This is a genomic window from Kitasatospora sp. NPDC001095 (assembly GCF_053598615.1).
Genome location: NZ_JBSFKQ010000004.1, coordinates 55,146 through 112,458 on the forward strand (window position 1 = coordinate 55,146; position 57,313 = coordinate 112,458).

Sequence of the window (57,313 nt, forward strand, 5' to 3'; positions counted from 1 at the left end):
GAGGGCGGGCGGGAGCAGGTGCGGCGAGGCTGGACGGGATGTCCGAGAACCCGCCGCCGCCTACCGACCTGAGGGCCTGGTTCTGGCTGCTGTGCGCGTCGACGCTGCTGATGGTCGGGTACTTCGTCCTGCCGCTGGAGTGGCTGGGCGAGCGCCGGCCGCGGCTGAGCTGGCTGGCCTTCGTGGGGGCGCTCGTCGGGATGAGCTGGCTGATGCTGGCCAAGATCATCGGCGTGATGCGGGGCACCGCCAAGCGGCCGGTGGTCTGGCTGATCTTCCTGATCTTCCTCGCGCTGACCATCTTCGCGGGGACGTACTTCGTACTGGGCTCGCGCAAAGCGGAGTTCGCCGGGCTGGAGACCCGGCTGGACGCGCTGTACTTCACGGTCGTGACGATGGCCACCGTGGGGTACGGCGACATCACCCCGGCGGGGCAGACGGCCCGGCTCGTGGTGACGATCCAGATCGGGTACAACTTCGTGTTCCTCGCGGCCGCGGCCGGGACGGCGTCCCAGGCGATCCGGGGGAACGTCGAGCGGAGGATCCGGAAGCAGGAGTGAACCCGCCGGCCGGCGCGGGCGGGCCCGTACCAGCGGCCTGCACGGGCCGTGGAGCCGGGTCGGACCCACCGCCTTGCCCACAGGTTGTGGACAAGGCGGTGGACTCAGGAGCGGCTGGTGTCGATCACGCAGGAGCGGTTGCCGGCCGGGGCGAGGACCGTCCGGTCGCCCCCGACCGGGCCGCCGCGCGGGACGTGGTCGAGGGCGGCCGTCCGGAAGGCGCCGGCGCGGGACACGCCGCAGACGCCGAGGGTGAGGGATCCGATCGTCAGCACGGGCCCGTTCTGGTGGACCGTCAGTCGTCCTGGAGGTCGGCGGCGGTGTGGAGGGTGGCGAACAGGGCCGAGAGGCGGGTGTTCCAGCTGGCGTACGTCGGGACGTCGACGGCGTGCTTCTTTCCCATGTCCCGGACCACCTTCTGGGCGTTCCTGAGCTCCTGGGCGGCGTCGTCCGGGTTGCCCTCGTTGAGGCGCGCGGCGGTGGTGTCGAGGATCCTCAGCAGCTCCGCCTGCTTGTCCCGTTCCTTGCCGACCTGGGCCTGGGCGACGGCCTGACGGAAGGACTGGATCTGCAGCGCGGCGGGCTGGTTGCGCGGGACGGCCGAGGTGGGCGCGGGGGGCGCGGAGGGCGCGGTGGTGGTGGGCGCCGCCGAGGTCGGCGCGGAGGCCTTCGGGGCGGGGGTCGTGGCCTGGGTGGTGGGCGTCACCGCCGCAGCGGTGGCCGCGGCCGGTTTGGCGGCGGCCGCGCCCTCGGCCGGTCCGTCGAAGGCGGTGAGGGCCAGCGCCGTGACCCCGGCGAGGCCCGCCACGCCCAGTGCCCCGAGCACCAGCGGCTTGCGCCGGCCGCGGGCGGGGGCGGGGACGGGAGCCGGCGCCGGGGCGGGGGTGGGGACCGGCGCCATCACCGAGGTGGCGGCCGGCGGCTGGGGCGGCAGCACGGTGGTGTGCTGCTGGTTCGGCGAGGGGGCGGCGGCAACGGGCGGAAGGAACCGGGTCTCGGCCCCGGCGGTGTTCGCGAGCAGTTCGGCGGTCGGATCGCCGACCATCAACCCGGGCACGGTGGTGAGGAGTTCGGCCCGTGCGGCGGCCGCGTCGGCCGGGCGGTCGGCCGGGTTCTTGGCCAGCAGCCGCAGCACCGCCGCATCCAGCGCGGGCGGCAGGCCGGGGCGGCGGACGGACGGCGGCAGGGGCTGCTCGCTGACGTGCTTGAAGGCGATCGCCACCGGGGTGTCGGCGGTGAACGGGGTCGCGCCGGTGAGCATCTCGGTGAGCACGCAGCCGACCGCGTACAGGTCCGTCCGCCCGTCCAGCTCCGAGGCGGTGGCCTGTTCGGGCGAGAGGTAGGCGGCCGTACCGAGCACGCTCGCGGTCTGGGTGAGGTTGTTGGAGGAACCGGCCCTGGCGATGCCGAAGTCGACGACCTTCACCCCGCCGTCGTCGGTGATCATGATGTTCCCGGGCTTGATGTCCCGGTGCACCAGCCCGGCCGCGTGCGCGACCGACAGCGCCTCGCAGACCGCCGCCGCGATGCCGACGGCGCGCTCCACCGGCAGCGCCTGCCGCTCCGCCAGCAGGGCGGCCAGCGAACGGCCGCTGACCAGCTCCATGACGATGAACGGGGTGCCCTGGTCCACGCCGGAGTCGAAGACCATGACGATCCTCGGGTGCGCCAGCATGGCCGCGTGCTGGGCCTCGCGGCTGAACCGCTCGGCGAAGCGGGGGTCGTCGGCGAGGCCGCCGTTGAGCACCTTGACGGCCACCTGACGGCCCAGCACCCGGTCGACGCCGCGCCACACGGTGGCCATGCCGCCGACGCCGAGCAACTCGACGAGTTCATAACGCCCGTTCAGCGCCCGTCCGATCACCTGGAGCTCCCCTCACGTGCCCTGCCCGGGGTCCCGGGCCGCCTCGTGCACCTGTGCACGATAGCCGCACCGCCGTACGGGCCGAACGGCCCGACCAGGGGCGGAGGGTGGCGGTCGGGGGACCGGGCAGCGGTCCCCCGGCCGCCGGCACGGGGGTGCGGCCCGCCCTGACTGCGGGCGGGCGGGCCGCACGTTTCCGGGCCGGCCGGTCCGGCGGCGCGTCCGGGGGTGCGCCTACCGGTCCGGCCGGGGCCGGCCGGGCGGACCGGTGGGCACGGGGGAGCCGACCGGCCACCCGGGGTCTTCGGGTGGTGCTGCTTCCCGCGGGTGGTGCGGGATGGTGCGGGTACTGCGGGTGGTGCTGTTCCGGGTGGGCGGCGAGCCCGGGGGGAGTCGCTCGCCGCCCACCCGGAGTTCTCGGGGTTACCTCTCGGCCGACTGCTGGTTCTCGGACCGGTCGGGCTTGCTCGGGCGGACGTCCTGCGCGCCGGGGGCGGGCGGGAGAGTGACGCCGGACTTGCCCGGCCTGCTGCCGGCGCCGCCGGTGTCCTGGCCGTTGCCGCCGCCGTCGGCGTTGCCGCCTCCGGTACCGCCGCTTCCGGTGCCGGTGCCGTTGCCGCTGCCACCGGTCCGGCCGCCGTCGCTGTGGCCCTTGCCCGCGCCCGCACCGGGAACGGTGCCGGGGCGGCCGGGCCCCCGCGTCGAGGTGGTGGCGCCCTGGTGGTCGCCGTCCTCGTCGCCGGTCGCGGCCTTGCAGTAGTCCGTCACCCGGTCCGCGCCGCCGGCCGCCGTGACCAGCGGGCCGTACAGCGGGTCGCCGACCAGCTTGCTCGGGTGCTCGCCCTTGGCCGTTCGGTCGGTGAAGCCGGTGCAGAGGCCGAGCAGCGCGGGCGGGGCGGCGGTTCGCAGGCCGCGCCCCTCGGCCGAGGGGGTGCCGGGCGTCGTGGGGTCGGACGGGACGACCGCCTGCGGTCCGCCGGACGGACGGGCGGCGCCGGACGTCACGGCACCGAACGGGGCCACGCCCGCGGACGGGCCGACGGTCGACGAGGCCGGCACGGGGCCGCCGGCCGCGTCCCCGCCCGCGAGCCCGTGCTCCGGTGCGGACGGGCCGCCGCCCAGCGGGGACGGCAGGTTGCCGGTGCCGGCGGCGACGGCGACCCCGCACAGCGCGGTGGCGCCGAGCACGACGGCAGTGGCCTTCGTGCTGAAGGCCCTGGCCAGCGCGGCGGTTGCCATCGATCGTCTCCGGACGGGGGTCACTGTCGGGTCGGGCGCGAGACTCGCCTTCCGGAACGCGGCCAGGGCGGCCTCCTCCCCGGCCAGTTCCTCGGCCGTCGCGGGAGCGGCGGCCGCGGCGAGCACCCGGGCGAGCTGCCCGGGACCGCCGTCCGGTCCGGTGAGCGAGGCGTCCTGCCCGGCCGACGGGCCGCCCACGGCACCGCCGAGCAGCTGCTCGGCGGCATCACGGTCGATCCGACGGGATCGGTTGGTGCTCATCTCATGTCCTTCAGCGTCGCGGCCCGGCGTTCTGTCACACCCTGCGGAGAACTTTTTTTCGCGGGTTTCCCCGTGGGTCGCCCGGCGGCCTCGCCCGCGCTCACTCCGGCGGCTGTTCCGGGGGCGGTCCCGGCAGTGGTTCCGGCGGCCGTTCCGGCGGTTTCGGGCCCCGCACCGGCCTCGGCGCGGGCCGCCCGTCCGCCGGCCCGGGCGGCCGGGATGCCGCCCCCGGACGCGAGCGGCTCGACCAGCTTGGCCAGCCGCCGCAAGCCCCGGTGGGCAGCCATCCGGACGCTGCCGGCCCGCTTGCCGAGCACCCGGGCGGCGCTCTCCGCGTCCAGCTCCATGACCACCCTCAGCAGCACGGCCTCGGCCTGGTCGCGCGGCAGCCGGGAGATCAGGGCCAGCGCGTCGGCGGTGCCTACCGCGGTCAGCGCGGCCCGCGCGGTGTCGTCCCCCGCCGCCAGCTCGGCCAACTGCTCGACGGGCAGGTCGGCGACCGGACGGCGACGCCGGGCGCGCAGGTGGTCGAGGGCGCGGTGGCGGGCGACGGTGGCGGCCCAGCCGCGGAAGGCGTCCCCGTCCCCGGAGAAGCCGCGCAGGTCCCGGGCGATCTGCAGCCAGGTCTCGGACGCGATGTCCTCGGCGTCCTGCGCGTCCTCCGGCCGGCCTCCGACCAGCACCCGCAGGTAGCGCAGCAGGCCCGGCTGCACCGTCCGGAACAGCAGCCGGAACGCCTCCTCGTCGCCGCCCTGCGCGGCCCGGACCGCCTCGGTCAGGTCGGGGCGGGCGGAGGCCGGGCCCGGTGGCGGGCCGTCGGGTGGTACTGGTCCGGACCGGCCGACGGGGCCGCCGGTGCCCGCTCCGGGGCGCTCTGCACTCTGCACCCGCCACATGATGCGCCATTCGGGCGAACACTTCGGCTCCGGCCGAACGACCGGCGCGGCCGGGGCCAAGGTCCCGAGAACTGCCGCCGTTCGCCCACGGCCCGGGCGGGCCCGTCCGCCCTACGTTGTCGGTAGGCGAAGCAACCCGGTCGCCGCCGCACCCGGACGCCGGGTCCGCCGGCACTCCCGGCCCGCCACCGCGACCCCGCCCCCGTTCGAGGGCGCACGCACGACCCGTACCGGCCCCGGTCGCACGCCCCTCCCGGGTTTGGGCCGGCCCTCCGGGGACCAGCACCGACGGGGAACTCCCACCGGCGGGCCTCTCCCCCCGGGGCAGGGGCCCGTCCCCGACGCAGGGGCCCGTCCCCGCGGAGAGCACCACCGACAGGGCACGGCTCCCGGCGGGACCGCCACCGGCAGCACGACGAGCAGGGAAAGACCACGATGACGACCGCCCACGAGCTCCACGAGCACCACGGGCTCCACGCGAAGGGCCTGCGCGAGCACCTCGCACCCGCCCTGCGCGCCCTGGGCCTCACCGGGCGGCGACGGCGTCGCCCGGACCGTCCTGGCCGGGGCCGCCCGGGGCTTCCTGTCCGCCGGGGACGAGCGCTTCGGCACCGTCCGCTGCCTGGACACCCTGGGCCGCGAGCTGTGGGCCTTCCCCGTCGGGGAGTAGCCCCCGGGGGCAGTCCGCCTCCCCGACGGGGCGAGGAAAGCAGCAGGTCGGAGGCGGTGTCACGGCGCGCACCATGACAACTGTCACGCGGATGACGCAACGGACGGCACTGCTCTGACGGAGGGTCCGGCGGAAAGACTGGAGGCACGACGCGGGCAGTGGCCCGCGGCCACCAGCCGGGGAGGAACCCACCGTGAGCCAGACCGTCAGTGCCGCCGCCGTCACCAGCACCGCCGCCGCTCCCGCCCTGGCCGTCACCGCCGCCCACGCCAAGACGCCCAACCCGCTGGTCTCCGGGCTCCGCCCGCTCGCCCCTCGACGTGGCCGCGCCGCTGGCCGGCTACTACCTGCTGCACTCGGCCCTCGGCCTGAGCGAGTTCGCCGCGCTGGCCTGGAGCAGCGCCTTCCCGGCCGCCCGGACCGTCCTCGGCCTGCTGGGCGAGCGCAGGCTGAACCTGTGGGCCGCCCTGATGCTGACCGTCAACCTGGCGGGCCTGGCGCTGACCTTCGTCACCGGCGACGCCCGGCTGATGATCGCCAAGGACGGCGGCCTGAGCGGCACCGTGGCGCTGGCGATCCTGGTCTCCGCGCTGATCGGCCGGCCGGTGATGACCCCGATGCTGATGCCCTTCCTCACCAAGGGCCGGACGGAGCGCGCCGCCGCCTGGCAGCGGCTGGTCGAGGGCCGGGCGGCCGGGTCGCGGGCGTTCCGCCGCCACGAGCGCCTGTTCTCGGGCATCTGGGGCACCGCGCTGCTGACCGAGTGCGCGGCCCGGGTGGTCGGCGCCTTCACCCTGCCGGTGTCGACCATGGCCTGGCTGTCCACCGTCCTCCTGATCGGCGCGATCGTGGCCGGTTCGATGCTCGGCCAGATCGCGGTCGAGCCGATGGAGCGGCTGGTCCGCGCCGAGGCCGAGGCCCCGACCGCCGCCTGAGCGCGCCGCACCCTCTCCTCCCCGTCGCTCCCCTCCCCGCGGTTCCCCTCCCCTCCGGCTTCGCTGAACAGCCGGTTCCGAGGACTCGAACAGCGAGGAACCATCCGGATCTCCCGGGAGTCGTTCATAACGAGGGGGTAACGGGACCCCCGACCGAGGAAAACGGGGACCCCATGAACCGGACGACGTACGCGCCGAGCAGCACCGAGGAACGCACCCTCGTCTGGGACGGCTGCCTGAACGTCCGCGACCTGGGCGGGCTGCCCACCGCCGCCGGCCGGCTCACCGCCCGCGGCGCGATGGTCAGGGCGGACAACCTGGACCGCCTCACCGCCGAGGGCTGGGACGCCCTCCTCGACCACGGCGTCCGCACCGTGGTCGACCTGCGCGACGCCGAGGAGTACAAGCCGCTCCTCCCGCTCCCCGAGGACGTCGAGCTGGTCCGCGTCCCGCTGGACGAACTGGCCGGCCCCGCCTGGTGGGATACCCACGGACGACTGGACGGCACCCCGCTCGCGCTCCGCCCGTACCTGGACCACTGCCCGCAAGCCGCCGCCGCGCTGGTCTCCGTGATCGCCGGCGCCCGCCCCGGTGGCGTGGTCGTGCACTGCGGCGCCGGCCGTGACCGCACCGGCCTGGCCACCCTCCTGCTGCTCTCCCTGGCCGGGGTCGAACGGTCCGCGATCACCGAGGACTACCTGATGAGCGACCCCAACATCCGCCCGCTGTACGGGATGCTGGGCCTGCCCGACCCGTACCGCCGGATCGACGCGGTGCTCGCCGAGGCCGGGACCACCGCCGAGGCCGCCCTGGCCGCCGCGCTCGACGGGTTCGACCCGGTCGGCTACCTGCTCGCGGCCGGCGTCACGCCCGAGCGGATCGCCGCCGTCCGGGAACGACTGCTGCCCACCGCGTAACGCGGGCCGCCGGAGCCCCTTCGGCGCGTCGGGACCCGCAAGAAGACCTCCGAAACCATCGTCAACCGATGGTTGACGATCCTCGGATCGACAACCTACGGTTGACGCATGGAGAATCCCGTTGCTCCCAACACCACTCCGCTGCGCCTCGACGACCTGATCGCCGCGATCAAGCAGGTCCACACCGACGCGCTCGACCAGCTCTCCGACGCGGTCATCGCCGCCGACCACCTCGGCGAACTCGCCGACCACCTCATCGGCCACTTCGTCGACCAGGCCCGCCGCTCCGGCGCCTCCTGGACCGACATCGGCCGCAGCATGGGCGTCAGCAAGCAGGCCGCCCAGAAGCGCTTCGTCCCCAAGGACCCGGGCACCCCGAACGACCTCGACCCGAGCCAGGGCTTCAGCCGGTTCACCCCCCGGGCCCGCAAGGTCGTGGTGGCCTCGCAGGAGGAGGCCCGGAAGGCGAACAACGCCGAGATCACCCCGGTGCACGTGCTGCTCGGCCTGCTCGCCGAGCCCGAGGGCATCGCGATCAAGGCGCTCGCCGCCCAGGGCGTCACCCCGGAAGCCGTCCGCACGGCGGCCACCGCCGCTCTGCCGACCGCGGTCGAGCAGACGGTGCCCGCCCTGATCCCCTACGACGCCCAGGGCAAGAAGGTGATGGAGCTGACCTTCCGCGAGGCGCTCAAGCTCGGGCACAACTACGTCGGCACCGAGCACCTCCTGCTCGCGCTGCTGGAACTGGAGAACGGCCAGGGCGTGCTGGCCGGGCTGAAGGTCGACAAGTCCGAGACGGAGGCCTTCGTCTCGGAGGCGATCGCCGCCATCGTCGCCGCCCGGAACCCGGAGTCCGAGTCGAAGGAGTGAGTCGCCACCGATGCCCTGCCCCGGGCACGACGACCGCCCGGGGCAGGGCACTTGCGCTTCGACTTCGGCTCCGGCTTCGACTTCGGTGTTCGCTTCCGCGCCCCCGTCCGCTGCCGCGTCCGATCAGAACCCGGAGACGTTGGTGGTGACGATCCGGACCCGGCCGGCCTCCGCCGCCTCCAGCGCCGCCCGCAGCCGGGCCGAACGGGCCGGCCCGAGCAGGCCCAGGGCCTCCTCGGTCGACACCCAGCGGTAGTCGTCCAGCTCACCGGCCGGGACGGTCACGGGGGTGCCGTCCGGGACGGTGCCGAAGTCGAACAGGAAGTGCTGGGCAGGGTGGTCGAGTTCGGCCGAGGCATGGGTCCAGGAGATGGCCAGCAGCTCGCCCGCCTCCCGGACGATGCCGGTCTCCTCCTCCAACTCCCGCACGGCGCACTCGACCGGGCCGTCCCCGAGGTCGATCGTGCCGCCCGGGAACTGCCAGTGCTCGCGGTACCCGGCCTTCACGATCAGGATCCGGCCGGACTCGTCCCGCAGCAGGCAGCCCGCCGCCGCGTAGATCCGGGGCAGGGACGCCAGCCACTCCTCGCGGGACTTCAAGGGCTCGGTCGTCACGGTGCTCCTCCAGGGGCAGAGTGGGTTCGGTCGCCCCCACTCTGCCACCCGACCGATGACTCCCGGCCGCCTCAACGGTCCTATCCGCCATGGACACCATGACGACCGCACCGCACCGTAGCGCCCTCCTGACCTGCGACCTGGGCGCACTCACCGCCCCCGACCTGGCCGTCGTCGACGCGCTCGCCCGGCTACGGCTGGCCGCCGCCCGACACGGGGTGGCCGTGGTGCTGCGGAACGTCGGCGGCCCGCTGCGCGAACTGCTGGCGTTCAGCGGGCTCTCGGCGCTGCTGCCGGGCCCGGCCGACCTCACCGACCTGTCACCGGAGCTGCCGGAGCTACCCGGCGGCGGGCTCGGCCAGCACGGCGGGCTCGGCCAGCACGGCGGGCTCGGCCGGCACGGCGGGCTCGGCGTCGAGCCGGGGCGGGAGGCCGAAGAGCGGGAAGAGCACGTCGGTGTCCAGGAAGTTGGTGAAGCCGGTGATCCTGCCCCCTGACACCTCCGGCACGATCAGTGCCCACGGCTCGTGCCCGCCCTCCGGGCTCGGCCGGTACTGGCCGAAGGCCGGCCCGCCGTTGGCCGTCACCGGGAGCAGCCGGGAACCGCGGCAGCCGTGCCCGGGGCCCAGCATCCACTCCCGGAGCTCGTCCCGACCGCGCAGCCACATCGCGAACGGCGGCATGTTGAGCGTGACGTCCTCGTGCAGCAGCGCGGCGAGGCCGTCCATGTCGTACGCCTCGAAGGCGCGGACGTAGCGGTCCAGCAGCGCGCGGTGCTCCTCGTCCAGCTCCGGTGCCGGCCGGGCCGCCGAGTCGTCGGCGGCGAGCGCCGCCCGGGCACGCTGGAGCGCGCTGTTGACCGAGGCCACCGTGACGCCCAGCAGTTCGGCCACCTCCGCGGCCTTCCAGCCGAGCACCTCGCGCAGGATCAGCACCGCCCGCTGCCGGGGCGCGAGGCGCTGGAGCGCGGCGACGAAGGCCAGCTTCACCGACTCGCGCTGGGCGGCCACGTCCGCCGGATCCCCCGTCTCGGACAGCACCCGGCCGTCCGGCGCCGGGCCGATCCACGTCACCTCGGGCAGTTGGGTGTCGTACGCGGTGGCCACCGTGACCGGACCGGCCAGGTCCATCGGCCGGGCCCGGCTGTTGCGGCCGTTCAACGCGTCCAGGCAGACGTTGGTGGCTATTCGGTACAGCCAGGAGCGCAGCGCGGACCGCCCCTCGAAGCCCCGGTGCCCGCGCCAGGCGCGGACCATCGTCTCCTGCACGGCGTCCTCGGCCTCGAAGACCGAGCCGAGCATGCGGTAGCAGTAGCCGGTCAGCTCGGTGCGGTACCGCTCCAGCTGGAGCTCGACCGGCTCCTCCGTGATCACGTCGGTCATGGTGCGCCCCGCCCCCGTCGTCCTGCCGTGCCGTGTGCCCTGGTGAACGGGAGGAACGTAGCGCACAGCACTGACAAGCGCCCCTCCGGCACCACACGGCCCAGCGGGGGCGAGGGTGGCGGCGGCGGTCCTCCTCGCGGCCCGACCCGACAGGCCCCCTGACCGCACGCCAGGGGCGGGCGGCCACGATCCGGCCGCCCGCCCCGCGGTGTGCCGCGACTCAGTGGGCGGAGTGCTTCTCCGCGCCGCGGTGCCGGTGCCCCTTGAGCTCGGCGTGCATCGCCGGGGCCGCGTGCACCGCCGTGCCCGGCGCGTCCCTTCCGCCGTGCCGGAAGGCCCCGCCGGCGCCGAAACCGGCGGCGGTCCGGGTCATCGTGCCGGCGCTCGGCTCCGGTGCCAGCCGGGTGGGCGGGCTCGCCATGCCCCGGCGCTCCAGCAGTTCCTGCGTTCCCTGGCGGAACTTGGCGGTGCTGCCGGGCATTCGCTTGGTCATCGTCGACCTCCCTTCGTCGGCCACCGGCCGGACGGACGCCGGCCGGAGCGGCCGCACGGGCGTTATGTCCGGATTTTATCCGGGTTGCGGGGCCGCGCCACCGCGGAGAAGCCGTGCGGGAAGGGAGAGCGCGCCTCGGCCGCCTCGGCCGCCTCAGCCCATGAGCTCGTGGACGAAGCACCAGCGCCAGTCCTCCCCCGGCTCGTACGAGCGGATCACCGGGTGGGAGGTGTTGTGGAAGTGCGCGGTGGCGTGCCGCTGCGGCGAGAAGTCGCAACAGCCGACATGCCCGCAGTCCAGGCAGATCCGCAGGTGCACCCAGTCCCGACGGCCCTGCGCCAGGCAGTCGGCGCAGCCGTCCGCGGGCGGCCGGGGCTCGATGTTCCGAGGGGCCAGAGCGAGGTCTTCGCAGGCGCTCATGACTGAAGGCTATGCCGCCCCGGCGCGGGGCGCCCACTCCGGGCGAGGGGCGCGGCGCGGGCCCGGGGCGCCAGCTGGTCGCGACGGACGATGGCGACGGCCGGTGACGACGGCACCGGCCGAAATCCGCGCCACCCGGCGGCAGTTCGCCCACCGGGGCGCGCCCGGGGCCGGGTCCTCCCGGCGCGGTCCTGCGACGGTCCCGGCAGGGCGTCCCGGGGGCGATCCCGCCGATCCCCCTGCCCACGATGATCCACCCCTCCCGCACCGCCGACGCCGCTGGCCCGGCAGGCGCGGCGCCCGCCCCGGGGACAGTGCCGAATCCCCGCTCCGCGCCCCCGGACGGCATGGGAGCATGCCATCCGTGGCGATCGTGACGGGGAGAACGAACGGCGACACCGGCGGCGACCCCGGCGGTGCGACGGCGCGGCAGCGCGGCGCGGGAACGCGGGACGGCGACGACAGCGGCGCCGACGTCGGAAGCGGCGGCCGCGACACCGGGGCCCCGGCCGGCGGCAGCGCCGCACGGGCCACCACCCGGATACCCGGGCAGAGCGGCGGCGGCCGGTTCCGGACCCGCCCGCTGCCCGCCACCGGCCGGGTCCGCCAGCCCGTCGCCCTGATCCGGCTGCTCGGCGGCCTGTTCGCCATCGCCCTCACCCTGCTGCTCGCCGACTACGCCCGCGCCACCACCAGCGGCATCGCCGCCGACGTCGCCGAGGCGGCCGCACTGGTGCCGCGCCCGCTGTCGGGCCTGGCCGGCGGACTCACCACCGCCGCCGTCCTGCTGCTCCCCGTCGGCCTCGCCGTCCGCCGCCTGCTGGGCCCCGACCGGCGGCGCGCCCTCCAACAGGTCTCCGACGGGCTGCTCGCCGCCGTCCTCGCCTACGGCGCCACCCTCGGCCTCGACCTGTGGGCCGACGGCCTCGCCCCGGTCTCGCTGCTCACCGCGCTCACCCAGCCACCGCCCGGCGGCGGGCTGGGGCACACCGAACCCGTCTACGGCTACCTCGCGCCCGTCCTCGCCTTCATGACCGCCTCCGGCAGCCGGGAACGCCGCCTGTCCTGGACCGTCCTCGCCCTCTCCGGCCTCGCCGGGCTGACCGGCGGGTACGCCACCCCCACCGCGCTCCTGCTCGGGCTGCTGATCGGCTGGACCGGCGCCCACGGCACCCTGTACGCCGTCGGCACCCCCGACCCCTGCCCACTACCCGGCGAGGTCCTGCGCGCCCTACGCGACAGCGGCCTGCGCCCGGTCGAGGCCAAGCCGGCCGGGCCCGACCGCTACCGGGTCCGGCAGGCCGACGGCCTCCCCGAGCTCGACGTCCAGATCCTCGACCGGCAGGCCGTCACCGCCGCCGCCGTCCAGCGCGCCTGGCGCCGACTGCGCCTGCGCACCGCCCCGGACCCGCGCGTCCTGCGCTCCCCGCGCACCGGGCTGGAGCACGAGGCACTCGTCACCTACGCGGCCCTCGCGGCCGGCGTCCGCACCCGCCGCATCGCGGCCACCGCCGGTCTCGGCCAGGACACCGCCCTCATCGCGTACGAGCGGCTGGCCGGACGCACCCTGGACGAACTCACCGACGAGGAGATCACCGACGAGCTGCTCACCGACGCCTGGCGGCACCTCGCCCTGCTCCAGCGCCGCGAGATCGCCCACCGCGCCCTCGTCCCCTCCTCCCTGCTGATCGACGACTCCGGCGCGGTACACCTTGTCGACTTCGCCGACGGCGACATCGCCGCCACCGAACTCGTCCTCTGCTGCGACCTCGCCCAACTCCTCACCACCCTCGCCCTGCGCGCCGGCGCCGCCCGCTCCGTCCGCACGGCCACCGCCGTCCTCGGCCCCGACCCCGTCGGCGCCGCCCTGCCGCTCCTCCAGCCCATCGCCCTCACCCACACCACCCGCCGCGCCCTCAAGCAGCACGCGAAGCACGCTGCCAGCGGGGCGGCCGGGGGCGCGGGCGCGGGCGCGGGCGCGGTGAAGGACGCAGGCACGACCGGCGGCGCGGCCGGGGGCGCCGTCGCCGCCCCACGCAAACGCGACGACGCCGACGCAGCGGACCGCGACGCCCGCGCGGCCGGGGGTGCCGTCGCCGCCCCGGCGGGCGACGGGTCCAACACCCGCGCTGCCGCCGCCCGCCCGGAGGCCAGCCCGGAGTCCCCCGCCGCCGCGCCCGCCGGCCTGCTCGACGAGATCCGCGCGGAGGTCCTGCGCACCCGCCCGCAGGTGGTGGGCCGGCCGGTGCGGCTGGAGCGGTTGCGGCCGCGGACGCTGCTGGTCGTGGTGGGCGGGGTGATGGCCGGGTGGCTGTTGCTCCCGCAGTTGTTCGCCGCGGAGGACAACCCGGTCTCCGCCCTGGCGGACGCCGATCCCTGGTGGCTGCTGCTGGCGGTGCTGGCTGCTGCGACCAGCCACGTCGCGGCTGCCATGGGCTTCGTCGGTTTCGTTCCGGAGCGGCTGGACTTCCGCAACGCGGTGCTGGCGCAGGTGGCCGGGTCGTTCGTGAAGCTGGTGTCGCCGGGCGGTGTCGGCGGGATCGCGCTGAACACCCGGTTGTTGCAGCGGGCCGGGATCCCGACCGCCCAGGCGCTGTCCAGCGTCGGCGTGGGGAACCTGATCGGGCTGGCGCTGCACCTGTTGCAGCTCGGCGCCTTCGTCTACCTGGTGGACTTCGCGCCGGGCAGCTCCGAACTGGACGCGCTGCCCGCGGTGGTCGGCGGGCTGGCGGGCGCGGTCGCGCTGCTCGCGGTGGTGTCGGCGATCCCGGTGGCGCGGCGGTGGCTGGCGACGCGGCTGCGGCCGCTGACGGCGGAGGTGCTGCCGCGGCTGCTGGACCTGCTGCGCAGCCCGTCCCGGCTGGCGGTGGGGGTGACCGGCCAGCTGCTGGTGTCGCTCTGCCTGATCGCCTGCCTGTACTGCAGTGTCCGGGCGATCGGCCGGGAGCCGTCGTTCGCCGCGGTCGCGGTGGTGTTCCTGGTGGGCAACGCGGTGGGCAGCGCGGCGCCGACCCCGGGAGGGGCCGGCGCGGTGGACGGGATGCTGCTCGGGCTGCTCCAGCAGACCGCGTCGATGGAGCGGGGCGGCGAGCTGGCCGCGGTGGCGCTGTACCGTCTGCTGACGCTGATCCTGCCGGTGCTGCCGGGGTGGGCGGCCTTCGTCTGGCTGCAACGCCGCCGGGCCCTGTAGCCGCCGGGGGCACTCGCCCGCTACTCCCGGTACTCCTCCTCGTCGTGCCGCACCGGCCGGCTCTGTTCCACGACGTCGGCGACGTTGGTCGCCGGGTCCGCGCCGACGGCCCGGCGCTCGGCCACCTCGTCGTACGTGTCGCCCTCGGGTGCCTCCTCGTCGGGCTCGACGGTCTCGGCGGTCTCCTCGATCAGGTATTCCTCGTGCTGTTCCTGCGGCATGGCATCCGTCCTCGCTGTTCGGAGGCCTTCACGGGCCCGGCTGGCGGTACTGGCAGTATCCGCCGCCCGGCGCCCGGACGCGACGTGCCGACACTGCTCCGGCGTGTTGCCGGGGCTTGCGGGATTCCCCGGCCGACCGGGCCGATTGACCCGCGAAACCACCCCCTGAATGACCCAGAGAGGTGGTTCATTCCGCGCCTAGGGTCGTAGCCATGACGACGAACGAGAACACCGGGACCACCCGGGCCGCCGAGATCACCGAGGCCCCCGCCCGCCTCGAGTACGCCCGCACCGCCCCCAAGGTGTTCCGCGCGATGATCGCCCTGGACGCCGCCGCCCGCGAGGGCCTGGACCCCGCCCTGGTCGAGCTCGTCCAGATGCGCACCTCCCAGCTGAACGGCTGCGCGTACTGCCTGGACATGCACGCCAAGGACGCCCGCAAGGCCGGTGAGACCGACGAGCGGATCTACCTGCTGCCGGTCTGGCCGGAGGCCCCGATCGGGGTGTACACCGAGCGCGAGCGGGCCGCCCTGGCGCTGGCCGAGGAGATCACCCGGATCGACGGCGGCGTCTCGGACGCGGTGTACGCCCGGGCCGCCGCGCACTTCGGGGAGGCCGAGCTGGCGCAGCTGATCTCGGTCTGTTTCACGATCAACGCCTGGAACCGCATCAACGTGGCCACCCGCAAGACCCCCGGCACCGCCTGACCGCACCGCCTGACCGCGCCGCCCGGCCGCAGCTCCGTCCGGGGCGGCGGCCGGAGCTGCGAGCGGGGCGGCGAGCGGGGCGGCGGCCGGAACGCCGTCTGGACCACGGGGGTACGATCGGTGCCGTACAAAGGGCTAACCCACACCCACCGGTGGCCCCGAGGCCCATACGAACGACGGGGAAATCATGTCCGGCTCGCACTACTTCACCGGTGCACCCGAGGTCGCCAGCGACCGCCGGCCGATCACGGTCTCCCTCCCGGACCTCACCCTGGAACTGACCACCGACACCGGGGTGTTCTCCCGCAGCCGGCTCGACCCGTGCACCCGGATCCTGCTGGAGCACGCCCCGCAGCCGCGGGTGCGCGGCCCGATCCTGGACATCGGCTGCGGCTACGGTCCGATCGCCCTGACCTGGGCGAGCCGCCGCAAGCGCCTCCCGGTCTGGGCGGTGGACGTCAACGAGCGCGCCCTGGAGCTGGTCCGGCTGAACGCCGAGGCGCTGGGGCTCGGCAACGTCCAGGCCTCCCTGCCCGACGACGTCCCGGAGGACGTCCGCTTCGCCACCATCTACTCCAACCCGCCGATCCGGATCGGCAAGGCCGCGCTGCGCCGCCTGCTCACGCACTGGCTCGACCGGCTGACCCCGGACGGCTCGGCGTTCCTGGTGGTGCAGAAGCACCTGGGTTCGGACTCGCTCCAGAAGTGGCTGAACGAGCAGGGCTACCCGACCACCCGGGTCACATCGGTCAACGGGGTGCGGATCCTGGAAGCGCGGCCCCGCCCCGAGGTGGGCGAGGGCTCCGAGAGTGGACGAGGTACGACGACGTGAAGCAGCTGCGCGGGACCGAACTGAAGCGTCTGCACCGCTCGTGGCGGCGCAGCAACGAGTTCCGGCTCGCGATGATCCTGGAGAACCTCCAGTCGCCGTTCAACGTCGGCTCGGTGGTCCGCACCGGCGCGGCGATGGGCGCCGAGAAGCTGTACCTGGTCGGGGACACCCCGTCGGTGCGCTCGTCCGGCGCGCAGAAGGCGGCGATGGGCACCGACAAGTACCTGAAGGTGGAGCACTTCCCGACCGTCGCCGAGGCCGTGGCGGCGGCCAAGGCGGACGGTTACAAGGTCGTCGGCCTGGAGCTGGCGGACGAGGCGGTGCCGATGTTCGCCGCCGAGCTGACCCCGGCGGTGGCCTTCGTGCTCGGGCACGAGGACCGCGGGATCACGCCCGAGGCGCTGGCGCTGTGCGACCAGGTGGTGTTCGTGCCGCAGCTGGGCCGGGTCGGCTCGCTGAACGTCTCGGCGGCCGCGACGGTGGCCTGCTACGAGGCGCGCCGGCAGGGCTACGCGATCAGCGGCACCCCGGACGGCGACCTCGCGGGCGACCTCGGCGACGACGAGTAGCGAGCTGCCGAACAGGCGGGTCGCGCGGCCGGGTGGCCGGGTGGCCGCCCGAAGCGCGCGTGAAGCCCGGTCCGTCCGCCGACGGGCCGGGCTCCCGGCTTCGGCCGGGCCTTCAGCCCTTGACGTTCCGTCGGATGGAACCGACCAGGAACACCACCGCGAGCATCGCCGCGGACAGCGCCCCGACCAGCAGCGGCCCGGGCCCCGCCGGACTGCCGTTCACGCGTATGGCGCCCATGAAGTCGACGGCGGAGACGTTGTTGACGAGCATCCACCAGAGCGGCAGGTAGACCGCCTGGAAGAGCCGGTGGCTCCGGCTCACCACGCCGAGCGCCATGGCCAGCGAGGGGACGAACAGCGCGCCGCCGAGCCAGCAGGCCGCCCCCGCGGCGTCGCCCGCCACCAGCATGCGGAGCAGCGGGGCCGCGCCCGTCACCGCGGTGAGCACCAGCCCGGACGCCCATTCGGCGAGGAGCCGGCGCCGGGCCGACGGGTAGGCGCCGAGCAGCACCTCCAGACCGCTCTCGACCTGCTGGCTGCCGAGCCGGGACCAGAGCAGGACCGGCCACAGCCACGCCAGCGGCAGGAGCAGGCCGGTGACGGCGTTCAGCGGCGCGAACCCGGCCAACGTCAGCCCGGCCGCGACCAGCCACCACCGGCGGGAGACGCCCTGCACCAGGATGCGGAGCTCGCCCGCGAGCAGCCGGCCGAACGCCCCCGCCCGCCGCGGTTCGGTCCGCGGCAGGGCGCCCGGCGCGGCCGCCCAGCGCACCCCCGCGGGCTCCGGCCCGTCGAGCGCGGACGGCCCGCCCGCCGCCTCGGCCGCCCCGGCGCCCGTCCGCACCGCGGCCGTACCGGCCGACCCGCGCGCGGGGTCGAACCTGCCGAACCACAGGGCCGGCAGCAGCGCCAGCGCGACCGCCGCCAGGAGCAGCGCCAGCCGGGCGAGGACGAATCCGGCGGACGGGTCGAAGCCGTCCCAGCGGAAGGTGCCCAGCGGGGTGTCGACCTTGGTCAGGCCGAGGCTGAACCCGCCCGGGTCGGCCGTCCCGTGCCGGGCCTCCAGCGCCGCGCCCATCGACCGCGCGACCTGGTGCACCCCGAGGCCGTCCAGCGGTGCGGAGGCCGACTGCCCGCCGATCGCGAGCACCATGGCCAGCACGAACCAGACGACGTTCCCGAAGCCGCCCCGCAGCAGCGGCACCGTCTCGAACAGCAGCGCCGCCGCCGCGGTGAGCGCCATCAGGGGCAGCGAGAGCAGCAGGAACGGCTCGAGCAGGCGGATCGGGTCGACCGTGCGGTCCTCGCCGCGGGCGAGCTGCATCAGCAGCGCGGTGACGGCCAGCACGCCGACCATGGAGGCGAGCACCAGGAGGTTGCTCAGGAACTTGGCCAGGAGGTAGTGGTGGGTGCGCAGCGGTGTCGCGGCGAGGATCTGGCCGACCCCGGTCGTCCCGTCCCGGGCGATGCCGCTGCGCACCACGTAGAAGCCGCCGAAGGTGAGCCAGAGCGCACCGGCCAGGGCGGTGACGACGCCGACGTAGGCGCTGTTGTAGACGCCCCGGTTGCCACCCACGTCCATGATCGTCCAGTGGCCGCCGGCGTCCGGTACGGCCAGGTAGCCGAGCCCGACCGCGGCGAGCAGCGTCACGGCGTACACCGGCCGGCGCACCCGGTCGCGGAAGTCGCCGACCGCCAGTGCGGCGAGCAACGACCCGGGCGCCGCCCTCCTGGGCGCGTTCACCGCCGCGCTCATCGCCGCACCGCCCGCCGACCGGCCGGCCACCCGGCGCCGCCCCGCTCCCCCGCCCCGTGGACGACGCCCAGGTAGGCGTCCTCCAGGTCGGGCGGCACCCGGACCGCGTCGGGCCGCGGCTGCTCGGCGGCGAGCAGCCGCAGCCGTACGCCGTTCCCCGTCCGCACCATCCGGCTGACCACGTGGCGGGCCTGTACCTCCAGGAGGTCCGCGGGGGCGACCACGGCCTCCCAGACCTGACCGTCGATCTCGCGGAGCAGTTCGTCGGGCGCGCCGCGGCGCAGCAGCCGGCCCCGCGCGACCACGGCGATGTCGGAGGCGACGGACTCGACATCGGAGACGATGTGGGTGGACAGCATCACCACCCGGTCCGCCGCGAGCTCGCTGAGCAGGTTGCGGAAGCGCACCCGCTCCTCCGGATCCAGGCCGGCGGTGGGCTCGTCGACCACGATCACCCTCGGGTCGGCCAGCAGGGCCTGCGCGATGCCGACCCGGCGGAGCATGCCGCCGGAGTACGCGCCGAGCGGACGCTTGACCGCCTCGGTCAGGTTGACCAGTTGGAGCAGCTCGTCGACCCGGGCCCGGGCGGAGCGGGCGCCGATCCCCTTGGCGGCCGCCAGGTAGGACAGGAACTCCCGCGACGTCAGGTTCGGGTAGACGCCGAAGTCCTGTGGGAGGTAGCCGAGTTCCCGGCGCAGCCGGTCCGGTTCGGCCACCGCGTCGGCGCCCAGGTAGCGGACCCGGCCGGCCGTGGGCCGGGTGACCGTCGCCACGATGCGCATGAGCGAGGACTTCCCGGCGCCGTTCGGCCCCAGCAGGCCCAGCATCCCGGGGCCGAGGTGCATGGTGATGCCGTCGACGGCCCGCTTGCCGCCCTTGTAGTCCTTGGTGATGTCGATCAGTTCGAGCATGGTCTCCGTCTTCCCGGCCTTCCCCGCGGAAGGGCTCGTCGGCTTCAGCCCTTGAGGTCCGTCTCGCGCCCGTCCCGCAGGACCGCGACGCCCTTGGGGACCTCGACCCGGTACTTGGTGTCGCAGTTCGCGAGCCCGGAACAGCCCGCCCGGAGTTCGAGGACACCGTCCAGCAGCGTCCAGGACTCCTTGGCGGTGCCGACCTTGCCGCTCGTGTCGAACCAGCGGGTGACCTTGACGTCCTGGCGATCGGCCGCGACGAGGTCGGCCGGCGCGCCGTGTGCCTTGACGTTCAGGCTGGTGCCGGCGAACGCGAAGGTCCTGTCCTCGGGCGTGGCGTCCATGGCGTCGGCGCACCCGGCGAGCGGGACGAGGGCGGCCACCGCGAGGGCGAGCAGGACTGGTGCGGACGGGCGTCGATCCACCGGGACCTCCTTGCGGCCGGGTTCGGCTTCGGGGCGCGCTCCCTGGGCAGGTGAGCACGCTCGCAAGCCTGGCCGATCCGCGGCCTCCTGCCATCTGCCGTTCGGCAGATATCCGGTGGGGGCGAAGGCGGTCCGTTGTGCTGAAAGGCGGAGTTTGGCGCGCCTAGAACGGCGGACGGCCCGGGGGAACAGCGGACAGTCCAGGGAAACAGCGGACGGCCCGGGCCGGATGCCGTCCGACCCGGGCCTCGCCCGACCGACCGCCCGTACGGGGAACCGCCGACCGTGCGGGAACCAGCCCGCCACGCGGCCCCGGCGGGCTGCTCGGCCGGCCGCCCCTCCGCCGCCGAGGCGACGGTGAGCCGCCGCAGGTCGCGGCTGAGCAGCGCCGCCCCGGTGGCCGGCACCACCAGCGCGGCGCCCCACAGCAGCGCGGAGGTTGGTGGCCATCCGCATCAGCGCGTTGGCCGGGCGCAGCACGTCCGCGGGCACGGTCTGCGGGGTCAGCGCCGCCGAGGCGGGCAGCGAGAGCGCGGACAGGGCGCCGTTCGCCACGCTGAGGACGACCAGCAGCGGGATCGAGCCAGCCGGCCAGGACGCCCCCTCTCCCCGAGGCTCCCCCCGGCGGTCGACTCCCGGGTCCCGACGAGTCGAAGAGGATCACCCGGGAAACCGGTCCGGTGGATCGCGGCTCAGTGGTCGAGGTAGGCGAGGACGGCCAGGACCCGGCGGTTGTCGGTCTCCGAGGGCGGCAGGCCGAGCTTGGTGAAGATGTTGCCGATGTGCTTGGCCACCGCCTTCTCGGAGATGTAGAGCTCCTCCGCCGTCCCGGCGTTCGAGCGGCCCTGCGCCAGGCACTCCAGCACCTCCCGCTCGCGCGCGGAGAGCGCGGTCAGGCGCTCGTCGCGCACCTTGCGGGTGAGCAGTTGCTGGATGACCTCCGGGTCCATCGCCGTGCCGCCCGCGGCCACCCGCTCGACGGCGTCGATGAACTGGTCGCCGTTGGTGACCCGGCTCTTGAGCAGGTACCCGACGCCCGAGGAGCCGGTGGCCAGCAGCTCGTGGGCATAGAGCGGTTCGACGTACTGCGACAGCAGCAGCACCGGCAGGTCGGGGATCCGGGTGCGGGCCTCCACCGCCGCGCGCAGGCCCTCGTCGCTGAGGCCCGGCGGCAGCCGGACGTCCACCACCGCGACGTCCGGACGCTTCTCGGTGAGCGCGCGCAACAGCATGGGGCCGTTGTCGACCGCCTCGACCACCTCGTGACCGTAGGCGGTGAGCAGTTGCACCAACCCGTTCCTCAGGAGGAAGTGGTCTTCGGCCAGGACAATTCGCACGGCAGCTCCATGGTGATCAGGGTGGGTCCTTCCGGCGGGCTGCTGACGGCCAGGATGCCGTCGAAGGCCGCCAGCCGACGTTCGATCCCACGCAGTCCGGTCCCCCCGGCCGGGTCGGCGCCGCCGCGCCCGTCATCGGTGATGTCGATGCGGAGCATGCCGCCCTCGTGCCGGACGTCGATCCAGGCGCGCTCGGCACCGGAGTGCTTGGCGGCGTTGGTGAGGATCTCCGAGACGGCGAAGTAGGCGGCGGACTCGACGGGAGGCTCCGGCCGGCCGTCCAGGTCGATGCTGACCTCCGTGGACAGCGGGCAGAGCAGGGCGAGGGAGCGGATCGCGTCGCCCAGGCCGCGGTCGGCCAGCACCGGCGGGTGGATGCCCCGGACCAGGTCCCGCAGTTCGTCCAGCGCCTTGGTCGAGGACTCGCGGGCCTCGGCGAGCAGGGCCGCCACCGCGTCCGGGTTGGTCTTGAGCAGTCGTTCGGCCGCGTTGAGGGTCATGCCCATCGCGACCAGGCGGGCCTGGGCGCCGTCGTGCAGATCGCGCTCGATGCGGCGGATCTCGGCCATCTGGGTGTCCATCGCGTCGGAGCGCGTGGTGGTCAGGTGCTCGATGCGCTCGGCCATCGCCTCGTCCGCCCCCGGCGCCAGCACGCGGAACAGGTACCGGGCGTGGCGCGACGCGGTGCGCGGCGCGTCCCACAGCGCGAACAGCGCGACCACGACGGCCAGCAGTCCGGCGAGCACCGCGGTGAAGGGGCCGTCGACCGGGATGAACAGGTACCAGATGCTGCCCAGGTCGTGCGACAGCCGGGTGCCGAACACCGCGGTCGTCAGCCCCCACAGGCTGCTGAGCAGCAGTGCCGCCGGAACGAACGCGATCACGCCGCCGAGCAGCGGGTCGATGACGACGAACCGCCAGTCCCGCCACACCTGGTTGTCCCGCGCGACGAGGAGGGCGTGGAGCGCCTGGCCCTGCCGGGCGTCCGGGAGCGGCGGATAGCGCGCGGGCACCGAGACCCCGGACCACTGCGCCGCCAACTCCCGCTGCCGGTCGACCAGTCGGCGGACGGCGCGTTGGGTGCCCGGTAGCAGCGACACGCCCAGGCCGACGGGCAGGAAGACGTACAGGCCGGTCAGCCACAGGCCGAGCACCAGCGCCCGCATCGAGAGGCCGAACAGCACGAGGGAGCGCCGCAGGCCGGTGACCGAACCGCCCGGCGACGGGGGTGCCGGCGTGTGTGCGGCCATCGATGCGCCCTGCTGCCTGGTGTTCATCCGGTGCCCCCTGGGGTTCCGCATCCCTGATTGATGCGCCGCCCTCCATTATTGGAACGGCGACCGCCCGCCACAGGGGAGGAATATCCACTTTATGGCCAGGGAACGGCCAGCGAACGGGTTTCGGCCACACAGGCCACACCGGACTCACCCTCCACCTCGACCTCCATGCGGAGCCCGAACAGGCAGCCGGACGGAAGCCGTCTCGCGGTCAGCAGGGTGGCGTCCGCCCTGATCCGCCGTCCGACCCGCACCGGCCGGTGGAAGCGCACGGAGTCCAGACCCACGTTGAGGACGTGCCGCGTCCCGCCGATGGACAGGACGCTGTCCGTCATGGCGGTCAGCAGGCTGAGCGTCAGGTAGCCGTGGGCGACCGTCACCCCGAAGGGGCCCTCGGCGGCGCGCTCGGGGTCGGTGTGGATCCACTGCTCGTCGCCGACGACGGAGGCGTACCGGTCGACCAGGTCCTGGGTGATCGGGATCCAGTCGCTCCGGCCCAGGTGCCGGCCGGCGGCGGCGGCGAACGCTTCGACATTCGGGAAGGCTGTCACGGCGCACATCCTCATGGGCCGTCCCGGGCGGGGCAAGCGTCCGCGGCGGGCGGTCAGCGCGGGATCAGCGAGGGGTCAGCGCGGTGTCAGCAGGCCGGTGGAACGTGTTCCCATGACGGCGATATCGGCGGTTGCCAGCCACCGCCCCACCACGGTGCCGCTCGCCCGGCTGCAGCGGGACGTCGGCATGTCCGACGGCCAACTGCGCCAGTACGAGCGGTACTACGGCCTTGCGGAGGTCTGCCGCGAGCCCGGCGAGGGTGAGACGCGACTGCTGCAACGGGCCGTGGCGGCGCTCGCGGAGCTGCGCGGGCGGGAGTCCGACGTCCGCTACGTGCTGCAGGCGCGGACGATGCCGTCCCCGATGCCCTACCCGCACACCTCGACGGCCCCGCTGCTGGAGGAGCTGGGCCTGCGGCACGCCACCGGTTTCGTGGTCTCGCAGCACGCCTGCGCATCCGGCCTGCTCGCCCTCGACATGGCCGGGACACTGCTGGCGGCGGACGGCGACCCGGACGCCCTCGCCCTGGTCCTGGCCGGCGAGAAGGTCGGGTCCAGGCAGTCGCAGTCCATCCCGGGCGTCACGGTGATGGGCGAGGCCACCGCCGCGGTGCTGCTGAGTGCGAGCGGAACCGGTGACCGGCTGCTCGGCTACGCGGCCCACACCCACAGCCGCTTCCACGACCAGTTCCTGATGGAGGACCCGGAGGCCGCGAAGGAGTTCCAGGCGCTGTACGCACCGGCGCTGTGCGAAGTGGTGCGCGCCGCCCTCGACCAGGCCGGGTGCACGCTGGACGAGGTGGCCCTGGTGCTGCCGCACAACGTCAACCGGCTCTCGTGGGTGGCGGTGTGCCGGATGCTCGGCGTCCCGATGACCAGGGTGTACCTCGACCTGGTCGCCCGAACCGGGCACTGCTTCTGCGCGGACCCCTTCGTCAACCTGCAACAGGCCACCCAGGAAGGCCGGTTGGCCGCCGGCGACCGCTACGTGATGACCAGCGTGGGCCTGGGAGCGACCTTCGCGGCCATGGTCCTCGAACACTGAGAACGCTCCGGCGCCGCCTCTCCGACACCGCCCCCTCCGGCACCGATGCCCCCAGCACCGATCCCTCCAGCACCGACAGTCCTCCTGACAGCCGTCCACCCACGCAAGAAAGGCAAGGTCGAGCCTTGGACGAGACCGACAGCGGCTTCCGCTCCCGACTCGGGCGGGCGGTCACCGGCTCCGCGGACACCCCACTGCTGTTCCTCGGCAACTTCGAGGTCGAGAACAACTGGGCCGAGGGCGAGCCCGCACTGCCCCGGGTCGCCTCCCACGCCGGGAGCGCGGTGGTGAACCGGATGGACGAGTTCGCCCTGCTGCTGGGCGGCGAGCAGGACCACGTCGTGCTGAAGGCGGCACCCGATCCGGACTACCTCGACCAGTTGCGCGGGCTCGGCATCGGCACGCCCACCGTGCACGTCCCGGCCCGGCAGGACCCGCTGCGCGCGGTCACCGAGGACGTACTGGCCGACGACGCCCTGCTGGACGCGCTGCGGCAGCGGCTGGCACCGCTCGGCGTCCAGGTCGTCGCACACGGCGTGTCCGAGGCCGAGGAGCGGCTCGCCGCGCGCACCTCACTGCGGCTCGCCGCGCCGCCCGCCGCCCTGTGCAAGCGCGTGAACAGCAAGGTGTACAGCCGGAAGCTGGCCGACGAGCTGGGGCTCCGCCAGGCCCCCGGCCGCACCTGCGAGACGACGGCGGAACTGGCGGAGGCGGTGGAGTGGGCCGGCGGACGGCTGGCCGAGGGCCGCCGGATCGCGGTCAAGGACGCCTACGGGGTGTCCGGCAAGGGCATCGTGGTGCTCGACGACCCGCGGCGGCTGGAGCGGCTGCAGCGGATGGCCGCGGGGCAGGCCGCGCGGGCCGGCGGCGACCGGCTCGCCCTGGTGCTGGAGGAGTGGGTCGCCAAGACCGCCGACCTCAACTACCAGTTCACCGTGAGCCGCGACGGCTCGGTGCGGTTCGACTTCGTCAAGGAGGCGCTGACCGAGCGCGGCGTGCACAAGGGCCACCGGATGCCGGCCGGGCTCACCGCCGCGCAGGACGGCGAGGTGCGGGAGGCGGCGGCGCGGCTGGGCGGGAAGCTGGCCGCCGACGGCTGGTTCGGTGTCGTCGGCATCGACGCCATGGTCGACCCGGACGGCGGCCTCTACCCCGTGGTCGAGATCAACGCGCGCCACAACATGTCGACCTACCAGGCCGTGCTGACCGAGGGACTGATGGCACCGGACGGCATCGCCGTCGCCCGCCAGTACCCGCTGCGCATCGCCCGACCGGTGTCGTTCGCCGAGCTGCGGGAAGCGCTCGACGGGCTGCTGCTGACGGAGCGCGGCGGCACCGGGCTGTTCGTCAACAACTTCGCCACGGTCAACGCCGCCGCCGCGGCGGGCGGCGAGGGGCCGTTCGAGGGGCGCCTGTACGGCGTGGTGGTCGCCGGCGACGACGACGCGGCCGCGGCCCTCGACGAGGAAGTGTCCCGCCGGCTGGCGGGGCTGCTGCACACCGTGGAAGGGAGTCCGGCATGAGCCGGGAGTTCACTGTGCAGGGCGTGGGGATCACCGCCCTGGCCGAGGAGTTCGGCACCCCGCTGTACCTCTACGACGGCGACGGGATCGCGGACCGGTTCCAGGAGCTCAAGTCGCTGCTCCATCCGGCGCTGGAGATCTTCTACTCGCTCAAGGCCAACCCGAACATCTCCGTCTGCGGGCTGCTGCACTCCGCCGGCGCCCGCGCGGAGGTCTCCTCGCTGACCGAGCTGGTCACCGCGCTCCGGGCCGGCGTCCCGCCGCACGACATCCTCTTCCTCGGCCCGGGCAAGAGCCGGGCGGAGCTCGCCGCCTGCCTGGACGAGGGCGTCGCCGCCATCGTCTGCGAGTCGCTGGACGAGCTGGAGCTGATCGACGAACTGGCCCGGGAGCGCGGTGTCCTGGCCCCCGTGGTGCTGCGGGTCAATCCGGAGTTCACCGTCAAGGGCTCGGGCCTGACCATGGGCGGCAAGCCCCGGCAGTTCGGCATCGACGAGGGGCAGCTGCTCTCCGCGCAGGAGGTGCTGGACCGCTGCGGTGCGGTCCGGGTGCACGGCGTGCAGGTCTACCTCGGCACCCGCATCCTGGACCCCGCCGTCGTCGCGGACAACGCCCGCCGCATCTTCGAACTGGCGGAGCTGCTGTCCGCCAAGCTGGGCTTCCCGCTGGAGCTGGTGGACATCGGCGGGGGCCTGGGGGTGGCCTACTTCGACAACGAGCAGGACCCCGACCCGGCGGTGCTGGCCGAACTGCTCAACCCGCTGGTCGCGGACTTCGCCGACCGGCACCCCGGCACCCGGCTGATCATGGAACTGGGCCGCTACCTCGTCGCGGTGCACGGAACCTACGTGGTGCGGGTCCGCTACACCAAGAGCTCCATGGGCGAGCGCTTCGCGGTCGCCGACGGCGGCACCAACCACCACATGGCGGCGGTCGGCATCGGCTCGTTCGTCAAGCGCAACTTCCCCATCACGGCGCTCCAGAAGCTCGACGAACCGGACGGCGGCCCGTGGAACATCACCGGCCCGCTGTGCACGCCCAACGACCTGCTGGGCAAGAAGGTGTCGCTGCCCGAACTGCGCCCCGGCGACCTGCTGGGCGTGGAACGGTCCGGCGCGTACGGCCCGACCGCCTCCCCCGTGCACTTCCTCAGCCACGGCCATCCGGCCGAGGTGCTGATGCTCGGAGGGCGGCCGCACCTGGTCCGGGAACGCGACGACACCGAGTCGATGCTCGCGCGCCAGCACCTCCACCTGCCCGCGGACGCCGCGGGATCGACCCCGGAGAGGAACCAATGACCGACGACATCGCAGCCGTGTCCGCCCCGGAGAAGCGGGCGGCCTGCCTCGCCGCCGTGCGCGAGGCCCTGGCACAGGTGCTCAACCAGGACACCGCGGAGATCGGCGAGGAGGCCCGGATCTTCGACGACCTCGGCCTGGACTCCAGCAGCGCCCTGGAGATGCTCATCGTCATCGAGGACGAACTCGGCCTGCAGTTCGACGTGGAGAGCCTGGACATGGGCGACTTCGCGACGGTGGGCACCCTGGTGGACTTCGTCGTGAACGAGGCGGGCTCGTAGCCGTGTTCCGCGCCACCGCGCCGCTTTCCCGAACCGTGCCCGCCACCGCCGACGCGGGTGCGGGCACGGTGCCACGCCTGCTGCGGGCGGGCTGGTACCGGCCCACCGACCACGGGGGACTCCGCGGCGCCCCACGTCCCGCGGTCCAGGAGGTGCACCGGCGGACGGCCGAGCTGTACGGGACGCGGGTGCTGCGCGAGGGGTTCACGGACTCCCCGCTGCGGCCGATGCCCCAGCTGGCCGCTGGAGCCCTCGACGCGCTCGGTCCGCTCGCACCGGACGAGGCGCCGCAGGTGGCCGTACTCGCCTACACGACACCGGACTTCGAGCACACCACGCTCACCGCGTCGCTGCTGCAGCACCGGCTGCCCGGGGAGCCGCTCTGCTTCGCGGTCTCCGACCAGGGGGTGCTGGCCCCGTTCACGGCGCTGCGGATCGCCGTCGAGTACGCCCGCCGCTCGCACTGGAGCCGGCTGCTGCTGGTGGTCGTCGACCAGAGCTCGCAGCCGTACCCCGGGCCCGCGTCCGGCCAGTACGCCGCCGAGCACGACTCGGCGGTGGCACTGCTGCTCGCCTGGGCCGGCGGGGCCGCGCCCGTCGCCGGAACGGGACAGGGCCGCGCCGACCAGGCGCTGCCCGGGCTGCGCTCGGACCTCTCCGGGGCCGCCCTGCTCGCGGCGGGCACCGGGCTGGCCGCCGGCCCCGGACTTGCGCCGTCCCCCGGCACCCGGCGCCGCGACGCGGAGCCGGGGCTGCCGTGCACCGGGGTCTGGGCGGCACTGCGGGAGGCGCCGGGCGGGCGGGCGGTGGTCGCCGACTACGACCACGAACTGGACCGCCTGGCCCACTGCACCCTGGAGCTGCCGGCCGGAGAGGGCGGAGTCCGATGACGGCGCCGGTCGACGTCAACCGCTGCTGGCGGGAGTGCCGCGCCCGTGCCCGCCGCGAAGGCATCGTCGAGGCCGTGCGCGGACTGAACACGGCGCTGTCCCCGGACGCCCCGCCCCGGGGCCCCGGCGGCCACGCCCTCGTCCCGGCCGACGCCGTGCCGCTGCCGGGGGGCCGGGACGGTCCGGGCCTCGTCGCCGCGGCCGCCGAACCCACGGCCGCCGGAGCCAGGGCCTCGGTGGAGTGGCAGGCCGGACTGGTGTGGGCGCGGCTCGGCGCGTCGGAGGGCCTCCGGGACGCGGTCGTCGCCAGGCTCGGGAAGCGCACCACCGACGGCACCCCCCTCCTGATGAAGCAGCTGGTCCAGGGCGCCCTGGCCGACGTGCTGATGGAGCAGCTGGAGGCGGAGTGCGTGCTCTCCGAGTCCGACGTCCCGCCGGACGCCGCCGCGATGGGGCGCCTGCACGACCTGATCACCCTGGCCGACCGGGCGCTGCTGCGTCTTCTCGGCGCGCACGGCTTCACCGTCCCCGGCCCCGGATGTGACGCCCATCTCTCGGAACTCCTCGCCGACGTGCACCGGGAGCCCCGCTCCACCACGCCCCTGGAGGAATCATGACCCGGCTCCCCGCGCACCTGGAGGAGCTGCGCCACCTCGCGCGCGGCTGGGCCGGGGACCTGCGTGCGGCGGCCCTGGGGCTGGACCGCGACCCGGAGGCCGTCCACGACCTGCTCCACCTGCCGGCCGTGCGCCACCTGGCCGCCCGGGTCCGGTCGGCGGACTCCGGCGACACCCTGGAACGGGCGGTGCTGGTCGAGGAGCTCGCCCGCGGCGACGCCGCCCTGATGCTGGCGTCACCCGGTCCGTCGATGACCGGTGTGCTGGTGGACGTGCTGGGCAGTCCGGAGCAGCAGGACTGGTTCCGCGACCGGCTCACCACCCAGGGGCCGACCTGGACCTGCTTCGCCCTCACCGAGCCCGAACGCGGCTCGGCCATCGGCGAGATGAGCACCTCGCTCACCCCCCTGGGCGACGGGTCCTTCCGGCTCGACGGCGCCAAGCGCTACGTCGGCAACGCCACCCGGGCGTCGGTCGCGGCGGTCTTCGCCCGGGTCGCCGGCGCCGACCGGCTCGGGGTGAGCGCCGTCCTGGTGGACACCGCCGACCCCGGTTGGACGGCCGAACCGCTGCCGACCCTCGGCCTGCGCGGCGTCCGGCTGGGGGCGATCGCGCTGGACGGCGTGCGCGTCCCGGCGGACCGGGTGCTGGGACGTCATCTGCCGCCGACCCGCCGCGGCATGTGGGGCGTACTCGCGGTCTTCAACCGGCTCCGGCCCAGTGTGGCCGCCATCGCCCTCGGGATCGCGGGTGCCGCACACGACTACGTGGCCGAGCACCGACGGGAGTTGCGGGGCACGGAGCTGGCGCTGTTCGAGGAGCTGGGCCGGCGGATCCACGCGACCCGGCTGCTCACCCACCGCGCCGCCGTCGCCGTGGACCGGCGCCCGGCGGACGGCCACCTCGCCTCGGCCGCGAAGGCCCGGGCCTGCGAACTCGCGGAGGACGCCACCCTGTCGGCGCTCTCCTTCTTCGGCCCGGCGGCCCGGCTGGAGCATCCGCTGCTGGACAAGTACGCCCGCGACGCCCGGGGCGTGGAGTTCATGGAGGGCACCGGCACCATGCAGCGGCTCAACCTGTTCCAGGGCCTGCACACCGGCCGGGTGGGACGAGCCGAAGCGTGCTGACGCCGCCCGTCCCCGAGGACGTGGAGGTGTGGACGGTGCCCCTGGGCACGGCACCGGGCCCTGTCCCGTCCGCTCTCGGCGCGCTCCTCGACGACGAGGAGCGCGCCCGCGCCCGTCGGCTGCCTGACCCGCTCCGCAGGTCCCGCTTCGTCACCGCGCACGCGGCGCTGCGCACCGTCGTGGGCGCGCGGGTCGGCCGCCCGCCGGAAGCCCTGCGGTTCACCAGGGGGCCGAACGGGAAGCCCGAACTCGTCCACGGCCACGGGCTGTTCGTCAGCCTGTCGCACTCGCACGGGATCGCGTTGGTGGCACTGGCGGAGCGGCCCGTCGGAGTGGACGTGGAACGGCTGGCCGACGCGTCCTTCGCCGCCCGGATCGCCGAACGCTGCTTCCCGCCGGGCGAGTTCAGGTCGGTGGCGGCCGCTCCGGCGGGCCGCGGGCCGGACGGCCGGGCAGCGGTCTTCGCCCGCCTGTGGACGCGCAAGGAGGCCTGCGTCAAGGCGGAGGGCGGTCGGCTCGGCCAGGGCCTCGGTCTGGGGGTGCGCGGCCCCGGCCCGCTGACGGTCCACGGCCGCGGCGGGGCCCTGGCCGGCCCCTGGCGCGTCGCGGATCTGACCCCCGCGCCGGGTTACGCCGGCGCCGTGGCCCTGTCCGGACCAGGGCCGTTCCGGGTCGCGTCCCGATGCTGGCAGCCGCCGGCCGGCGACGGTGGGGGAGAAAAGTCCACCACCGTCAGGGAACTTTCCCCCGCGATCACATGACGGTCCGTCGATAGCGTGGTGACACGAAGGCGGAAGCCGGGACACCGAACGGCCGGCACGTGGAGCACCTGGTCCCGTTCTGCTTCTCCACCGCCTGGGTGCGGATCACTTCTGGACGCAGATCTCTTCGCGGGAGTCCGCGAGAATGAGGAGAGGGACGTGGGAAAGCGAAATGTGCTGACGAGGTCGGCGCGGTGGAGTGCGACCCACCCGTGGTGGGCGCTGGTGATCTGGGTCGTCTTCGTGGTGGTCGCGCTGGCCGTCGGCGGCAGCACCGGAACGAAGGTCGCCACCAACACGGACCTCTCGATCGGGCAGTCCGCGCAGGCCACCGCGATCGCCAGGAGCGGTGGTCTGGCGCAGCCTCCCACCGAGGCCCTGCTGGTGACCGCCCTCCACGGTGAGCTCGACCGGCAGGCCGCCGACCGTGCCGCCACGGACGCGGCGAGCCGGCTCAAGGGCCTGCCCGACGTGGCCTCCACGGGTGAGCAGGTGCCGGCCTCGAACGGGCAGGCGCTGCTGGTGCCGGTGGTCATGACCGGCGACCAGGACACCGCTCCGGACCGGGTGCAGCCGCTGGTCGACGCGGTGCGGGCCGCGCAGCGCGACAATCCCGCGGTGCGGGTCGAACTGGTCGGCCCCGACACCGTCCGGGCCGCCCTCAACACGATGCTGGGCGAGCAGGTGCAGCAGGCGACCGTGCTGAGCCTGCCGATCACCCTGCTGGTGATGATGTTCGTCTGCGGCGCCATCGTCGCGGCCGGCGTCCCCGTGGTGCTCGGCCTGTCCGCGGTGCTGGCCGGCCTCGGCCTGTGGGGCGCCGCCTCCCAACTCGTCCCGGACCCCGGTGCGGTGAGCGAACTCATCGTGCTGATGGGCATGGCCGTGGGCGTGGACTACTCGCTGTTCTACCTCAAGCGCTTCCGTGAGGAGCGTGCGCGGGGCCTGGGCAAGGTCGACTCCGTGGAGCTGGCCGCCGCCACCTCCGGCCACTCCGTGGTGGTCTCCGGCACCGTCGTGATGCTCTCCATGGCGGCCCTCTACCTGGGCGGGAACCTGGCCTTCACGGCGATGGCGACCGGCAGCATCCTGGTGGTGGCCATCGCGATGTCCGCCTCGCTCACCGTGCTGCCGGCCCTGCTGGTGCTGTTCGGCAGGGCGCTGGAGCGGCCGCGGGTGCCGCTGATCTGGCGGCTGCAGGGCCGCGGGGACCGCGGCAGGGTGTGGTCGGCGCTGCTCCGGCCGGCGCTGCGGCACCCGCTGATCAGCCTGCTGCTGTCCGCCGTGGCACTGCTGGCGCTGGCGGCTCCCGCCCTCAACCTGAAGCTGAAGGCGACGGGCGTGGACGACCTGCCCCGGAGCATGCCCGCCATGCAGGCCGAGGCGCGGCTGACGCAGTTCTTCCCGATCCAGTCCGACACCCAGCTGGTGGTGGCCCAGGTGCCGGAGGCCGGCGTCGGACAGCTCCGCACCGCGCTCGAGACCCTGGTGCAACGCACCGGCCAGGACCCGCTGTTCACCTCCACCCCGGCTCCCGAGATCATCACCTCGCACGGCGGCCAGTACGCCTCCGTCGGCATCGGCACCCGCCTCAGCAGCGGTTCCGCGGAGGCCAGGGAGTCCCTCAGCCGGCTGCGGAACGACCTGGTGCCCGCCACGGTGGGACAGGTGCCCGGCGTGAAGTGGGCGGTCGGCGGCAGCGACGTGGCCTACGACGTGGACTACCGGGCCCAGGTGGTGGACAAGATGCCGTGGGTCCTGGGCTTCGCCCTGGCCCTGACCTTCGTGGTCACGGCGCTGGCGTTCCGGTCGATCGTGCTGGCCGTGGTGACGGTCGTGCTCAACGTGCTCTCCGCGGCGGCCTCGTTCGGCGTGCTGGAGCTGGTCTTCCAGCACACCTGGGCCGACGGGCTGCTGCACTTCCAGTCCACGGGCAAGGTGGTGGCCTGGCTGCCGCTCACCCTGTTCGTCATCCTGCTCGGGCTGTCGATGGACTACCACGTGTTCGTCGTCGGCCGGATCCGTGAGGCGGCCGCCTCCGGGCTGTCCGTCCGGGCGGCCGTCGAGCAGGGCATCACCCGCTCCGCGGGCGTGGTCACCGGCGCCGCCCTGGTGATGATCTCGGTGTTCGCCCTGTTCGCCTCGCTGACCTTCATCGAGATGAAGCAGCTGGGCGTGGGCATGGCCTGCGCCGTGCTGCTGGACGCGACGCTGATCCGGATCGTGGTGCTGCCCTCGGTGATCGCCCTGCTGGGCCGGTGGGTCTGGTGGCCGGCCCGGCTGGGGCGGCGGCCCGAGGCCCCGGCCGGCCCGGTCGCGGGAGACGGCGAGCCGGTCGGCGCCTCCGCCCTGGCGACCGCGGGGGAATCGGTGTGAAACCTCGCGTGGGGCGGGTACCGGACCTGGTCCGGCACCCGCCCCACGTGCGGTCAGCGCGACAGCGACGCATCCTGACTGATGATCGCCTGGTAGAGCCGCTGCAGTTGACGGCTGGGCAACAGCCCCATCTCGTCGTCCAGTTGCTTGCGCGTGCGGTGGAAGGTGGCGATCGCCTCGGACTGCCGGCCGGTCCGGTACAGCGCGAGCATCAGCTGCTCGCTGAACCGCTCCCGCTCGGGGTGTTCGGCGTGCAACTGCTTCAGCTCCGGTACGACCGCCCCGGCCTCGCCGGCCTCCAGCTGGGCGGAGATCAGATCCTCCTGGACGAGCCTGCGCTGTTCGTCGAGGCGCAGTGCGGCGGCACGGCAGCGCTGCCCGTCGCCGACGTCGACCAGCGCCGGTCCGTACCACATGGCGAGCGCGCCGCGGAGCAGCTCGGCGGCCTTCTGCGGCGACCGTCCGATCAGGCCGCGGCCCTCCGCGGCCTGCCGCAGGAAGCGGTCGGCGTCGAGCTGGTCCGCGGGCATGTCCAGCACGTAGCCGTTGCCGACGGTGCGGACGACGCCCTGGTCGGTCGGGTCCAGTTCGATGCGCCCGAGCGATCTTCTCATCCGGGCCACAATGCCCTGGAGTGAGTTTCTCGTGTTCTTGAGCGGGGCCTCCCCCCACAGTTCGTCAATGAGTTCGTCGAAACTGACCACCTGGCCCGCGCGCAGGGCCAGCACGGCCAGCGCAGTGCGGACCTTCTTGGCATCCAAAGCGGCAGATCCGATTCCGCTTGCGGCGCGCAGCGGTCCCAGCATTGTGATGTACATGAAATTCCCCCGTGTCCCAGTGGCACCTCTGGAGGGGCCGAATCAATGGGCGGCCTGACGCCCGAACATTACAGCCGAAATCAGATGGGACGCCAAGGCACCTGTGCGATTTCCATGGCGCGCGGAGCAGCGCGGGGGTGCCCTGTCCCGCCGGCGGGACAGGGCGGGGCGGCCGCCACCACGACAGCAAAGGGCGTATGGGGCCGTATGGCCGCTTTTAGGCACGTCTACTGGTGAGTATTCACGGCGGCGGTCGACTTCACCGGCGCCGATCGAGGGCGATTGGCCGGTCCGGGGGAAAAGCCACGGCCATTCCAAGATCGTGGATCTTGGAATGCCGGCATTCGCCCCGCCAATCGGTGAACGGGAACATGCGATAGCGGAAACTGCCTGGTGGAGAGCCGGGCTTACGATGGGCGGGGAAGCGAAATTGACTGCAATCGAGAAATGGAACGCGAGCTCCCGGATCCTGATGACGAAGGTGGGACTGCGGGTTCCCGGGGCGGTGTCGTTCGAGGACTGGGAGCGGGCCGGCGTCGGCCTCGCGCGAATGGCCGACTCCTCCGCCTGGTGCCTCGGCGACTGGGTGCTCTTCGGCCGTAACCGTTTTCCCGATCGCTACCGGCGGGCCATGGAGGCGGCGGGGCTGGACTACCAGACCATCCGCAACTACGTCTGGGTGGCCCGGCGGTTCGAGCCGCCACGGCGCCGGGAAGGCCTCAGCTTCGGGCACCACGCCGAGGTGGCCGCCCTCCCGGACTACGAGCAGGACCTCTGGATGGCCCTCGCCGAGTACCACCAGTGGTCGAGGAACCGGCTGCGTTCGGAGATCAAGGGCGGTCGCCAGGCCGCTCCCGAACCGCGCGAGACGGCTTCGCTGCCCCGGATGGTGGTGGACCGCGACCGCCTGGGCCAGTGGCAGCGGGCGGCCGAGCGCTCCCAGGTGACGCTGGGGGAATGGGTGGCCCGCCAACTCGACTCGGCCGCGGCGGAGTCGCTGGGACAGCCGGATGCCGGGGCGGACGGAGCCCCCGGCCCCGGCCCCTCGGCGCGGTCCGAGCGTCGATGACCGAACGCCCCCCTGAGCGGAGGCGGTTCCCGTCACCCGTGCCGGTGTGATCCTCCGAGGAACACGCCACGCACCCGGTGGGGGCACCGCCTCCGGGCGCGCCGACGGCGGACGTCCGGGCCGCCCCGAGGCCCCGGCGACGCCGCGTCAGCACCGTGTCAGCGCCCGGTCAGAGCCTGGATGGAAGCTCGAGGCTGTCGACGTCACGACGTACCGCCGACGGCCGGGAGCTTGCCATGCCTGTCATATCTGCGCCGCACGAATTCGACGTCAGCGATCTGTTCGTCGATCTGCATCCGATCTTCGCCCGACAGCTCTACCTCAAGGTGGAGGGGTTCAACTTCGCCGGCTCGATCAAGCTGAAGGCCGCCCGCGAGATCGTGGCCCAGGCCGAGGCGGCAGGTGTCCTCGGCCCAGGATCGACCCTGGTCGAGTCCTCCTCGGGGAACATGGGCGTCGCCCTCAGCATGCTCGCCGCCGACCGCGGTTACCGCTTCGTGTGCGTGACGGACTCCCGCTGCAACGCGGCCACCCGCCGCACCATGAAGGCGTTCGGCGCCGACGTCCACGTCATCACCGAGGCACACCCCACCGAGGGCTACCTCGGCGCCCGGATCCGCTACGTCCAGGAGATGTGCGCCGCCGACGAGAAGGTGGTGTGGCTCAACCAGTACGAGGCGCCGGGCAACTGGATGGCCCACTACCGCACCACCGCGCCCGCCATCGCCGACCGCTTCCCCGGGCTCGACGTGCTGCTGATCGGCGCCGGCACCACCGGCACCCTGATGGGCTGTGCCCGCTACTTCCACGAGCACCGGCCCGACGTGCGGGTGGTCGCCGTCGACGCGGTCGGCTCCGTCACCTTCGGCGGGGTCCCGGGTCCGCGGCACATCCCCGGTCTCGGTACCAGCATCCGGCCGGCGCTCCTGGACGAGACCTTCGTCGACTCCGTCGTCCACGTCGACGAGGAGGAGACGGTTCGGATCTGCCGCCGACTGGCCGCGCACGGCTACCACTTCGGCGGATCGACCGGGACCGCGGTCGGCGGCGCACTCGCCTGGCTGCGGGAGAACGGCGCCGACCGCCGCACCACGGCCGTCACCATCGCCCCCGACCTGGGCGAGCGCTACCTCGACACCCTCTACGACGACAACTGGGTCCGCGGCACCTTCGGCGACGCGGCGCTGGCCGGCGGCGAGGAGCGGAACGAAGGGCGGGCAGCGCGTTGACCGTGTCCCCTGGCGGCAACCTGCCGCTCACCGCGGCGCAGTCCGAGATCTGGTACGACGAGCAGTTCACGACCGGGCCGCTCGGCTACGCCATGGGCGACTACATCGACCTGCGCGGCCCCCTCGACCCGGCGCTGCTGGAACGCGCCCTGCGACGGCTGTCGGTGGAGGCCGAGGGCCTGCGGGTGCGCTTCACCGAGCACGACGGGGTGGTCGGCCAGTCCGTCGCACCGCCGGCGGACGGCTCCCTCACGCTGGTCGACCTCGGCGCCGAACCGGATCCGGTGGCGGCCTCCGAGGCGTGGATGCTCCGCGACCTCGACCTGCCGATGAAGGCCGCCGAACCGCCGCTGCTGCGCAGCGCGCTGCTGCGCCTCGGTGCCGAGCACCACCGGCTCTACCTGTGCATGCACCACATCCTGTCCGACGGGTACAGCCGCAACCTGGTCCACCCGCGCCTCGCGGCGATCTACCGCCACCTCGCGGCCGGCGGCGACGAGGCGGGTCTCGCCCCGTCGGCGCCGCCGCCGTTCCGGCTGCTGCTGGACGCGGAGGCCGCCTACCGGGAGTCGCCGCGCCTCGCCAAGGACCGCGCCTACTGGACCACCCGGCTCACCACCGGCTCGCCCGAGCCGTCCTCGCTCTCCACCCGCGAACCCGCCCCCGGCCTCGTCGCCCTGCGCCGCACCGAGGTGCTGGACGCCGCCGACGCGGACCGGCTGCGCACCGCCGCCAGCGGGGCCGGGGCCACCCCGGCCGTCCTGGTGGCCGCGGCGATGGCCGCCTACGTGCAGCGGATGACCGGCCTGGAGGAGCCGCTGCTCACCCTGCCGGTCACCGCCCGGGTCGGTGCGGCCGCCCGCGGCGTCCCCGGGATGGTCGCCAACTACCTCCCGCTGGCCGTACCGGTCCGCCACGGCGCGACCCGCGACGAACTGCTGCGCGCCGCCTGGGTCGAGATCGCCAACGCGCTGCGGCACCAGCGCTACCGGGGCGAGCGGATCCGCCGCGACCTCGGCCTGCGCACGGACGACCGGCGCCCGTTCGGGCCCTTCGTCAACGTCCTGGACCAGGAACCGGTGCTGGAGTTCGGCGCGTGCCGCGGCCAGGTGGTGAACCTGTCCACCGGCATCGTCAACGACCTGATCCTGACCGTCCTCAACACCGGCGACGGCTCCCTGGAACTGCACCTGGACGGCAACAGCGAGCTGTACGACGGCGACGAACTGGCCGCGCACGCCGCCCGGTTCGGGGCCTTCCTGCGCGCCTTCGCGAGCTGCCCGCCCGACACGGTCGTCGACCGCCTGGACGTGGTCCTGCCCGGGGAGCCGGGCGGGCTGCTCACCGGCCCCGCCGCCGGGGCCACCCGGGAGGACACGATCGCCCTGGTGCGGGCCGCCGCCGCCCGTACGCCCGACGCCGTCGCCGTGGTCGACGGCGCCCGCCGGCTGACCCACGCCGAACTGCTGCGCCGCGTCGAAGGCGTGGCCGCCCGGCTGCGGGCCGCGGGCTGCGGCCTCGACACCGTGGTCGCCCTGCTGACCCGGCCCGGCGCGGGCTACCTCGCCGCGATCCTCGCCGTTCAGACGGTGGGGGCGGCCTGGCTGCCGCTGGAGGTCGCCGCGCCCGCCACCCGCACCGCCTCGCTGCTGGGCGACGCCGGGGTCACGGTGCTGCTCACCGGCGACGGCTTCGACGAGCAGGGCAGGGAGGCCGCCGAACTGGCCGGAGGCGTCCCGGTCCTGCCGCTGGAACTGGCCTCGGACGGCCGGGCGGCGCAGGTCCCGGCCGTGCCCCCGGTCGGATCGGGCCAGGATCTCGCCTACGTGATGTTCACCTCGGGCTCCACCGGCCGCCCCAAGGGCGCGATGGTGCACCGGGACGGCATGCTGAACCACCTGCGGGCCAAGGTCGACGACCTGGCGCTGCGCCCCGGCGAGGGGGTCGTCGCCAACGCCCCGCTCACCTTCGACGTGCACGTCTGGCAGCTGCTGTCGCCGCTGCTGGTCGGCGGGTGCACCGTGGTCGCCGACCCGGAGACGGCCGCCGACCCCGACGCCCTGTTCGCCCTGGCCGTCGACGAGGACGTCGCCGTGCTGGAGGTGGTTCCCTCCCTGCTGCGCGCCGCGCTCGACCTGTGGGGCGCCCGTGGGGAGGCACCCCGGCTTCCGGGCCTGCGCCGGTTGATGGTCACCGGGGAGGCCCTGCCGGCCGACCTGTGCTCCCGCTGGTACGCCCGCTTCCCGGGGATCGGCATGGTCAACGCCTACGGGCCGACGGAGTGCTCCGACGACGTGACGCACGCCTTCGTCACCCCGCAGGACGCGGCCGCCGGGCGGGTGCCGATCGGGCGCCCGGTGCGCGGCACCCGGCTGTACGTGCTCGGGGACGGGCTGCGCCCGATGCCCGTCGGCGTGCCCGGGGAGCTCTGGGTGGGCGGTGTCGGGGTGGGCCGCGGCTACGTGGGCGACCCGGTCCGCACGGCCTCCGTCTTCCCGGCCGACCCGTTCGCCGGCGGCGGCACCCGGATGTACCGCACCGGCGACCGCGTGGTGCTGCGTCCGGACGGACAGCTGGAGTTCGTCGAACGGCGCGACTTCCAGGTGAAGGTCCGCGGCCGGCGCGTCGAGCTGGGCGAGATCGAGGCAGCCGTGCGCGCGGTACCGGGCGTCCTGGACGCCGTCGTGGTCGCGCACGGCTCCGGACTGGCCGGCTACGTGGCCGCCCCGAGCGGCGTCGACGCGGCCCTGCTGCGGGACCGGGTCGGCGCGGTCCTGCCGGCCTGGATGGTGCCGGGCTGGTGGGTCGTCCTGGACGCGCTGCCGCTGACCGCGAACGGCAAGGTCGACCGCAAGGCGCTGCCCGCGCCAGGCGGAAACGTTTCGGCACCGAGCGGCCCGGCCGTGGGCAACGCCATGAACGCCGTGAACGCCACCCCCGCCGACCCGCCGCACGGGCCGCACAACGGTGCCGAGCAGACCCTGGGCACGGTGTTCGCCCAGGTCCTCGGCCTGGCCGGGGTCGGTGCGGACGACGACTTCTTCGCCCTCGGCGGCGACAGCATCCGCGCCATCGAGGTGGTCGGCGCGGCCCGCCGCGCCGGCCTGGTGCTCAGCACCCGCGACGTCTTCACCGGGCGCACCGCCCGCGTCCTCGCCCGGATCGCCCGACCGGCCACCGGCGCCGGGCGGGACGGCGGGCAGGTGGAGCCGGTGGGCGTCCTCGACCTCACCCCCATCGCCGCCCGCCTCCAGGAGGACACCGGCTCGACGACCGGCCCCGCCGCCGCCTTCAGCCAGCACATCGCCGTCCGGGTGCCCGCCGGGCTGGACGCCGACCGGTTGACCGCCGCGCTGCGGTCCCTGATCGACCACCACGACGCCCTCAGGACGCGGCTCACCGAACCGGCCCCCGGCCTGTGGCAGACGGAGGTGCTCCCGCGCGGCGCGGTCCCCGCCGACGACGGCCTGGTCCTCACCCTGCCGGACGAGCGGCCGCCCGCGGACCGGTCGGCGCTGCTCCGGCTGATCGACCAGCAGGCCGCGGCCGCCCGCAGCCGGCTCGACCCCGCGGCCGCCCGGATGGTCCGCGCCGTCCTGATCCCCGGCCCCGCGGCGGAGCCGGACGAGCAGGTCCTGCTCCTGGTCGGGCACCACCTGGCCGTCGACGGAGTGTCCTGGCGCATCCTGCTGACCGACCTGTCCGCCGCCTGCGCCGCCCTCGCCGAGGGACGCCGGCCCGAGCCCCAGGCGGTCGGCACGTCCTTCCGGGCCTGGAGCAGGCTGCTGACCGACCGGGCCCGCACCGAGCTGCGCGGCGCCGAACTGGCCGTGTGGCAGCGCATCCTGACCGGCCCCGACCCGCTGCTCGGCCCCCGCCGGCTGGACCCGGCGCGGGACGTCAGGGCCACCGCCGGCACCCTGCGCACCGAGCTCCCGCCCGAGGTCACCGGGCTGCTGCTGAGCACCGTCCCCGCGGCGCTGAGGGCCGAGGTCAACGACGTCCTGCTGACCGCCCTGGCGGTCGCCGTCGCCGAGTGGCGGCACCGGCACCGCGGCGACGGCACGAGCGCCACGCTGATCGAACTGGAGGGCCACGGCCGCGAGGAGATCGCGGACGGCCTGGACCTGTCCCGCACCGTCGGCTGGTTCACCAGCATCCACCCGGTCCGGCTCGACCCGGGCCCCCGGCCCCACGAGGCACTCGGCCGGGCGGTCAAGCTGGTCAAGGAGCAGCTGCGGGAGGTGCCCGAGCACGGGATCGGCCACGGCCTGCTGCGCCACCTCAACCCGCAGGCCGCGCGGCTGCTCTCCCGGTACCCCCGGCCGCAGATCGGCTTCAACTACATGGGCCGCTTCGACGCCCGGGAGGACGTGCTCTGGTCGCCGGTCACCGGGGACGGCATCGTCGGCACCGGCACCCAGCCGGCCATGCCGCTGGAGCACGTCCTCGCGCTCACCCCGGCCACCGAGGACCGCGCCGACGGACCGCACCTGGTCGCCAACTGGACCTACGCCGACGGCATCCTCGACCGGGAGTCCGTCGAGGAACTGGCCGACGCCTGGTTCCGGGCGCTGCGCGCCCTGGCCGAGTACGCCGCGTCGCCGGACGCGGGCGGCGCCACCCCGGCCGACTTCCCGCTGGTCTCCCTCGACCAGGAGGAGATCGAACGGTACGAGGCCGCGCTTGCCGGGTCGAGCCCAGCGCTCGCCCCGGGGCAGGCGCTCTCGGACGTGCTGCCGCTCACCCCGCTGCAGCGCGGGCTGCTGTTCCACCACGAGGCCGAGCAGGACGGGGTGGACGTCTACACCCTGCAGATCGCCGCCGACCTGGAGGGCGAGCTCGATCCCGCGGCGCTGCGGGCCGCGGGCCGGACGCTGCTGCGGCGCCACCCGGCGCTGCGGGCCGCCTTCCTCCACCGCGCCTCCGGGGACCCCGTCCAGCTGATCCCATCGGACGCCGAACTCCCTTGGCAGGAAGTCGACCTGACGCGCATCCCGGAGTCGGAGCGGGCGGCCGAGACGGAGCGCCTGACCGACGAGGAGCGCATCCGCCGGTTCGACCTGGCGGCCCCGCCGCTGCTGCGCTTCACCCTGCTCAGGACCGGGCCGCAGCGGTACCGGTTCCTGTGGACCAGCCACCACCTGCTGGTCGACGGCTGGTCGATGCCGATCCTGGTCGAGGAGCTGCTCGCCCTGCTCGCCGAGTACAGCGAGGGCGGCGAGTACAGCGAGGGCGGCGAGGGCGCCACCGTCACCGAGAAGGCCGAGCTGCCGGGGCCCGCCCCGCACCGCCGGTACCACGCCTGGCTCGCCGCCCGCGACCGCGAGGCGGCGCGCGAGGCCTGGCGGCGCTCGCTCGCCGAGCTCCCCGGCCCGACCCTGGTCGCCCCGGCCGCGGACGCGGCGGCGCTCTCCCTCCCGGAGTCGCTGCACCTCGACCTCGACCCGGAGCTCACCGCCCGGCTCCTCGCCACCTCCCGCACCGCCGGCCTGACCGTCAACACCGTGGTGCAGGGCTGCTGGGCCCTGCTGCTCGGCGAACTGACCGGCTCCCAGGACGTGGTGTTCGGCGCGATCACGGCCGGCCGGCCCGCGGAGGTCCCCGGGATCGAGTCGATGGTGGGCATGTTCCTCACCACCGTCCCGGTACGGGTCCGGCTGCACCCCGACGCCACGCTCGGCGGCCTGCTGCGCACCCTGCAGGACGAGCGCGCCGAGCTCCTGCCGCACGAGCACCTCGGGCTGGCCGAGATCCACCGGGCCGCCGGGCTCGTCGGCGAGGCCTTCGACACCGTGCTGCTGTTCGAGAACTTCCCGATCGGCTCCGGAGCGGCCTCGGGCGGCGCCGGAACGGAGCGGGTGCGGGTGCTGCGCGCCGAGGCCCGCGACGCCCGGCACCACCCACTGAGCATGGCGGTGCTGCCGGACGGCGACCGGCTGCGGCTGCGGCTGGACTACCTGCCCGCCGCCTTCCGGCCCGACCGGGTGGCCGCGGTCGGGCAGCGGTTCACCGCGCTGCTGCACCTCGCCGCCACCGCCCCCGGCACCACGCTGGCCCGCACGGGCGCGCCGCTGCGGCCGCGGGCCGGGGCGGCGGCCGCCCCGGCGCCGGCTGCCGCCCCGGACGGCCCCGCCGCCGCGCCGCGCGCGCCCCGGACCGCCCGCGAGGAGGCCCTGTGCGCCGTCTTCGCGCAGGTGCTGGGCGTCGAACGGGTGGGCGCGGACGACGACTTCTTCACCCTCGGCGGCGACAGCATCCGGGCGATCCAGGTGGTCAGCCGGGCGCACCTCGAAGGCCTGGTGTTCGCCGTGCGGGACGTCTTCGCCGGCCGGACGGTCGCGGCCCTGGCCGAGGTCGCCGAGGCGCACCGGCCCGAGCCGCCCGCCGCGCCGCAGGAGCCCCTGCTGGCCCTCGACGACGACGAACTGGCCCTGATGGAGAACGACTTGAACGAGGACATGCTGTGACGGGCAAGCCGAGGATCGTCGAAGCACTGCCGCTCTCCCCGCTCCAGCAGGGGCTGCACTACCTCGCCGCCGAGGGAAGCGGACCCGACCCGTACGTCCTCCAGCTGTCGGTGCGGGTCGAGGGCGAGCTGCCCGTCGACCGCCTCCGGGAGGCGGCGGCGGCGCTGCTGGGCCGCCACCCGCACCTGCGGAGCTGCTTCCGGCCCCGCCGCAACGGCGAGATCGTCCAGGTGGTCCTGGACGAGGGCTCGGTCCACGTCCCCTGGCGGGAGGTGGACCTGGCGGGCCTCCCGTACCGCTGGCGCCGCGCCGAGTCCGACCGGATCGCCGACGAGGACCGGCTGGAGCGCTTCGACCCGGCCCGGCCGCCGCTGATGCGGTTCACCGCGATCCGGCTCGGCCGGCGCCGCCACCGGCTGCTGTGGTCGGTGCACCACCTGCTGCTGGACGGCTGGTCGATGCCGCTCGCCGCGCGGGAGCTGCTCGCCCTGGCGGGCCTCGCCGGGGCCGAGCCGCTGCCCGAGCCCGCCCCGTACCGGACGTACCTGCGCTGGCTGGCGGGGCAGGACCGGGAGGCCGCCCGCGCCGCCTGGGCCGAGACCCTGGCGGGCCTCGACGGCCCGCTGCGCCTCGCGCCGCACTCCGTCGGACCGGACGCCGGGGCGCTGCCCGAGGTCCGCTCGGCCGCCCTCTCCCCCGCGCTCACCCGGGCGCTCTCCTCCTGGTGCGCGGCCGAGGGCGTCACCCTCAACTCGGCCGTGCAGGCCTGCTGGGCGGTGGCGATCGGCTACCTGTCCGGCCGCCGGGACGTGGTCTTCGGCACCGTCACCTCCGGCCGTCCGGCCGAGCTGCCGGGCGTCGAGACGATGATCGGGCTGTTCGCCAACACGGTGCCGGTGCGCGCCGAGCTGCGCCCCGACCGGACCGTCGCCGAGCTGGTCCGCGCCCTGGCCCGGCAGCAGGTGCACCTGCTGCCGCACACCCACCTGCCGCTCGCCGAGGTGCAGGCCGCGGCCGGCCTGCGCGGCGAACTGTTCGACACCGCGGTCGCCTTCCAGAGCTACCCCATGGCGCGGACGGCGCCCTCCGACGACCGCGGCCTGGTGCTCGACGACATCCGGGTGCGCACCGCCACCCACTTCGCGCTGGGCCTGACCGTGACCCCGGGCGACGGGCTCGACCTCTCCCTCGCCCACGCGCCCGGCGCGTTCGACGGCGACGGCGCCCGCACGGCCGCCCGCGCGCTCGACCTGTTCGTCGACGCCCTGGAGCGGACGGCCGCGGCCCCCGACACCCCGCTGGCCCGGATCGTCGGCGGCGGCGAGGCTCCCGAGGGGCCGGGCGCCGGCCCCGACCTGCGCGACGACCGCACCCGCGGCGCCACCCTGCACGAGCTGTTCCGGGGGCACGCGGAGCGGAACCCCGGGGCACCCGCCCTGATCGTCCCGGACGAGGACCGGCCGGACGACCCGGCCGCGGCGCGCACCCTGGACTACGGGCAGCTCGACACCGCCTCGGACCGGCTGGCCGAGCGGCTGGCGGCGTCCGGCGCGCGCCCCGGCACCTTCGTGGCCCTGGCCCTGCCGCGCGGCGCCGACATGATCGTCGCGCTGCTCGCGGTGCTCAAGGCCGGGGCCGCGTACCTGCCGGTCGACCTGGCCTATCCGCCCGAGCGGATCGCCTACATGCTCGCCGACGCGGCCCCCGCGCTGGTGGTCACCACCTCGGCGACCCGGCTGCCGGACGGCTGCGCCGCGCCGCGCGTCGACCTCGACCTGCCGCACTCCCGGCCGGCGCCGGCCCCGGGGGCCCCGGTGCGCCCGACCGTCGCCGCACCGGGCAGCCCCGCCTACGTCGTCTACACCTCCGGGTCGACCGGCCGCCCCAAGGGCGTCGTGGTCCCGCACGAGGGTGCCGTCAACCTGGCCGCCCACCACGCCGCCCGGCTGGGCGCGGGGCCGGGGGCCAGGGCGCTGCAGTTCGCGTCGTTCAGCTTCGACGCCACGGTGTGGGAGCTGTGCGCCTCGCTCTACACCGGCGGCGCCCTGGTGCTGGCCACGGCGGAGAGCCGGATGTCCGGGGAGGCGCTGGCCCGCCTGTTCCTCGCGCACCGGATCAACCACGCGGTGCTGCCGCCGACCGTCCTGGCCGGCCTGCCCGGGGAAGCCGAACTGCCGTCCGACCTACGCCTGTTCACCGCCGGTGAGGCGCTTCCCGCGGCCCTGGCCGAACGCTGGTCGGCCCGCGTCGAGCTGCGCAACGCCTACGGGCCGAGCGAGACCTCGGTCTGCGCGAGCGTCAGCGAACCGCTGCACGGCGCGGGCAGGCCGCCGATCGGCTCACCGGTCTCGGCCTTCCGGCTGTTCGTCCTCGACTCGGCCCTGCGGCCGGTGCCGACCGGTGTGGCCGGCGAGTTGTACGTGGCCGGCCCCGGGCTGGCCGGCGGCTACCACGACCGTCCCGGCCTGACCGCCGCCCGGTTCACCGCCTGCCCGTTCGGGCCGCCCGGCGCCCGGATGTACCGCACCGGCGACGTGGTGCGCCGGCTGGAGGACGGCGCGCTGGACTACGTCGGCCGCGCCGACCAGCAGGTCAAGCTGCGCGGCTTCCGCATCGAGCCGGGCGAGATCGAGGCCGTGCTCGGGAGCCACCCGTCCGTCGCCCAGGTCGCGGTGACGGTCCGGGAGGACCGGCCCGGGGACCGCCGCCTGGTCGGCTACGCGGTGCCCTCCGGCCGCGCCGGGCTGGACGTGGAGGAGCTGCGGGCGCACGCCGCCGCGGCCCTCCCGGCCCACATGGTGCCCGCCGCCCTGGTCGTGCTCGCGGCGCTGCCGGTCACCCCGAACGGCAAGGTGGACGTCCGGGCGCTGCCCGCCCCCGAACACACCGCCGCCGGCCGACCGCCCGGGACCGCCCAGGAGCGGGAGCTGTGCGCGATCCTCGGCGAGGTGCTCGGCCTCGACCCGGTCGGCGCGGACGACGACTTCTTCGCCCTCGGCGGGCACTCGCTGCTGGCCGCGCGGGTGGCCAACCTGGTGCGGGCCAGGCTCGGGAGCCCGCTGTCGGTGCGGGAGGTGTTCGAGGCCCCCAGCGCCGCCGCCCTGGCCGCCCTGCTGGCCGCCCACCCGGACCGCTCCGACGCGGACGGCGCGGAGCCCCGCACGCTCCCCGAACTCGTCGCCGGGAAGCGGCCGGCGTCCGTCCCGCTCTCCCACGCGCAGGAGCGGCTGTGGTTCCTGCAGCGGCTCGGGGTGCCCGACGGGCTGTACGCCGTCCCCTTCGCGGTGCGGATGCGCGGGGCACTGGACGCCGACGCGCTGCGGGCGGCGCTGCGCGACCTGGTCGCCCGCCACGAGTCCCTGCGGACCGTCTTCCCGGCCGTCGACGGCGACGGCACCGGCGCCGAGCAGCGCGTGCTCGCCCCGGAGGCCGTCGACCTGCCGCTTCCCCTCGTGGACTGCACCGAGGAGGAGCTGTCGCGGGCGCTCGCCGCCGAGGCCGCCCGCGGCTTCGACCTCGCCGCCCGCCCCCCGCTGCGGGCCACGCTGTTCGCCCTGGCGCCCGACGACCACGTGTTCGCGCTGGTGCTGCACCACATCGCAGCCGACGGCTGGTCCCTCGGGCCGCTGGCGAACGACCTGGCCGAGGCGTACCGGTCCCGGCTCGCCGGACGGCCTCCCGCCTTCACCCGACTCCCCGTCCAGTACGCCGACTTCACGCTGTGGCAGCGGCAGCTGCTCGGCTCGGACCAGGACCCGCACAGCGAGCTGTCCCGCCAACTCGCCCACTGGAGGCGGGCACTGGACGGACTGCCGGTCGAGATCGGGCTGCCCTTCGACCGGCCCCGGCAGGCCCTCGCCACCCACCGGGGCGGCACGGTGCACCTACCCCTGCCCGCCGAACTCGTCCGCGCGCTAAGGGCGTTCGCCCGCGACTGCGGCACCAGCCTGTTCATGGTGGCGCAGGCCGGGCTCGCGGCCCTGCTCACCCGCTACGGCGCCGGCACCGACATCCCCCTCGGCAGCCCGGTGGCGGGGCGCGGCGACGCCCGACTGCACGGCCTGGTCGGCATGTTCGTCAACACCCTGGTGCTGCGCACCGACACCTCCGGCGATCCTTCGTTCTCCGAACTCCTCTCCAGGGTCAGGGAGTTCGACCTGGCCGCCTACGAGAACCAGGACCTGCCGTTCGAGCGCCTGGTGGAGGCGCTCAATCCGGAGCGGTCGCTGTCCCGCAATCCGCTGTTCCAGGTCATCCTGGACTGCCGGGACGCCGATCCCGTCCCCGACACCGGCCCGGACCTCACGATGGAGCCGGTACCGACCGCGGGCAGCACCGCCAAGTGGGACCTGTTCGTCCAGCTGACCGCGGGCCCCGAGGCCGACCGGATGGACCTGGCGGTCGAGTACGCGAGCGACCTGTTCGAGGAGCGCACCGTGCGGCGCCTCGCCGCCGCGCTGCTGCGGCTGCTGGCCTCGGCCACCGACGCGCCCACCCGCCCGCTCTCCCACCTGGAGGTCCTCACCCCCGAGGCGCGCAGCGACCTGCGCGCCCTGGGGCAGGGCCCCGTGGACACGCCCCGCACCACGGTCACCGCCCTGTTCGACGCCCACCTGGACACCGCGCCCGAGGCAACCGCGCTGCTGTTCGCCACCGGAACCGGGACCGGCCTCGACGGCGCCATGACGTACCGCCGCCTCGACGCCGCCGCCAACCGGACCGCCCGCCATCTGGCGTCCCGCGGCGTCGGCCGGGGCGACATCGTGGCGCTGTGCCTGGAACGCGGGCCGGACGCGGTCGTCGCCATGCTGGCGGCGGCAAGGCTCGGTGCCGCCTACCTGCCGCTCGACCCGGCCTACCCGGCCGCCCGGCTGCGGCACATGGTCACCGACAGCGGCGCCCGGGTGCTGCTCACCCAGCAGTCCCTGGCCGCCGAGGCGGCGGGCGCCGACCCGGAGGGCGGCTGCGCGGTCGTCCGCCTGGACGACCCACGCACCCGCCGGGAGATCGACGCCCTCCCCGGTACCGCGCCGGAGGGCGGGCCCGACCCGGACGACCTGCTCTACGTCATCTACACCTCCGGCTCGACCGGCACCCCCAAGGGCGTCGGCGTCTCCCACCGGGCCACCGCCCGGCTGGTGCGCGGCATGCCCGCGCTGGGCTTCGCCCGCGCGGACACCTTCCTGTGGAACGCCTCGCCGGCCTTCGACGCCTCGGTGTTCGAGGTGTGGACGGCCCTGGCGCACGGCGCCCGGCTGGCGGTGAACCCGCCGGGGCCGACCGACCCCGGACGGCTCGGCGCACTGCTGCGGGACACCGGCGTCACCGTCTCCCTGCTCACCCCCCGGCTGGTCAACGTCATCGCCGACCTCGACCCGGCCTGCCTCGCCCCGCTGCGGCTGCTGCTCACCGGCGGCGAGGCCGTCTCGGCGGAGCACGTGCGCCGACTGCGCCGGGCACTGCCCGGCACGGCGGTGGTGGACGCCTACGGGCCGACCGAGGCCGCCGTCATCGCCACCGTCCACCAGGTGCACGAGCTGGCGCCCGAGGCCTCCTCCGTCCCCATCGGCCTGCCGATCGGCGACACCTCGGTGTACGTCCTGGACGAGGCCCTGCGCCCCGTCCCGTACGGCGCCGTCGGCGAGCTGTACGTGGCCGGCCCCGGCCTGGCCCGCGGCTACCTCGGCCGCCCCGGGCTGACCGCCGGGCACTTCGTCGCGAACCCGTTCGGCCCGCCCGGCACCCGGATGTACCGCACGGGCGACCTGGTGCGCTGGGACGCGGACGGCCGCCTGGACTTCACGGGCCGCGGCGACCACCAGGTGAAGGTCCGCGGCTACCGCATCGAGACCGGTGAGGTCGAACGGTCCCTGGCCGCGCACCCGTCGGTCGCCCGGGCCGCCGTCACCGTCCGGGACGACGGCTCCGGGGACCGCCTGCTGGTCGCCTACCTGGTGCCCGCGCCGAACGGCCCCGCCCCCGAACCGGCGGACCTCCGGCGGGACCTGGGCCGGACCCTGCCCGCCCACGCCGTCCCCGGCGCGTTCGTGCTCCTCCCTGAGCTGCCGCTGACGCCCAACGGAAAGCTGGACACCGCGGCGCTGCCCGCCCCGGCACCGGCGGACACGGCCCCCGCGCTGCCCCGCACACCGGCCGAGCGCGTGATCTGCGAGGCGGCGGCCGAGGTGCTGGGACTGGCGGCGGTCGGCCCCGACGACGGGTTCTTCGCGCTCGGCGGCGACAGCCTCAAGGCCATCCGCCTGGTGAACGCCGCCGGACGGGCCGGGCTGCGGCTGGACCTCGCCGCCGTCTTCCAGTACCGCACCCTGGCGGAACTGGCCGTGGCGGGCCGCCCCGACGAGTCCGGCCGGCCGGCCGCCGACGACGGCCCGGTCGACCTGCTCGCCCCGCTGCTGCCGATCCGCTCCGGCGGATCCAGGGCGCCGCTGTTCTGCGTGCACGGCGGCCTGGGCTTCGGCCTGCCCTTCGCCGAACTCGCCCGTCACCTCGACCCGGAGCAGCCGGTCCACGCCCTCCAGGCGCCCGGCCTCGCCCGCGAGCAGACCCCGCCGGGGGACCTCGCCGCCGTCGCCGAGGACTACGTCGCCCGGATCCGGACCGTCCGGCCCAGCGGCCCCTACCACCTGCTCGGCTGGTCCTACGGAGGCATCGTGGCGCAGGCGATGGCCGTGCGGCTGCGCGCCGAGGGCGAGGAGGTCGCCTTCCTCGCCAACCTCGACGCCTACCCGGACTCCGCCCCCGAGTCGCGGCCCACGGACGAGGAGTTCCTCACGGACTTCCTCACCGAGGCGGGCCTCGGCGCCGACGTGCTGCCCCGGCCGACCGTCGAGGCCGTCGCGGCCCTGCTCGCCCGGACCGGCGGCCCGCTCGCGGCCTTCGACGAAGCCGCCCTGGCCCGGCTGCTCACGGTCATGCGCGCCAACGTCGACCTGTTCCGCGGCCACACCCCGGAGACCTTCGACGGCGGGATGACCCTGCTGGTCGCCACCGGGTCCCCGGACGGGCAGGACGTACGGATCCGCGCCAAGGCCTGGGAGCGGTACGTGACCGGTGGGGTCGACGTCCACCCGGTGCCCTGCGCCCACGCGGACATGCTGGGCCCGGGCCCGGCCGCCGCGATCGGCCGGTTGGTCGAACACCGGCTGGCCGCCCTGCACTCCCCCGCCGCCACCCACCGCACGACCTCCGACGACCTGGGAGACAACTCATGAGCAACCCCTTCGACAACCCCGAGGGCCGCTTCCTCGTGCTGGTCAACGAGGAGGACCAGCACTCGCTGTGGCCGTCCTTCGCGGACCTGCCGGACGGTTGGACCGTCGCGCTCGCCGAGACCGACCGCGCCGGCGCCGTCGAGCACATCGAGCGGCACTGGACCGACATGCGACCGCTGAGCCTGCGGAACCGGGGCTAACCGGTGGCCACCGACAAGGCGATCCTCGCCGAGGGGCTGAGCAAGCGCTACGCCACCCACACCGCCCTGCACGGCATCGACCTGGCCGTGCCGACCGGGACGGTGCTGGGCGTGCTCGGCCCGAACGGCGCCGGCAAGACCACCACCGTCCGGATCCTCGCCACCCTCCTGCAACCGGACGGAGGCCGTGCCGTGGTGGCCGGACACGACGTCGCCCGCGCCCCCCGCGCGGTGCGCCGCCGCATCGGCCTGGCCGGGCAGTACGCCGCTGTGGACGCGCTGCTGACCGGCCGGGAGAACCTGGTGCTGCTGGGCCGGCTCCTGCGGCTCGGGCGGCGCGGCGCGGCGGCGCGCGCCCAGGAACTGCTCGACCGCTTCGGGCTGCTGGACGCCGCGGAGCGGACGGTCGGCACCTACTCCGGCGGGATGCGCCGCCGGCTCGACCTGGCCGCCTGCGTCGTCGGAGAGCCCGAGGTGCTGTTCCTCGACGAGCCGACCACCGGCCTCGACCCGGTCAGCCGGAACGTGCTGTGGAACGAGGTGCGCGGCCTGGTCGCCGGCGGCGTCACCGTACTGCTGACCACCCAGTACCTGGAGGAGGCGGACGAGCTGGCCGACCGCGTCGTGGTCATCGACACCGGCCGGGTCGTCGCCGAGGGCAGCCCAGACGAGCTGAAGCGCAAGGTCGGCACTGACAGCCTGGAGGTGACCGTGGCCCAGCCCGGACAGCTGCGGGCGGCGGCCGCCGCGCTCGCCGCGCTCGGCGGCCGCGCCCCCACCGTCCACGAGGACGGCTGCCGGGTCACCGTCCCGCTCGAACACGGGCTGGACGACGTCGCGTTGGCCGCCTCCGAACTGCGCGGCCGCGGCATCACCGCCGCGGACTTCCAGGTCCGCAGGCCCTCGCTCGACGACGTGTTCTTCGCCCTCACCGGGGCCGCCGCCCCGACCGGGGCCCCCTCCTCGGAAGGAACCGATCAGCCATGACGGCGCTGGCCGCCTATCTGGCCGACACCGCAGTCCTGACCGGCCGCCACCTGCGCCATCTGCGCCGGTCGCCGGGCAGGCTGCTGCTGGTCACCATGACCCCCGCCGTCATGCTGATCGCCATCGGCTACCTGTTCCGCGACTCGATCGCCATCCCCGGCGTGGCCTCCTACGAGGACTACATCATGGCCGGGATCGCCGCCCAGGTCGCCCTGGCCGGGGTGGGGCCGACCGCCCTGGGCGTGGCCGTCGACCTGCGCGACGGCCTGGTCGACCGCTACCGCTCGCTGCCGATATCGGCCAGCAGCGTGCTCGTCGGCCGCGCCCTGTCGGACATGCTCACCGCGGCGGCCGGGCTGGCGGCCGTCTCCGGTCTCGGCCTCCTGCTCGGCTGGCGCCCGCACGGAGGGCCGGGGCGGATCGCGGCCGGCTTCGCGGTGCTGCTCGCCTTCTCCTTCGTCATGCTGTGGGTCGGCATCCTGCTCGGCACCACCATGCGGAACGTGGAGGCGATCGACGGCACCGGGGCGCTGATCCTGGTCGTGCTCTCCTTCCTGTCCAACGCCTACGTCTCGGTGAGCGGGCTGCCGGGCTGGCTCCGTCCTGCGGCCGAGTGGAACCCGGTCAGTTCCGTCATCACCGTCTGCCGCCACCTGTGGGGCAACGAGCCGACCGGGCCGGCAGCCGCCGGGTTCCCGGCGACCCACCCCGGGATCGTCGTCGCCTTCTCGCTCGGAGTCGTGCTGCTGGCCGTCGTACCCGCCGCGCTGCGCGGATTCCGGCGCGCCGTCGGGCGGTGATCCAACGTCAGCGGGATGTCAGTTGCCAATCATCGGAGCCTCCTAGGTTGGCGTCCGGAACCACCGGGGCCTGAAGCGTCGAGCTCGAAGGAGAACCATGTCCACCGTCACCCCTGAGCACTACACCCGGATCAAGGAGATCGTCGCGAAGCAGATCGGCGTCGAGTCCTCCGCCCTCGGCGACTCGACGCACCTGGTCGACGAGTTGGGCGTGGACTCGCTGAAGCTCATCGACATCCTCAGCGCGATCGAGATGGAGTTCACCATCGTCATCGACATGGAGGAACTGCCCGAGATGGTCGACGTCGAGGCGATCCACCGGGTCACCGCGCGCGCGGCGGGATGGTAGGGAGTCCCTTGTCCACTGCCTCCCGGCCGGCGGCCCGCAGCCGCCGCACCGTCGTTGTCACCGGCATCGGCGTCATCAGCAGCATAGGCACGGGTGCCGACGAGTACGCCGTGGCACTGCGGGAGGGCCGTTCCGGAGCCCGCCCGCTCACCCGGATCGACACCACCGGATTCCTGCGGAAGAACGCCGCCGAGGTCGAGGACTTCGAGCCGGCCCGCTGGATCCGCAACATCCCGCTCGACTACACCGGACGCGCCGGGCACTTCGCCGTCGCCGCGGCCCGCCAGGCCGTCGAGAACGCCGGGCTGACGGACGAGGAGCTCGCGGCCCGGCACGTGCTGATCAGCATCGGCACGACCGACGGCGAGTCCCACGACCTCGGCACCCTGGTCGAGCAGGAGCTGGGGGACGGCGGCCCCGACGCGTTGGACCCGGTGCTGGCCCGGCGCCTGGGCTCGGGCCGGCTGTCCACCGCGGTCGCCCGCGAACTGCGGCTCCGCGACGCGGAGGCGGTCACCCTCACCACGGCCTGCGCGGCCGGCAACTACTCCATCGGCTACGGCCTGGACGTCATCCGCTCCGGCGAGGCCGACATCGCGCTGTGCGGCGGCGCCGACGCCGTGTGCCGCAAGACCTTCGCCACCTTCCAGCGGCTCGGCGCCATCACCCCCGACGTGGTGCGGCCGTTCGACGTGCACCGCAAGGGCATCCTCACCGGCGAGGGCGGCGGCGTCCTGGTGCTGGAGTCCCTGGAGTCCGCCCTCGCCCGCGGTGCCCGCATCTACGCCGAGGTCCTGGGCTACGGGCTCTCCTGCGACGCGCAGCACCCCACCGCGCCCAGCCGGGACGGCGTCGCCCGGGCCATGGAACTCGCCCTGGCCGACGCGGGAGTCAAGAAGGACCAGGTGGACTACATCTCGGCGCACGCCACCGGCACCCGCGCCAACGACGCCGCCGAGGCCGGCGCCATCGTCGACGTCTACGGCGAACACCCGCCCCGCACCGTCGGGTTGAAGTCGATGCTGGGCCACTCGATGGGCGCGGCCAGCGCCCTGGCCGCCGCCGCCTGCGCGCTGTCGATCCACAACGGGTTCATCCCGCCGACGATCAACCACCAGGAGACCGACCCGCAGTGCCCGGTGGACTGCGTCCCCAACCACGCGGTCACGGCTGACGTGCGGATCGTCCAGAACAACTCCAGCGCCTTCGGCGGCAACAACGCCGTCCTGATCCTCGGTTCCCTCAAGGAGCGTGTCTGATGTCCGCGCCCGCGGAAGCAGTACCCGTGCCGGCCGACGGTCTCGTCATCACCGGCTGGTCGGCGGTCTCGGCGCACGGCCTCTCCCGGCGGGACTTCGCCGACGGGGTGCGCTCGGGCCTGGCCGCGGCCCGCACCGAGCCCGACGGCCCGCGACTGCCCCGCCCCGACGCCTGCCTGGTTCCCGACCTCGACCGTCCCGGCCTGCTCGGCCAGGAGTACAGCTACACCCTCGACCGGCTGGCCGTCATGGCCCTGCTCGCCACGGACCAGCTGCTGGCCGACCCGGAGGGCGGGCCCGTACCGCACACCGACGAACGCACCGGCCTGGTCATGGGGACCACCATGGGCGGCAAGGAGACCATGGCCGCGGTCATCCGGGGCTCGCTGACCAACGCGCGGCCCTTCTACGTCGACGTCGGCCTGATCCCGGGCTGCGTGATGAACCACTCCGCCGGGGCCGCCGCGATCCGGCACGACCTGCGCGGCCCCAACGCCACGGTCGGCGGTGGCCGGGTGAGCGGCCTGCTCGCCCTCAACTACGCGCGCCGCCTGCTCGACCAGGGCCGCGCCGACAACTGCCTGGTCGGTTCCGCCGAGGAGTTCGCCCCCACCCAGGCCTGGCTGGAGCGGGCCGCCGGCACCCCGGGGGAGCCCGCCCCGCTGCTCGGCGAGGGCTGTGGGCTGCTGCTGCTGGAACCGGCCGGCGCCGGCCGGCTGCCGCCGCTCGCCGTGGTGTTGGACGTCTCCACCGGCATCGACGTGGACGACGACCCGCGGGCGGCCGTGGCCTCCTGCGCGCGCCGCGCCCTCGACCGGGCGGGCGTCGCGCCGGAGGAGGTGTGGGCCGCCGTCCCCACGGCCGCGCCGACCCCGGAGGGCGCGGCGGAGCACGCCGCGCTGGCCGGGCTGGTGCCGCCGGAGGCACTGGACCGGATCCCGTCGATGGCACTGCTCGGCGACACCGGCGCCGCGTCCGCGACGCTGCAGATCGCGGCGCTGCTCGTGCTCGCCGGGGCCGACCCGACGGCCGCCGGCCGCGTGGCGCTGGTCTCGGCGGTGGACCGGGACGGCACCGTCGCCGTCGCCGTACTGCGACTCCTCGAGGTGACGCCATGACCGCGTTGGTGACCGGAGGCTCGCGGGGCATCGGACGGGCGGTCGTGCTGCGGCTCGCCCGGGACGGCCAGGACGTGGCCTTCTGCTACCGGTCCGACGAGGCCGCCGCCGAGTCGCTCCTGAAGGAGACGGCGGAGCTGGGCACCCGGGTCGTCGCGGCCCGCTGCGACACCACGGACGGTGCCGCCGTACGGGCGTGGGTGCGCGAGGCGGAGCGCGAACTGGGGCCGGTGGACACCGTGGTGGCGTCGGCCGGCATCACCCGGGACCGTCCGCTGGTGCTGATGGGCGACGAGGACTGGCGGCAGGTGCTGAACGTCAACCTGGACGGGGTCTACCACCTGTGCCGGGCGGCGGTGCCCGGCATGGCCAAGCGCGGCCGCGGGTGCGTGGTCAACCTCTCCTCGGTCTCCGGGATCTCCGGCAACGCCGGGCAGGCCAACTACGCCGCCTCCAAGGCCGGGATCATCGCCTTCACCAAGAGCCTGGCGAAGGAACTCGGTCCGCGCGGCGTGCGGGCCAACGCCGTCGCGCCGGGCCTGATCGACACCGACATGGTGGGCGGCGCCTCCGAGGCCGCGATCGGGCGGATCCTGCAGAACGTGCCGCTGCGTCGGCTGGGCCGTCCCGAGGAGGTCGCCGAACTGGTCGGCTTCCTCGCCTCCGACCGTGCGGCCTACGTGACCGGATCGGTGTTCGAGGTGCACGGCGGCCTCACCCTCTGACCCACCCATCCCTAGCCCGTGGAGAAGTGACCATGTCCCGGATTCCCAGTTTCGCCGTGATCTCCGGCGCCCAAGTGCACCACGCCACGGCCGGCCGGGAGCAGGCCGTCATCACGGCGGTCGAGAAGGCGTACCGGCTGCACGGCGCCGGTGAGACCGTCAACCCCGACTCCTACTTCCTGCGCTTCCCCGACCGGCCCTCGTCACGGATCATCGCCCTGCCCGCCTCGGTGGGCGGGGAGGTGGACGTGCACGGCCTCAAGTGGATCGCCAGCTTCCCGGAGAACGTGGCCGCCGGCATCCCGCGCGCCTCCGCGGTGCTGGTGCTGAACGACGCCGAGACCGGCTACCCGTTCGCCCTGCTGGAGAGTTCGATCATCAGCGCGGCCAGGACCGCCGCGTCGGCCGCCCTGGCCGCCCGCGCGCTCGGCGAGGCACGCGGCACCAAGCCGCGCCGCCTCGGCTTCGTCGGGGCCGGGCTCATCGCCCGCTACGTGCACACCTACCTCGCGGCGGCCGGGTTCGGCTTCGACGAGATCGGCGTGTACGACCTGTCCGCCGAGCACGCCGCGGGCCTCTCCGACCACCTGCGCGGGGCGCAGCCCTCGGACGTCACCGTGCACGACACGGCCGAGGACCTGATCCGGTCCAGCGACCTGGTGGTCTTCGCCACCGTCGCGGGCGAGCCGCACGTCCACGACCCGGCCTGGTTCGACCACGCTCCGCTGGTGCTGCACCTGTCACTGCGCGACCTGTCGACCGAGGTGATCCTCTCGGCCTGGAACGCGGTGGACGACGTCGAACACTGCCTCAAGGCCGACACCTCCCCGCACCTGACCGAACAGGCCGTCGGCAATCGCGAGTTCATCGCCGGCACCCTCGACGACGTCCTCACCGCCCGCATCGCCCCGCCCGCCGACAAGCCCGTCGTCTTCTCCCCCTTCGGCCTCGGCGTCCTCGACCTCGTCGTCGCCAAGCACGTCTACGACGCCGTCTCCACCGCCGGCGACCTCCGCACCGTCCCCGACTTCTTCCACGACACCGACCGCTACGGCCGGACGCTCGCGGATCCGGCGCCCACGGAAGGCCGACAGTGACCCTGCCGCGGCGCGTCCGGCGCGTCCGGCGCACCGCCGTCGTCTCCGCCGTCGCGGTCATCGCCGTCGCCGGCCCGGCCGGCTGCGACGCCGGCGACGTGACCGGCGTCGGCAACGGGCCCGCCCACGTGGCGGAGTTCGAGTTCACCGAGCAGGTCACCGAACTGGTGGTGACCACCGGCCACGGGAACATCGTCACCCGTCCCGCCGGCGGCAGCACCACCAAGGTCACCGAGACGGTGCGCTACCGGTCGACGAAGCCGACCACCACCCGCACCCGGAACGGCGGCACCCTCACCCTGTCGGCCGGCGGCTGCGGCTCCGTCCTGGGCGCGAACGCGACCTGCTCGGTGGACTACACCGTCGAGGTGCCCAAGGGGGCCAAGGTCAACCTCCGCGGCTCGGCCGGCGACGTCACCCTGACGGGAACGACCGGCGGCGGCGAACTCCACAGCGAGGCGGGCGACATCAAGGCCGACGGCGTGTCGGGCGCGCTGACGGCGAGCACCGACGGCGGCGACATCGACCTGACCTTCGCCGCGGCACCGGGCAACGTGAAGGCCACCAGCTCCGCGGGCGACGTCACCCTCCGCGTCCCGAACGGCCACTACGCCGTGGAAGCCTCGACGGACGTCGGCGACCGCACCGTACGGGTCACCAACGACCCGTCCGCGGCCACCCGCCTGAACCTGCACTCCGACGTCGGCAACGTCTCCGTCCTCGCCACCCCCTGACACCCGCGGCCCGCCCACCCAACCCGGGGGCCCGCCCCGGCCCCCGGAACGAGAAAACCCCAGGTCAGAGATCTGACCTGGGGTTTCACCATGGAGCCGCCTGCGGGATTCGAACCCGCGACCTACGCATTACGAGCCCGAGAGTGATCATGTCGGCTGGTGCCGGCATCGATCACCTGGTGATGAAACCGCAGGTCAGGACGTTGCACCGTGATCCCCGATCCCGCCCGAACCGGCACGTGCCGCCCCGTCCGCTCACGCATCGCTCACGCAGACACGCCCGCACTCGAGGCCACGCACCTGTGCCTTCATCGCGATCGGCGGCAGGTCGGCGGCCCTCGCCGGTCATGGCGTACGGGTGCCGCACAGGGCCTGGCCGTCCTGGGGTCGCACGAAGAGGACGAGTGAGC

47 protein-coding genes and 1 pseudogene (1 of these 48 running past the window's edge) are annotated in these 57,313 nt (G+C 74.7%); 31 read left to right on the plus strand and 17 right to left on the minus strand.

What is annotated here, in order from left to right; genetic code table 11:
• The first annotated feature begins 38 nt into the window (after positions 1-38).
• Positions 39-560, plus strand: coding sequence for an ion channel (locus ACWDBB_RS05680; protein WP_449788357.1), 522 nt, complete (start codon positions 39-41; stop codon positions 558-560).
• Positions 561-664: 104 nt separating this feature from the next.
• On the opposite strand, the gene ACWDBB_RS05685 is transcribed toward ACWDBB_RS05680, so the two are convergent.
• The 4 genes from ACWDBB_RS05685 to ACWDBB_RS05700 all read right to left on the minus strand — a co-directional run bounded on the left by ACWDBB_RS05685 (position 665) and on the right by ACWDBB_RS05700 (position 4,811).
• The gene (locus tag ACWDBB_RS05685) at positions 665-835 is read right to left on the minus strand and encodes a hypothetical protein (RefSeq protein WP_449788358.1); all 171 of its coding nucleotides are present in this window, start codon (positions 833-835) and stop codon (positions 665-667) included.
• A gap of 20 nt (positions 836-855) precedes the next feature.
• Positions 856-2,424, minus strand: a complete 1,569-nt coding sequence (locus ACWDBB_RS05690) for a protein kinase domain-containing protein (protein ID WP_449788359.1) — start codon at positions 2,422-2,424, stop codon at positions 856-858.
• Positions 2,425-2,847: 423 nt separating this feature from the next.
• On the minus strand, positions 2,848-3,924 hold the full coding sequence (locus tag ACWDBB_RS05695) for a hypothetical protein (RefSeq protein WP_449788360.1): 1,077 nt from the start codon (positions 3,922-3,924) through the stop codon (positions 2,848-2,850).
• On the minus strand, positions 3,921-4,811 hold the full coding sequence (locus ACWDBB_RS05700; RefSeq protein ID WP_449788361.1) for an RNA polymerase sigma factor: 891 nt from the start codon (positions 4,809-4,811) through the stop codon (positions 3,921-3,923). Before ACWDBB_RS05700 ends, ACWDBB_RS05695 begins: the two co-directional genes overlap by 4 nt.
• Before the next feature lie 999 nt (positions 4,812-5,810).
• Here ACWDBB_RS05700 and ACWDBB_RS05705 point away from each other — a divergent pair.
• From ACWDBB_RS05705 to ACWDBB_RS05715, 3 genes are all read left to right on the plus strand, one after another.
• Positions 5,811-6,425 carry a VC0807 family protein gene (locus ACWDBB_RS05705; RefSeq protein ID WP_449788362.1) on the plus strand — a complete coding sequence of 205 codons (615 nt, stop codon included), beginning with the start codon at positions 5,811-5,813 and terminating at the stop codon, positions 6,423-6,425.
• A gap of 173 nt (positions 6,426-6,598) precedes the next feature.
• Complete coding sequence (locus ACWDBB_RS05710; RefSeq protein WP_449788363.1) at positions 6,599-7,342, plus strand: tyrosine-protein phosphatase; 744 nt, start codon at positions 6,599-6,601, stop codon at positions 7,340-7,342.
• A gap of 108 nt (positions 7,343-7,450) precedes the next feature.
• Positions 7,451-8,212 (plus strand): Clp protease N-terminal domain-containing protein, encoded by a 762-nt coding sequence (locus tag ACWDBB_RS05715; RefSeq protein WP_449788364.1) that lies wholly within the window; start codon positions 7,451-7,453, stop codon positions 8,210-8,212.
• Positions 8,213-8,335: 123 nt separating this feature from the next.
• On the opposite strand, the gene ACWDBB_RS05720 is transcribed toward ACWDBB_RS05715, so the two are convergent.
• The gene (locus ACWDBB_RS05720) at positions 8,336-8,827 is read right to left on the minus strand and encodes an NUDIX domain-containing protein (protein WP_449788365.1); all 492 of its coding nucleotides are present in this window, start codon (positions 8,825-8,827) and stop codon (positions 8,336-8,338) included.
• 98 nt (positions 8,828-8,925) lie between these two features.
• On the opposite strand from ACWDBB_RS05720, the pseudogene ACWDBB_RS05725 reads away from it, so the two are divergent.
• Positions 8,926-9,096: pseudogene (locus tag ACWDBB_RS05725) on the plus strand (STAS domain-containing protein); the annotation flags it as partial.
• A gap of 69 nt (positions 9,097-9,165) precedes the next feature.
• On the opposite strand, the gene ACWDBB_RS05730 reads toward ACWDBB_RS05725, so the two are convergent.
• The 3 genes from ACWDBB_RS05730 to ACWDBB_RS05740 all read right to left on the minus strand — a co-directional run bounded on the left by ACWDBB_RS05730 (position 9,166) and on the right by ACWDBB_RS05740 (position 11,122).
• Positions 9,166-10,209 carry a sigma-70 family RNA polymerase sigma factor gene (locus tag ACWDBB_RS05730; protein ID WP_449788366.1) on the minus strand — a complete coding sequence of 348 codons (1,044 nt, stop codon included), beginning with the start codon at positions 10,207-10,209 and terminating at the stop codon, positions 9,166-9,168.
• Between the two features lie 220 nt (positions 10,210-10,429).
• Positions 10,430-10,702, minus strand: coding sequence for a hypothetical protein (locus ACWDBB_RS05735; protein ID WP_449788367.1), 273 nt, complete (start codon positions 10,700-10,702; stop codon positions 10,430-10,432).
• A 153-nt stretch (positions 10,703-10,855) separates the two neighbouring features.
• Positions 10,856-11,122: a UBP-type zinc finger domain-containing protein gene (locus ACWDBB_RS05740; protein WP_392868030.1), complete on the minus strand. Its 267-nt coding sequence runs from the start codon at positions 11,120-11,122 to the stop codon at positions 10,856-10,858.
• Between the two features lie 364 nt (positions 11,123-11,486).
• On the opposite strand from ACWDBB_RS05740, the gene ACWDBB_RS05745 reads away from it, so the two are divergent.
• Positions 11,487-14,312, plus strand: coding sequence for a lysylphosphatidylglycerol synthase transmembrane domain-containing protein (locus ACWDBB_RS05745; protein WP_449788368.1), 2,826 nt, complete (start codon positions 11,487-11,489; stop codon positions 14,310-14,312).
• Positions 14,313-14,332: 20 nt separating this feature from the next.
• Here ACWDBB_RS05745 and ACWDBB_RS05750 read toward each other — a convergent pair whose 3' ends face one another.
• A complete protein-coding gene (locus tag ACWDBB_RS05750) occupies positions 14,333-14,533 on the minus strand; it encodes a hypothetical protein (RefSeq protein WP_449788369.1) in 201 nt (66 codons plus the stop codon).
• A 212-nt stretch (positions 14,534-14,745) separates the two neighbouring features.
• Between ACWDBB_RS05750 and ACWDBB_RS05755 the strand changes: the two genes are divergently transcribed.
• From ACWDBB_RS05755 to ACWDBB_RS05765, 3 genes are all read left to right on the plus strand, one after another.
• On the plus strand, positions 14,746-15,240 hold the full coding sequence (locus ACWDBB_RS05755) for a carboxymuconolactone decarboxylase family protein (RefSeq protein ID WP_449788370.1): 495 nt from the start codon (positions 14,746-14,748) through the stop codon (positions 15,238-15,240).
• Positions 15,241-15,427: 187 nt separating this feature from the next.
• Positions 15,428-16,072 (plus strand): class I SAM-dependent methyltransferase, encoded by a 645-nt coding sequence (locus tag ACWDBB_RS05760; RefSeq protein WP_392868040.1) that lies wholly within the window; start codon positions 15,428-15,430, stop codon positions 16,070-16,072.
• The gene (locus ACWDBB_RS05765) at positions 16,069-16,641 is read left to right on the plus strand and encodes a TrmH family RNA methyltransferase (RefSeq protein ID WP_392868042.1); all 573 of its coding nucleotides are present in this window, start codon (positions 16,069-16,071) and stop codon (positions 16,639-16,641) included. The genes ACWDBB_RS05760 and ACWDBB_RS05765 overlap by 4 nt, the downstream gene beginning before the upstream one ends.
• A 112-nt stretch (positions 16,642-16,753) precedes the next feature.
• On the opposite strand, the gene ACWDBB_RS05770 is transcribed toward ACWDBB_RS05765, so the two are convergent.
• The 6 genes from ACWDBB_RS05770 to ACWDBB_RS05795 form a co-directional block, all read right to left on the minus strand.
• Complete coding sequence (locus ACWDBB_RS05770; RefSeq protein ID WP_449788371.1) at positions 16,754-18,397, minus strand: hypothetical protein; 1,644 nt, start codon at positions 18,395-18,397, stop codon at positions 16,754-16,756.
• The gene (locus tag ACWDBB_RS05775) at positions 18,394-19,308 is read right to left on the minus strand and encodes an ABC transporter ATP-binding protein (protein ID WP_449788372.1); all 915 of its coding nucleotides are present in this window, start codon (positions 19,306-19,308) and stop codon (positions 18,394-18,396) included. Before ACWDBB_RS05775 ends, ACWDBB_RS05770 begins: the two co-directional genes overlap by 4 nt.
• Before the next feature lie 44 nt (positions 19,309-19,352).
• Entirely contained in the window at positions 19,353-19,733 is a 381-nt protein-coding gene (locus ACWDBB_RS05780) for a hypothetical protein (RefSeq protein ID WP_449788373.1), read from the minus strand.
• 692 nt (positions 19,734-20,425) lie between these two features.
• Positions 20,426-21,070: a LuxR C-terminal-related transcriptional regulator gene (locus ACWDBB_RS05785; RefSeq protein WP_392868065.1), complete on the minus strand. Its 645-nt coding sequence runs from the start codon at positions 21,068-21,070 to the stop codon at positions 20,426-20,428.
• Positions 21,034-22,347: a sensor histidine kinase gene (locus ACWDBB_RS05790; protein ID WP_449788374.1), complete on the minus strand. Its 1,314-nt coding sequence runs from the start codon at positions 22,345-22,347 to the stop codon at positions 21,034-21,036. Before ACWDBB_RS05790 ends, ACWDBB_RS05785 begins: the two co-directional genes overlap by 37 nt.
• A 92-nt stretch (positions 22,348-22,439) precedes the next feature.
• Complete coding sequence (locus tag ACWDBB_RS05795) at positions 22,440-22,898, minus strand: MaoC family dehydratase (protein WP_449788375.1); 459 nt, start codon at positions 22,896-22,898, stop codon at positions 22,440-22,442.
• A 112-nt stretch (positions 22,899-23,010) separates the two neighbouring features.
• Here ACWDBB_RS05795 and ACWDBB_RS05800 point away from each other — a divergent pair, with 112 nt between their 5' ends.
• The 9 genes from ACWDBB_RS05800 (at position 23,011) to ACWDBB_RS05840 (ending at position 32,816) form a co-directional block, all read left to right on the plus strand.
• A complete protein-coding gene (locus ACWDBB_RS05800) occupies positions 23,011-23,943 on the plus strand; it encodes a 3-oxoacyl-[acyl-carrier-protein] synthase III C-terminal domain-containing protein (protein ID WP_449788376.1) in 933 nt (310 codons plus the stop codon).
• Positions 23,944-24,068: 125 nt separating this feature from the next.
• Complete coding sequence (locus ACWDBB_RS05805; RefSeq protein ID WP_449788377.1) at positions 24,069-25,466, plus strand: preATP grasp domain-containing protein; 1,398 nt, start codon at positions 24,069-24,071, stop codon at positions 25,464-25,466.
• A complete protein-coding gene (locus ACWDBB_RS05810; protein ID WP_449788378.1) occupies positions 25,463-26,764 on the plus strand; it encodes a type III PLP-dependent enzyme in 1,302 nt (433 codons plus the stop codon). Before ACWDBB_RS05805 ends, ACWDBB_RS05810 begins: the two co-directional genes overlap by 4 nt.
• Positions 26,761-27,045, plus strand: a complete 285-nt coding sequence (locus ACWDBB_RS05815) for an acyl carrier protein (RefSeq protein WP_449788379.1) — start codon at positions 26,761-26,763, stop codon at positions 27,043-27,045. Before ACWDBB_RS05810 ends, ACWDBB_RS05815 begins: the two co-directional genes overlap by 4 nt.
• Positions 27,046-27,080: 35 nt before the next feature.
• The gene (locus tag ACWDBB_RS05820; RefSeq protein ID WP_449788380.1) at positions 27,081-27,935 is read left to right on the plus strand and encodes a hypothetical protein; all 855 of its coding nucleotides are present in this window, start codon (positions 27,081-27,083) and stop codon (positions 27,933-27,935) included.
• On the plus strand, positions 27,932-28,552 hold the full coding sequence (locus ACWDBB_RS05825) for a hypothetical protein (RefSeq protein WP_449788381.1): 621 nt from the start codon (positions 27,932-27,934) through the stop codon (positions 28,550-28,552). Before ACWDBB_RS05820 ends, ACWDBB_RS05825 begins: the two co-directional genes overlap by 4 nt.
• Entirely contained in the window at positions 28,549-29,679 is a 1,131-nt protein-coding gene (locus ACWDBB_RS05830; protein WP_449788382.1) for an acyl-CoA dehydrogenase family protein, read from the plus strand. Before ACWDBB_RS05825 ends, ACWDBB_RS05830 begins: the two co-directional genes overlap by 4 nt.
• On the plus strand, positions 29,673-30,440 hold the full coding sequence (locus ACWDBB_RS05835; protein ID WP_449788383.1) for a 4'-phosphopantetheinyl transferase family protein: 768 nt from the start codon (positions 29,673-29,675) through the stop codon (positions 30,438-30,440). Before ACWDBB_RS05830 ends, ACWDBB_RS05835 begins: the two co-directional genes overlap by 7 nt.
• Before the next feature lie 159 nt (positions 30,441-30,599).
• Complete coding sequence (locus ACWDBB_RS05840) at positions 30,600-32,816, plus strand: MMPL family transporter (RefSeq protein ID WP_449788384.1); 2,217 nt, start codon at positions 30,600-30,602, stop codon at positions 32,814-32,816.
• A 53-nt stretch (positions 32,817-32,869) separates the two neighbouring features.
• On the opposite strand, the gene ACWDBB_RS05845 is transcribed toward ACWDBB_RS05840, so the two are convergent.
• Positions 32,870-33,634, minus strand: coding sequence for an AfsR/SARP family transcriptional regulator (locus tag ACWDBB_RS05845; protein ID WP_449788385.1), 765 nt, complete (start codon positions 33,632-33,634; stop codon positions 32,870-32,872).
• Positions 33,635-34,106: 472 nt separating this feature from the next.
• Here ACWDBB_RS05845 and ACWDBB_RS05850 point away from each other — a divergent pair, with 472 nt between their 5' ends.
• The 13 genes from ACWDBB_RS05850 (at position 34,107) to ACWDBB_RS05910 (ending at position 56,903) form a co-directional block, all read left to right on the plus strand.
• Entirely contained in the window at positions 34,107-34,703 is a 597-nt protein-coding gene (locus ACWDBB_RS05850) for an LmbU family transcriptional regulator (RefSeq protein WP_449788386.1), read from the plus strand.
• A gap of 236 nt (positions 34,704-34,939) precedes the next feature.
• Positions 34,940-35,932, plus strand: a complete 993-nt coding sequence (gene sbnA, locus ACWDBB_RS05855; RefSeq protein WP_449788387.1) for a 2,3-diaminopropionate biosynthesis protein SbnA — start codon at positions 34,940-34,942, stop codon at positions 35,930-35,932.
• 2 nt (positions 35,933-35,934) lie between these two features.
• The gene (locus ACWDBB_RS05860) at positions 35,935-42,402 is read left to right on the plus strand and encodes an amino acid adenylation domain-containing protein (RefSeq protein WP_449788532.1); all 6,468 of its coding nucleotides are present in this window, start codon (positions 35,935-35,937) and stop codon (positions 42,400-42,402) included.
• Positions 42,399-49,634: an amino acid adenylation domain-containing protein gene (locus ACWDBB_RS05865; protein ID WP_449788388.1), complete on the plus strand. Its 7,236-nt coding sequence runs from the start codon at positions 42,399-42,401 to the stop codon at positions 49,632-49,634. The genes ACWDBB_RS05860 and ACWDBB_RS05865 overlap by 4 nt, the downstream gene beginning before the upstream one ends.
• Complete coding sequence (locus tag ACWDBB_RS05870) at positions 49,631-49,834, plus strand: MbtH family protein (protein WP_392868104.1); 204 nt, start codon at positions 49,631-49,633, stop codon at positions 49,832-49,834. The genes ACWDBB_RS05865 and ACWDBB_RS05870 overlap by 4 nt, the downstream gene beginning before the upstream one ends.
• A 3-nt stretch (positions 49,835-49,837) precedes the next feature.
• Positions 49,838-50,821, plus strand: coding sequence for an ATP-binding cassette domain-containing protein (locus ACWDBB_RS05875; protein WP_449788389.1), 984 nt, complete (start codon positions 49,838-49,840; stop codon positions 50,819-50,821).
• Positions 50,818-51,621 carry an ABC transporter permease gene (locus ACWDBB_RS05880; protein ID WP_449788390.1) on the plus strand — a complete coding sequence of 268 codons (804 nt, stop codon included), beginning with the start codon at positions 50,818-50,820 and terminating at the stop codon, positions 51,619-51,621. The genes ACWDBB_RS05875 and ACWDBB_RS05880 overlap by 4 nt, the downstream gene beginning before the upstream one ends.
• A 97-nt stretch (positions 51,622-51,718) precedes the next feature.
• On the plus strand, positions 51,719-51,970 hold the full coding sequence (locus ACWDBB_RS05885) for an acyl carrier protein (RefSeq protein ID WP_449788391.1): 252 nt from the start codon (positions 51,719-51,721) through the stop codon (positions 51,968-51,970).
• Positions 51,964-53,229, plus strand: a complete 1,266-nt coding sequence (locus ACWDBB_RS05890; protein ID WP_449788392.1) for a beta-ketoacyl-[acyl-carrier-protein] synthase family protein — start codon at positions 51,964-51,966, stop codon at positions 53,227-53,229. The genes ACWDBB_RS05885 and ACWDBB_RS05890 overlap by 7 nt, the downstream gene beginning before the upstream one ends.
• Positions 53,229-54,347 (plus strand): beta-ketoacyl synthase N-terminal-like domain-containing protein, encoded by a 1,119-nt coding sequence (locus ACWDBB_RS05895; protein WP_449788393.1) that lies wholly within the window; start codon positions 53,229-53,231, stop codon positions 54,345-54,347. Before ACWDBB_RS05890 ends, ACWDBB_RS05895 begins: the two co-directional genes overlap by 1 nt.
• Positions 54,344-55,072: a 3-oxoacyl-ACP reductase FabG gene (gene fabG, locus ACWDBB_RS05900; RefSeq protein WP_449788394.1), complete on the plus strand. Its 729-nt coding sequence runs from the start codon at positions 54,344-54,346 to the stop codon at positions 55,070-55,072. Before ACWDBB_RS05895 ends, fabG begins: the two co-directional genes overlap by 4 nt.
• Positions 55,073-55,104: 32 nt before the next feature.
• On the plus strand, positions 55,105-56,169 hold the full coding sequence (sbnB, locus tag ACWDBB_RS05905; protein WP_449788395.1) for a 2,3-diaminopropionate biosynthesis protein SbnB: 1,065 nt from the start codon (positions 55,105-55,107) through the stop codon (positions 56,167-56,169).
• A complete protein-coding gene (locus ACWDBB_RS05910; protein WP_449788396.1) occupies positions 56,166-56,903 on the plus strand; it encodes a DUF4097 family beta strand repeat-containing protein in 738 nt (245 codons plus the stop codon). Before sbnB ends, ACWDBB_RS05910 begins: the two co-directional genes overlap by 4 nt.
• 345 nt (positions 56,904-57,248) lie before the next feature.
• Here the strand turns inward: ACWDBB_RS05910 and ACWDBB_RS05915 are convergent, their stop codons facing one another.
• Positions 57,249-57,313: the 3' end of a UvrD-helicase domain-containing protein gene (locus tag ACWDBB_RS05915; protein ID WP_449788397.1), read on the minus strand. The gene runs 1,651 nt beyond the window's last position; only the last 65 of its 1,716 coding nucleotides appear in the window; its start codon lies off the right edge, out of view; the stop codon is at positions 57,249-57,251.

What these genes read in the sequence shown, in the direction of transcription:
- ACWDBB_RS05815 (WP_449788379.1), top strand. Translation starts at nt 26,761, where the DNA reads ATGACCGACGACATCGCAGCCGTGTCCGCCCCGGAGAAGCGGGCGGCC.
- ACWDBB_RS05680 (WP_449788357.1), top strand. Translation starts at nt 39, where the DNA reads ATGTCCGAGAACCCGCCGCCGCCTACCGACCTGAGGGCCTGGTTCTGG.
- ACWDBB_RS05730 (WP_449788366.1), bottom strand. Translation starts at nt 10,209, where the DNA reads ATGACCGACGTGATCACGGAGGAGCCGGTCGAGCTCCAGCTGGAGCGG.
- ACWDBB_RS05880 (WP_449788390.1), top strand. Translation starts at nt 50,818, where the DNA reads ATGACGGCGCTGGCCGCCTATCTGGCCGACACCGCAGTCCTGACCGGC.
- ACWDBB_RS05695 (WP_449788360.1), bottom strand. Translation starts at nt 3,924, where the DNA reads ATGAGCACCAACCGATCCCGTCGGATCGACCGTGATGCCGCCGAGCAG.
- ACWDBB_RS05885 (WP_449788391.1), top strand. Translation starts at nt 51,719, where the DNA reads ATGTCCACCGTCACCCCTGAGCACTACACCCGGATCAAGGAGATCGTC.
- ACWDBB_RS05800 (WP_449788376.1), top strand. Translation starts at nt 23,011, where the DNA reads ATGACGGCGATATCGGCGGTTGCCAGCCACCGCCCCACCACGGTGCCG.
- ACWDBB_RS05715 (WP_449788364.1), top strand. Translation starts at nt 7,451, where the DNA reads ATGGAGAATCCCGTTGCTCCCAACACCACTCCGCTGCGCCTCGACGAC.
- ACWDBB_RS05890 (WP_449788392.1), top strand. Translation starts at nt 51,964, where the DNA reads ATGGTAGGGAGTCCCTTGTCCACTGCCTCCCGGCCGGCGGCCCGCAGC.
- ACWDBB_RS05770 (WP_449788371.1), bottom strand. Translation starts at nt 18,397, where the DNA reads ATGAGCGCGGCGGTGAACGCGCCCAGGAGGGCGGCGCCCGGGTCGTTG.
- ACWDBB_RS05710 (WP_449788363.1), top strand. Translation starts at nt 6,599, where the DNA reads ATGAACCGGACGACGTACGCGCCGAGCAGCACCGAGGAACGCACCCTC.
- ACWDBB_RS05750 (WP_449788369.1), bottom strand. Translation starts at nt 14,533, where the DNA reads ATGCCGCAGGAACAGCACGAGGAATACCTGATCGAGGAGACCGCCGAG.
- ACWDBB_RS05740 (WP_392868030.1), bottom strand. Translation starts at nt 11,122, where the DNA reads ATGAGCGCCTGCGAAGACCTCGCTCTGGCCCCTCGGAACATCGAGCCC.
- ACWDBB_RS05810 (WP_449788378.1), top strand. Translation starts at nt 25,463, where the DNA reads ATGAGCCGGGAGTTCACTGTGCAGGGCGTGGGGATCACCGCCCTGGCC.
- ACWDBB_RS05830 (WP_449788382.1), top strand. Translation starts at nt 28,549, where the DNA reads ATGACCCGGCTCCCCGCGCACCTGGAGGAGCTGCGCCACCTCGCGCGC.
- fabG (WP_449788394.1), top strand. Translation starts at nt 54,344, where the DNA reads ATGACCGCGTTGGTGACCGGAGGCTCGCGGGGCATCGGACGGGCGGTC.
- ACWDBB_RS05845 (WP_449788385.1), bottom strand. Translation starts at nt 33,634, where the DNA reads ATGTACATCACAATGCTGGGACCGCTGCGCGCCGCAAGCGGAATCGGA.
- ACWDBB_RS05760 (WP_392868040.1), top strand. Translation starts at nt 15,428, where the DNA reads ATGTCCGGCTCGCACTACTTCACCGGTGCACCCGAGGTCGCCAGCGAC.
- ACWDBB_RS05870 (WP_392868104.1), top strand. Translation starts at nt 49,631, where the DNA reads ATGAGCAACCCCTTCGACAACCCCGAGGGCCGCTTCCTCGTGCTGGTC.
- ACWDBB_RS05790 (WP_449788374.1), bottom strand. Translation starts at nt 22,347, where the DNA reads ATGAACACCAGGCAGCAGGGCGCATCGATGGCCGCACACACGCCGGCA.
- ACWDBB_RS05755 (WP_449788370.1), top strand. Translation starts at nt 14,746, where the DNA reads ATGACGACGAACGAGAACACCGGGACCACCCGGGCCGCCGAGATCACC.
- sbnA (WP_449788387.1), top strand. Translation starts at nt 34,940, where the DNA reads ATGCCTGTCATATCTGCGCCGCACGAATTCGACGTCAGCGATCTGTTC.
- ACWDBB_RS05895 (WP_449788393.1), top strand. Translation starts at nt 53,229, where the DNA reads ATGTCCGCGCCCGCGGAAGCAGTACCCGTGCCGGCCGACGGTCTCGTC.
- ACWDBB_RS05850 (WP_449788386.1), top strand. Translation starts at nt 34,107, where the DNA reads ATGACGAAGGTGGGACTGCGGGTTCCCGGGGCGGTGTCGTTCGAGGAC.
- ACWDBB_RS05775 (WP_449788372.1), bottom strand. Translation starts at nt 19,308, where the DNA reads ATGCTCGAACTGATCGACATCACCAAGGACTACAAGGGCGGCAAGCGG.
- ACWDBB_RS05825 (WP_449788381.1), top strand. Translation starts at nt 27,932, where the DNA reads ATGACGGCGCCGGTCGACGTCAACCGCTGCTGGCGGGAGTGCCGCGCC.
- sbnB (WP_449788395.1), top strand. Translation starts at nt 55,105, where the DNA reads ATGTCCCGGATTCCCAGTTTCGCCGTGATCTCCGGCGCCCAAGTGCAC.
- ACWDBB_RS05735 (WP_449788367.1), bottom strand. Translation starts at nt 10,702, where the DNA reads ATGACCAAGCGAATGCCCGGCAGCACCGCCAAGTTCCGCCAGGGAACG.